Source organism: Gracilibacillus sp. YIM 98692 (assembly GCF_010993965.1).
Lineage (GTDB): Bacteria > Bacillota > Bacilli > Bacillales > Amphibacillaceae > Gracilibacillus.
On record NZ_WIXM01000031.1, the window covers coordinates 1 to 44,614 of the forward strand.

The following is a 44,614-nucleotide window of genomic DNA, read 5'->3' on the forward strand; positions in this document are numbered from 1 at the left end:
GACAAGAAGGCACTATTTAATTCCTGTTTTCTACTCTACCCCGGAAAGGGAGCGTTTTTCCGCAGCGTTGGACTAGCACCCATCTTTGAAAGAATGGGAGGAAGTCTTGCTGTTCACTATGTCGCAGTTTGCTTCAACTATGTAATAAAAAAAGGGTTTAGGATAAAGAAAACCACCCATAAAGGGTGGTTTTTGTGTTACTCGGATACAGGTACTACTGCTCCTTCGTATTCTTCTTCAATAAATGTTTGGATTTTCTCTGAGCGTAGGACGTTTACTAATGCTAATAAGTCTTTGTTGTCTTCGTCTTCGCTGCGTGCCGCAATCACGTTTACGTATGGTGATTCAGAACCTTCTAAAATTAAGGCATCGTCAGCTGGTACAAGTCCTGCTTCGATGGCATAGTTAGTGTTGATTGCTACTAATGCATCTCCTTCTCGCTCATAAAACTCAGGTAATAAACCTGCGTCAATGCTTGCATCAAATTCTAAATGTTTTGGGTTTTTAACAATATCTTCAACTGTTGCTTCTACTGGATCTACACTATCATCAAGCGTTACTAATCCTTGGTTTTGTAATAAAGATAGGATACGACCATGGTCTGCAACAGAACGACTCATAATTACTTCTGTACCTTCTTCAATCTCGCTTATAGATGTAATGTTTTGAGAATAAATTCCCATTGGTTCGATATGGATACCGCCTAAGTTGACAAAGTCATAACCAATATCATCCATTTGTGTAGTTAGGTAAGGAATGTGTTGGAAATAGTTCGCATCCAAAGTACCGTTGTCTAGATCTTCATTAGGAAGAACATAATCTTGATATACTTCAATTTGAATCTCAATACCTTTTTCCTCTAGAAGTGGCTTAGCTTCTTCTAATACTTCAGCATGAGGCACACTTGTTGCACCTACGACGATAGTTGATAATTCTTGCTCAGCCTCTGCATCTTCCTCCTTATCCTCAGCATTGTTATCTGCTGCTTCTTCGTCAGCCCCTCCGTTGTCTGCATCTTCTGTTTCTTTATTGTCACCAGTGCCACATGCAACTAATGCGATCGAAACAAACACTGCTAAAAATAAAAACAGTAATTTTTTCATTATAAATCATCCTTTCTTAAATGATTTTTAATTTATCTTTTATCTATCGCTTTAGATAGTAGATCCCCGATTATTTGGAAAATAAACACAATAATAATAATAAGTATGGTACAAGCTAACACTACGTCAAAATCTCTTCGTTGGAATCCTTTCATATAGGCAAGGTCTCCTAATCCGCCTGCGCCAATAATGCCAGCCATAGCGGTATAACTGATTAAAGCAATCGCTGTGACGGTAATACCAGAAATTAAAGCAGGCATGGATTCTGGTAATAACACTTTAAAAATAATCGTATTTGTTTTGGCTCCCATTGCTTTGGCTGCTTCAATAACCCCTTTATCCACTTCTTTTAAACCAATCTCGACTAAACGGGCATAGAAAGGTGCAGCTCCAATAATAAGGGCAGGCAATGCAGCCTTCCAGCCTCTAATTGTCCCAATTAAAAAGTCAGTAAAAGGGAATAATAGCAAAATTAATATAATGAATGGAATGGCACGAAATACATTTACAACTGTTGCAGTAATAAAATTAAGAATGGTATTCTCCCATAGGTTTCCCCGTTCTGTTAAAAATAATAGCAGTCCAAGAAGAATACCCAATATAAGAGTGCCAATGACAGCAATAACTGTCATATATAGTGTTTCTTGTGTTGCTACCCATAAGTCTTCTATATTAACATTTGGAAATAATTCGCTAAGCATGTTTTAACACCTCAACTTCCACACCGGCGTCCTCTATAAAATGAATCGCCTTTGTTAAAACATCTTTCTCTGCATGTATTTCGATGAACAGAGTACCATAAGCACCTTCTTGAGTAGGTGAAATAGATCCTTGCAAAATATTTACTTCTATATCAAAGGACTTTATTACTTCACTAATTAGAGCACGACTCGCATCTTTTCCAATAAAATGGAGCTTCACGACCTCGTTATCCTCGCGGTCATTGATAAAGGAAGTTAAGTTTCCTTCTTCATGTTCCAGCGGATTTAATTGTTGAACAAAACGTTTAGTTGTTGGAGATTGTGGTTTAACAAAGACATCTAACACATCTCCTAATTCAACGACCTTTCCGTTCTCCATTACGGCCACACGATGGCATATTTTCTGTATGACATGCATCTCGTGAGTGATTAAAATAATGGTTAATCCTAACTTTTTATTAATGGAAACAAGCAAGTCTAAGATATCATCTGTTGTTTCTGGGTCTAGTGCAGAAGTAGCTTCATCACAAAGCAATACTTCGGGGTCATTTGCAAGTGCACGTGCAATACCAACACGCTGCTTTTGCCCTCCACTTAATTGGGAAGGATAAGCATCTTCTTTACCTGTTAATCCTACTAACTCCACCAATTCAAGAGCTTTTTCCTTCCTTTCCTTTCTAGAAATACCTGCAATCTCCAATGGAAAACTGATATTTTCTAAAACGGTTCTAGACCATAATAAATTAAAATGTTGAAAAATCATGCCTATTTTTTGACGTTTTGTACGAAGCAAGTGCTGAGGCATATTGGTGATGTCTTGATCGTGTATGGTAATGGATCCTTCGGTTGGTTCTTCTAACCGATTGATTAAACGTACAAATGTACTTTTACCTGCACCGCTATATCCAATGACACCGAAGATTTCGCCTTTATCTATTTGAAGTGAAACATTATCGACTGCTTGCACTTTCTTTTTATTCGATTGATATATTTTCGATAGATTTTTAATATTTAGCAACGAGTCCCACTCCTTTCTTTTTCATAGTAATTCCCAACTAAAAAATCCTTTCTGCACAAGAGGGCAGAAAGGATTGAAATGTAAAGGAATGCCCTCTTATCTTTCAAAACATAATGTTTTGATGGAATTAGCACCTATCAGACTGAACTGACGGTTGCTGGGCTTCATAGGGCCAGTCCCTCCACCTCTCTTAATAAGAGTTTTATATTGATTTGAATGAAAATATCATAGCACTTCCCAAACTTCGAGTCAATGGAATATCAAAAAGTTGCAATCATCCCATTTTTCTGACAAATCCGACAATTTACGACTAGTTTGTTAATGATTGAATTGGAGCTGGGATACGTCCACATCTACACCTTGGTCTTTTCCAACTATGGTAACAACTGCTCGTTTTTGCATCTGATCATAGGCTGTCCATTATATCCACGGGAAATCCAATGGGGCGCTTTTGCGAAATATGGTAACTTCGAATAAAATATAAGAAGATAAGCGTAGAGAGGAGCTTTATATGGATAAAGATATTCGATTAATTGCGTTAGATATGGATGGTACTTTGCTAAATGAACAGGATGAGGTAACGCAAGCATGTAAAGATGCGATTAAAAAAGCTCGTGATAAAGGGGTAGAGGTTATAATTTCAACAGGACGTCATTATCGTACAAGTGCTCCTGTAGCGAAAGAGTTAGATATTCATTATTTAGTCACGGTAAATGGCAGTGAAGTTTGGACACTTTCAGGTGAACTTATCTCAAGACAGCATCTCGATGCAGCGATTGTCTCCAAATTAGTAGAATTAAAAGAGAAGCATCAAACATGGGCATGGCTTGCTTCGGTTGATCAAGTATGGAGAGGAGAAGTACCCACAGATATTGATGCACATCAATGGTTAAAATTTGGCTTTGATACAGATAATCATGAAGTAAAAGAAGAGATTATTCGAACCATTGAGGAATGGGGAGAGGTGGAATGGAGTAATTCCAGTCTTACTAATATCGAAGTCAATGCACTAGGAGTGAATAAAGCAGCAGCCATTGAAATAGTGGCAGACCGATTAGGATTAAAAATGGATCAAGTCATGGCTGTAGGAGATAGTTTAAATGACATAAAAATGATAAAGAAAGCTGGTTTAGGTATTGCTATGGGCAATGCACAGGATGAAGTGAAAAAGGCATCAAACTGGGTTACTGCATCCAATCGTGAAGATGGAGTAGCTAAAGCAATAGAAAAATGGGTACTGTGAGAAATTTCTGAAAAAAAAAGAGCTATTACTTGAAGATGTTTATAGGATGTAATAAATTATAAGGTGGAGTAATTATTTAAATGTTATCTACATCTTCCTCCAATTTCATGGTAAAATAGACAAGTGGGGGATACATATTTATTTTAGCGACTAGCTTAACACTAGTTAATATGAAAAAGGAGCGAAATATTAGCATGGCAAAACAACAATTTGGAGTTATCGGACTTGCTGTAATGGGAAAAAACCTCGCTTTAAACGTTGAAAGCAGAGGTTACTCTGTATCTGTATTTAATAGAACGTTTGAGAAAACAGAAGATTTCTTAAACAACGAAGCAAATGGAAAAAATTTCGTTGGAGCGAAAACAATAGAGGAATTTGTGGATTCTCTAGAAAAACCACGTAAAATTATGTTAATGGTAAAAGCAGGTCCAGCGACAGATGCAACGATTGCATCTTTAAAACCCCTCCTTGACGAAGGAGATATTGTGATTGATGGTGGTAACACCTTCTTTAAAGATACAATGCGTCGTAATGCAGAGCTGGATGAATCTGGTATCCACTTTATCGGTACTGGTGTATCTGGTGGAGAAGAAGGTGCACTTAACGGTCCTTCCATCATGCCTGGAGGTCAAAAAGAAGCATACGATAAAGTAGCGCCTATTTTTGAAGCAATCTCTGCAAAAGTCGAAGGTGACCCTTGTGTGACGTATATTGGACCAAATGGTGCCGGTCACTATGTGAAAATGGTGCACAATGGTATTGAATATGGTGACATGCAGTTAATTTGTGAAGCATACTTCATTATGAAGCATGTTCTAGGATTAAGTGCAGAAGAGCTTCATGAAGTATTTGCAGACTGGAATCAAGGAGAGCTAGACAGCTACCTTATCGAAATTACAGCAGATATCTTCAAGAAGAAAGATGATGAAACAGGTAAGCCAATGGTAGATGTGATTCTTGATACAGCTGGTCAAAAAGGTACAGGTAAATGGACAAGCCAAAGTTCTCTTGATTTAGGTGTACCATTACCGGTAATTACAGAATCTGTTTTTGCACGTTTCATCTCTGCGATGAAGGAAGAGCGTGTCCACGCAAGCAAAGTATTACAAGGTCCATCTGCACAAGAAACACCGTATGAAGGCGACAAAGATGAGCTTATCGAAGCTATCCGTAAAGCTCTTTATATGAGTAAAATCGTTTCTTATGCACAAGGTTTCGCACAAATGCGTGCAGCTTCTGAAGAGAATGATTGGAACCTTCGCTATGGTGATATTTCCATGATCTTCCGTGGCGGTTGTATCATCCGTGCGCAATTCTTGCAAAAAATTAAAGAAGCTTATGACCGTGATCCTGCGCTTGCTAACTTATTGTTGGATCCTTACTTTAAAGAAATTGTAGAAAGCTATCAGACTTCATTGCGTAAGGTATTATCTCTTGCAATGGAACGTGGTATCCCAGTACCTGGTTTTGCAAGTGCATTAGCTTACTATGATAGCTACCGTACAGAAACATTACCAGCAAACTTACTTCAAGCACAGCGTGACTACTTTGGAGCACACACGTATCAACGTAATGACAAAGAAGGCGTGTTCCACACAGAATGGTTAGACTAATATAAGGAACAAAAACCTCCTGCATTCAAGCAGGAGGTTTTTTATATCATCACCATTTATAAATAAACAGCTTATAGGATAGGAAAACCAATATCTTATGAGAGAAGAAAGAATCCAAAGCTTTCGTAATATTCATAAACTGTGACATAACTCTTTTATGGATTTGCTTTCTTCCGTTCTGGATAAAGGTGGGGGCTAGGCAACGCTGTGGCAAGATACTTCGCTTTCCACGGACGGGCATGGCCTTAGCCAGGGGACTACTCGAAATAACTTCTTTGCCCCCTGCTGCACCGAGGAAACCTACTTCGAAGCGATACTAGAAGACGCAGGTACATCACGGGGTCTGCGGCTTAGAAGTTTACGTATCTTGCCTCCGCTTTGTGTGGTTCTGATTGAAGAAAGAAAAAGCACTAAGAAATGAATTTCGATGGATCTATTCTTCCAAAAGGTAGAACACCTTTATTAGCGTAGGCAGAATACGGAGACTCCTGTGGGACAGCGAGACCTGAAGATCCACTTGGTAAAGAGGTTTTCTTTACCAAGTTAGCTGAGGCCGAGCCCACGGAAAGCGAAGTATTCTGCCGAAGCGAATGATAGCACACATCTCAAATTAGAATAGAAGGGAGCTACACCAAGACAAATTTTCACTATGTCGCAGTTTTGTTCTATTATGACACTATGAATAGGGAAACATTGGTTTAAGCTGGACAGGTTTTGCTCGGTTTCCCCCTAAAACGGTTTTTCTTCAAACAACAGTACACGAGCTGGTGCAGCTTCTGTACCGACCATATGTAAAGGCGCAGCAACCATGAAATATTCTCCTGCTTCGACTTCTGCTAACCTTAATCCTTCCATGATAATGATCTGTTGCCGGAAGATTTTACGATGAGTCGGATTTCCCTCTTGACTGCGTTCGATACCTAACGTATCAATCCCAACTCCAGCAATTTCTCTTTCAATCAAATAATCAGCACCATCTTCCGTTAAATAGATGAAATCAAAATCAAATGATTCACTTGAATGATAAGAGTTTTTCGTTTTCAATAAGAGAAAGTCATTTTCATTTATAGAATACGCTTCCAAATCCTTGCTAGTAATACCATCTTGCACCTCTGTTACATCCACTACTTTCACCTGTCTTACAAGTTTTTCTATTGAAATAGTTTCGAAAGTATCCGCATCATTAATCATATGAAGTGGTGCATCGATATGTGTCCCAGTATGCAGATTCAACGTCATAGTTGTACTGGTAACATGTGCATTAGTATCTGTATCAAAAATCGGTTTATTGGCTTGAATATCTTCCCATGATTGCATATTTGGGTGAATCGGCATCGATATATCATACAGTTTCATAAAAATCCTCCTTAGACATTAGTAAAAAAGCAACCAACCAGGGGCCCCTGATTGATTGCTTTATTGTATTAAACTTCCCACCAAGAAAATCCGTCTTGTTCAAGTAAATCATCTGCCTCTTTCGGGCCATTCGAGCCTGACTCATAATTTGGAAAGTCTGCCTTTTTCTTAGACCATGCATTAGCAATAACATCGATGAACTTCCAAGATAAAGCCACTTCATCCCAGTGTGTAAAGTTTGTGGAATCTCCACGCATACAATCATGAAGTAAAATCTCATATGCTTCTGGTGTATTCATCTTATCTTGAGAATTATTGTCATAACTTAAAGTGATTGGTGTAGATGATGCACTGTAATCACCTTTTTTCGCATTGACATGTAAAGTAATACCTTCATCTGGTTGAACATGAATAACAAGTAAATTAGATTGTGTATCATGCTCTTTACCATAATATAAGTTCATCGGTAAATCTTTAAATTCTACCACGATTTCTGTGGATTTTTTCTTCATACGTTTCCCTGTACGAAGATAGAATGGAACACCGGCCCATCGGAAATTATCAATCAAGAGCTTCGCTGCGACAAATGTATCGGTATTAGATTCAGGATCTACTCCATTTCCTTCTCGATACGATGGAAGTTCTTCCCCGTCAACAATACCTCTATCGTATTGTCCGCGTACAAGATAATCTTCCACCTCATCCTCATTAAAGAAACGTAATGCTCGAAGTACTTTTACTTTTTCACTGCGTATTTCTTCAGGTGTTAACTTGATTGGCGGATCCATTGCTATTAGTGCAAGCATTTGCAGCATATGATTTTGCATCATATCTTTTAAAGCACCAGCACCGTCATAATAACGGCCACGTTCTTCAACACCAAGTACCTCACTGGATGTAATTTGAATATTTGAAATGTATTGGTTGCTCCACAAAGGTTCAAATAATGCATTAGCAAAGCGAATTACTTCAATGTTTTGAACCATTTCCTTACCAAGGTAGTGATCAATACGGTAAATTTGGTCCTCGGTAAAGGCTTCACGAATTTGATCATTTAATTCTTTGGCTGACTCATAATCATGGCCAAACGGCTTCTCTATTACTAGTCGAGTCCAACCTTTTGCAGTGGTTAACCCTTCAGATTTCAAGTTGGCAGCTAATGTTCCGAAGAAATTAGGCGCCATAGAGAAGTAGAATAAACGATTTCCTTCTGTTTGATGTTTCTCATCTAACTCGTTCATTAGATTCTCCAGCTTTTGATAATGCTCCAAGTCCTGGATATCAAAAGGATTATAATGGAAGTGACTAGCAAATTTATCTGGATCAATATTTTCGTCATCAAATCCACTAATTGATTTTTTAACATTATTACGGAAATCTTCATTAGTAAGTGGACGTCTTGCCACACCAATTACTGCGAAGTTATCAGATAACTTTCCATTTCGATACAATCGATAAATGGAAGGGTATAGTTTTCTGTTTGCAAGATCACCTGTTGCCCCAAAAATCACAATTACTGCTTTTGGATTATTCGTTGTCATTGACTTTAACTACCTTTCTACTTTTTGTTATTGACTGAATGATACGCATATGTTCGATGTCATATGCTATAATCATGTAACGACGTGTGTCTAATATAGGGTACTATGTTATACTAACATGTGTGAACATTCATGTAACATTATATTACATGATAACATAATTTAAGTGTCGTGACGTTACTTCATATATTATATACTATCATTTATTGAAAAAATGACAAATAAAATACATGGAATTTTCTAAAAATTTAGGAGGAAATTATGGGAAATTATAAAGGTTTTTTAATTGATTTAGATGGAACGATGTATAGAGGAACAGAAAAAATTGATGAAGCTATTCAATTTGTTAAAGAGTTAGAACGCCGTCAATTGCCATATCTATTTTTAACAAACAACTCAACCAAGCATCCAAAAGATGTTTCAGAAAAGTTATCCAACATGGGGGTTCCCAGTACACCAGAACATGTATTTACAACTAGCATGGCGACAGCAAGATACATAAAAGAACAAAAAGAAGATGCCAAAGTTTACCCGATAGGGGAAGAAGGGCTATATATGGCATTAGAAGAATGTGGTTTGAATATTGTAGAAGACAATGCCGACTTTGTAGTGATGGGTTTAGATAAAACGATTAATTATGAAAAATTAGCAGTAGGGGCTTTAAATATTCGTGCGGGTGCAAAATTTGTCGCAACCAATAGTGATGTAGCCTTGCCGACTGAGAGGGGGTTTTTACCTGGTGCAGGATCCTTAATTTCAGTTTTATCTGTCTCAACTGGTGTAGAGCCGAAGTTTATCGGTAAACCTGAATCTATCATTGTAGAACAAGCTTTAGAAGTGTTAGGTACGAGTAAGCAAGATACATTGATGGTAGGAGACAATTATGCAACAGATATTTTAGCAGGTATAAATGCTGGTCTGGATTCATTGCTTGTTCACACAGGAGTTACAACAAAAGGAGACTTAAAAGATATTGAAACCCAACCCACTTATGCCATAGATACTTTAGCCGAATGGACATTTGATGAGTCTTGAACAAACCCACTACCTAACTAAAGGTAGTGGGTTTGTTAATTTGAGGAAGCCCGCAATAACGATTACTTTTTTATAGGGGCGGGTAAGTCTCATTTGGTTTATGCCGTTTTTTTCTTATTGTGGTTTGTAATGAGCACTCCTGAAATAACCAGAATGGCACCGGCTAGTTGAATGAGCTGCAGTTTTTCTCCTAAAAATAAGATGGCTCCAATCATTGTAAATACTGGAATTAAATTGAGAAAAATCGATGCCCTTGATGGCCCGATTTCTTGCACCCCTTTATTAAATGCTATTAAAGCGACTAAAGATGGGAAGATACCTAGGTATAGCAAACCTGCTATCACTTTCCAGGACCACTCTATTTGGGCTATATCCCCAGCTTCTACTCCTAATAATGGGATGAAGATTATAATAGATACAGCTGACATAACTAGCAAAGCTCCATATGCTGGGAACTTCCACATATGTTGTTTAATAAACATGGAATATACAGCCCACGTAATCATAGCTAATAACATAATGAGGTCACCAATGTTAAATTGTAACCCCAATATTATTTCAAGTGAACCTTTCGTGATAACTATACAGACCCCAAATAAGGAAATAAACACACCTAGAAGCTGCTTTTTATTAAATCTTTCCTTAAATAATAGAAAGCTTAGAACTAAAGTGAAAATTGGTGTAGAAGCTTCTACGATACCTGCATTAATGGACGTGGTATATTGCAAGGCTGAATACACACATATGTTAAATAAGACCAAACCCGTAATAGAAAGGGATAGAATAGCTTTCCATTCTCTTTTCCATAGTGACTTATTTCGTTTCCATTCAAAATAACCAACTGGTAAAATAACAAAAAAGGCAATCATATATCGGCAAAAGGATAATGTAATAGGCGGAATCTCCTGTGTAACAGGTTTACCGACAATTAAATTTCCTGCAAAAAACATCGCTGTAAAAATGAGTAGAATATAAGCCTTCACGTGCTCACCTCCAATATGAGGGATGATAACACGTTTTTACATAGGATGGAAGAGGAATGAAAAAGAATAGACCGATAAATAATGAAAAGTTAAACCAGTTAATTAAATGACAAAAAAGTCAGTGAGCTTCTTCTCACTGACTTATTTTGATCTGATTTCTTGGCGCATAAATAATAGATAGGAGATTGCAAAACAAATAAATGTTGAAGCAATCAATCCAGTTAGTTGCGGCCATATTAAAATAAGGCTTTGACTTAACGGAAGTGGCCCTGCGATAGCACCAGCAGATTGTTCGACAGTTAAAGGTCCAAGTGTTCGAACGGTAGGAGATAACAGGGTATTCGTTGATTCCGTAAATAAATAGTTTGGTGATAAACGCATCAAGTTAAGTACTAATCCTTGCTTGCTAACAGCATCTGCTGTACTCGTAATGTTAGCAGGATTTAAGATTGTTTTGGCTAACAGTTGAACAATCATATTGTAAAATAAATTAAAAAACAACCAAATAGCAATTGCAGCTAATGCAGATGTCGCTGGTTGTTTAAATCTAACCGAAAATAGTATACCGAGATTCAGCCAGAAGGCAATATAAGCGATGCATAGTACCAAAAAACAGAAGATACGAAGAAATTCTTCTCCCGTTGGCGGAATTCCTAAGATAAGTATGCCAAGCGACATAACTAGCAGTCCTAATGAAAAGAAAAGAACCGTATTTAATAATAATGCTGCAGTAAATTTAGCATTTAATACATAATCTCTCGGAATTGGTTGTGACATTAATCGGCTTAACGTTCCTTTATTACGTTCAGAATTGATAGCGTCAAAACCTAAAGCAACACCTAAAAGTGGGCCTAAAAAGCTAACAAATGTGATGAAGGATGGTAAAGTGCCATCAGAAATAGTAAAAAGTTTTAAGAAGAGAAACGAATCCTTCGCTATTTGTGAGGCATTCTCGTTTTGGTCTATGGCATCTTGTATCGTGGTGATCGCTGTATAAAGTGATCCGACACATGTTAATAAAATAAGAACAAGCAAGATAATAATTCGCCAGCTTGTAATATAATCCGTAAATTCTTTTCTCACCATTGCTCTGAATGCATACATTTGATCCGTTTTTTCATGTACTGCCTCTCTCCTAAGCAGGCTGATGCTTTTAAATGGATTTTTAATGGCTTGTCGCATGTTCTTCACCACCTTCAAAATAGCGATGATAGATTTCATCTAACCCGTAATCTTTCTTTTGTAAATGTAACAAAGACGCCTGGTTTTCTATCACCGTTTCAGCAATTTGATCTGTGACATCGCGACTTCCGTGAATTTCCATACTATTATTTTGAGCATAAATGTGATGAACACCATTCAATTGCTTTAGCTCCTCTAACAATGAATTTTCAATGGGATCAGCTTTTACATTTATCACATAGTTGTTTTCAGAAAATAGTTGTGTAGCGAGACTTTGTACATCACCTTCAGCTAATAATTTCCCTTTGACAAAAATGCCGACTCGATCACAAATTTGCTGCACTTGATGAAGTTGGTGTGAAGAAAGCAAAACGGTTATGCCATCTTCCTTATTCAGTCTTTTGATCAGTTGTAACAGCTCTCGCACACCTTCTGGATCAATCCCGAGAGTAGGCTCATCCAGGATAATCACTTCAGGATCTTTCATTAATACATCGGCAAGCCCCAAGCGTTGCCGCATACCTCGAGAATACTTACCAGCCTTTTTGTTAGCAGATTCTGTTAACCCTACCTTTGTTAGTAAATCAGCTGCACGCTCTTCTGCAATTCTTCTGGGAATAGAGTTTAGACTTGCTGTGAAAAGTAAATTTTCGTACCCAGTCATCTGCTCATAAAAGCCTAGATCATCTGGCAAATAACCGACTCTCTTTTTTACATCCAGAGGATGAGTCGTGGAATTCATATGACATACTCGAACTAATCCACTTGTTGGCTCACTTAAACCAAGCATCATCAGAATAGTGGTTGATTTCCCTGCCCCGTTTGGTCCTAATAAACCAAATATTTCTCCTTTTTGGATGGTTAAGGAGAGATGATCGACGGCAAATTGATCATCATATTTTTTTGAAATTTGCTCCAGTTCGATGATCGGTGCTGTCATCATTATCTCCTCCCATATGTTCTAAAAATATAGTAGAGTCCGCCTATCACAATTAAAATAATCACAATACCGATGATTCCCCACCATGTGGATGTTTCTACAGATACACGAAAGTTTGCATCAGAGGAAGCTTCTGCTGTTTCCGCTGTAAATGTTGTGACATAATCACCAGCAATGGCATCATCCGGTGCAGTAAGAGTTGCTTTGACCATTTTGGAATCACCTGCTTCTAAAGTTGCTAAAGAATTACTGTCAAATTCAGCATTCCAATTTGGCGGTGTGGAGGCACTAATCGAAATATCATTTAAAGTGGCAGTACCCGTATTCTCTACAACAAGATCTACTGTACGCTCTTTACCTGCTGTAATATCTGTGCTTAGATTGCCTTCAGGTGTAGATATGCTCACACCGTAAGATCCAGTGATCACCGCTTCTAAATTAGCCTCTGCAGAGGTAGAATTGGTGGATGCCTGAATCGGAATAGAATACGTATCTGCCTGAATATTGTTAGGCGGTGTCAGATCAATGGATATATCTTTCGTTGCACCAGGTTCAATCGTGACAGATGTTACATTATTTCCATCTGCTTTAAATTGAACGCCCCACCCTTCTTGTGCTCCAGCACTTAAGGCGTATGTTTGTTGGTCAGCTGTACGGTTTCTTAACGTAGCAGAATAGGAAAAGGTCGCATCAGCATGACCTTCTAAATTGGCCTGCTCTACTGATAACTCAGATTGAAATGTCCCTTCCTCCGATACTGTTGTGAGAAACGGTAACTCAGCATAAGCATTACCAGAGCCATCTGCAATTAATTGGAATGAGTAATCTGCTTTTTCTACCTCCAGAGGTACATTAATTTCAAATCGAATATTTTCTTCACTATTTTCTCTAATCGACAGTTGGCGAATGTCATTGCCGCTTGCAGAGATCGTATAATCCCAGCCTTCAGGAAGTCCTTCTACATCAAATGTGACATTGTTAATGGATGAATTACTGTTTATCACTGTAACGTCATAGGTTAGGGTTTCTCCAGGAGTAACAGAAAGTCCGCTATAAGGTGTGAAAAGCGTTAACCCACCTGCAGCTTTTACCCCATTTCCAGTAAAGAAAAAAGATACTAGTAATAATAATGTGAGTGTAAGAGAAGTGAATTTGCGAAACATTGGATTTTCCCCCTATCTAATTTTTTCATAGAGTGATACGAGGAAGGTTCCATTTTGGATTTGTTTTTTTAAAAAAAATTTATAAAATAGAGTTAAACAGAAGAAAAAAGAGGTGATCATGTTGGATGAGCATTTGTTATTAAAGCAAATGGCAGATGGTCATAAACATGCCTTCGATTTGTTTTATCAAAAATTTCATCGGTATGTTTTCCAAATTGCTTTGAAAATACTATCTAATCGAGAGGAAGCAGAAGATATTTGCCACGATGTTTTTCTTGAAATTTATCAAAAACCACATCAATTTAATGACAAGCGAGGTAGTGTAAAAGCTTGGATTGCTGTAAAGACAAGAAGTCGTGCAATCGATCGACTAAGAAAAAAATCAGATGTATTAGCAAATAAGCTAGAAGATATCTTGACAAATAGCAGTCCTGCAGCTGACGAATTTGTGTTAAAAAGCATGGAGTCAAACGAGTTACGTGCAGCATTAAAGCTATTGCCAGAGGAACAGCAACAAGCGATCTATTATATGTATTTTGAGCACTTCACTCAAAGAGAGATTGCATTAAAAATGGATCGTCCGCTAGGCTCGGTGAAATCATTTGTCCGATATGGATTACAGCATTTACGTAAACAAAAATCGTTATTACGTTGGATCGGATCAAATGGAGGTGACAAGTAGATGGTGCAAAAACATCATTTAACAGAAGAGGCAATCATCGATTATATAGAAGGGAACTCAGGTGAAAGAGCAAACCGCCAAGTCAAACAGCATATGGACCACTGTGAAACTTGTCATGAACTGTATCAATTTTGGAAAGAAACGCTGGAGCACGACGAAGCATTAGCGCCAACACCTGAGTTGAAAAAGAATTTAGATAAAGCTATAAAGCACAAATCACAAAAGAAAAAAAGGTTGTCAATTGTTCCAAAACCTTTGGTTACAATAGGGAGTATCGTGATCGTATTTGTTTTCATAATGGGCTTATATGATATTGTTCAAAATAGAACTTATCAACCTTCGGGGTATGAAATTTTACAAAATGAAGAAATACAATCTGATGATTTGTTCGTAAACAGCTCATATGTGGAAGAGCACGAGCTAAATTCTAACCGAGAATATGATAATGTCGATGGAAAGGTATGGGTGAACAGTCAAACGGATGAAGTTTTATTAGAGGTGGAAGGATTAACCAGTCTAGAGACGAATGATCATCAGTTATGGATTATGGACAAAAATGATCGGATGGAAGGGGAACTGTTAATTGTAGAGGATGGTGTGACAAGAGTGTTATATCGCTTTGATGACTTGTCCCAATATAAATTATTAAAAGGAAGCATTGAACCCCTTGGAGGTAGCCAGCAGCCAACAGGACCCGCCACTTTCTTTGTTCATTTTGAATAATATATGAAAAAACCACGGAGATGAAACTCCGTGGTTTTTTAGAAAAGATTATTGCTTTTTAAAAAATCTCATTGCCAATAGCTATAAATTGCGCAGTTACTTTGGATAGTTTTCCTCCCACTCGTCTTACGATAAGTGCTAAACCACGCTACGGAAAAACACTCGCTTTCCAGGGGCAACACCTCAGCCAGAGGCTACTTGAAATAACATCTTTGCTCCCTTGCACCGAGGAAGCTGAAGCGTTGCCCGCGGAAGCGAAGTATATTTCCGTAACGGTAACACTAATCTTAAAGGAATAGGTGATATTATTACCCTCAATACCCTTTTTTATTTCACCGCTTTTTGTAACTTTTGAATCATCTTTAAAGAACGGCCTGTCCCAATGGCAACAGACTCTAACGGATTTGGAGCTATATGAACCGGTACATTGACTTCAATTGATAGCCATTCATGCATTCCTTTTAATAAGGCGCCGCCTCCAGTTAGCGTGATTCCTTGATCGACTATATCCCCGCTAAGTTCTGGCGGGCATTTTTCTAACGTATTTTTGATAGAATTCATAATGGTTTCCAATACTTCCTTAATGGCGTATTGTACTTCTGTGGAACGAATGGTAATTACTTTTGGTAAGCCTGTAACGAGGTCTCTTCCTCGGATATCCATCTCTTCCTCATCATGATCGATCAGGGCATAACCAATCTCCATTTTTATTTGTTCTGCTGTGCTTTCCCCAATAAGTACATTATAATTTTTCTTGATATAATGAATGATTTCTTCATCAATGTGATCTCCACCCACACGTACGGACTCACTAGCGACTATACCGCCAAAGGAAATGATGCCAACTTCGCTAGTACCACCACCAATATCAACAATCATACTAGCTTGTGGTTCTGAAACAGGCAAATCAGCTCCAATGGCTGCTGCAACAGGTTCCTCAATTAAATGCACTTCTTTCGCACCAAAGCTTTTGACCGCATTGTCAATAGCTCGTCTTTCAACAGAAGTACTGCCTGTTGGTGTACAAACCACCACACTCGGTTTTCTCATGGATACACCTGCGATTTTGCTAACCTTCTTTAAGAAAGCCTTTAACATTTGGCTTGTCGTATCAAAATCTGCAATAACACCATCTTTTAGCGGGCGAATCGGTACAATATTTTTCGGGGTTTTACCGATCATACTTTTCGCTTCATCTCCGACCGCTATTACGTTATTTGTTTTTATGTCAACCGCCACAACAGCAGGTTCGTTTAAAATAATGCCTTTTGTTTTTGTATATATTAAAATGTTAGCTGTCCCTAAATCAATGCCGATCTCTGTATTTTTTAACATGTTGTCCCCTCCAATAGTTGGCATTCTTATAGCTCTACTTTATAATTATTCTATACTTGAACATAATTTATGAGGGTTAAACACAAGGAAAATGTTGTAAAAGGGAGTATGGATACAAAAATAAAAACAGGCCAAAAAGACCTGTTTTAACAATTTATTTATTTTCATCTAATAAATTAGCAAGGACGTGTGCTTTATAGGATTCAATTTTTCTACCTTCAAGACGACGCACGCCTTGTTTTTTTAACTCTTCAACATACCAGCCTTTACTTCCTACGTGCATGTGGACACCCTCCTCGATTCGTATCAAAAATTTTGCAGATGCCATTTTAACATCTATAAAAACATCTGCATAGATGTATTTGATTAAAATTTCTTTTATAATTTTGTATAATTAAAATAATAAGGATTTGGCTAGGGGGATATCATAAAATGTATGAAGAGATAGTTTCCTTAAATGTTGGAAAACCAGATACATATATCTTTGGAGATAGAGAGATTAAAACAGGTTTTGTCAAAAAACCAACTAATGAAGCCTGTTTTCTTACCAAAACAGGCTTTGTAGAAGATGGGCAAGCAGATTTAAAAAATCATGGTGGAGAAGAAAAAGCACTCCTTATGTATCCGTATGGTCATTACCCTTATTGGGAAAAGTTATATAAGCAGACTTTTTCTATCCCGGCTTTTGGAGAGAATATAACCATTAAAGAATTAACAGAGAAAGATATATATATTGGCGATACTTTTCAATTAGGCGAAGCTGTAGTGCAAGTTTCCCAGCCTAGACAGCCATGTTATAAAATTGCGGAGTATCATCAAATAAAAGATATGCCAAGTGTCGTCACTCAAACAGGGTATAGTGGCTTTTATTTTAGGGTATTAGAAGAAGGGAAGGTTAACTCTGAAGACAGTTTGAAAAAACTAACGACAGAGGATCATCAAGTAACGCCTTTTGACGTATTTGATTGTTTATTTCATGATAGGAAAAATAAGGAGCGGATGATGTATTACAAAAGCCTTGCTGGACTTGCATCTAATGTAAAAGCAACATTAAGTAAACGAATAGAAAAATTAGGGTGATTACATTGGATTTATTCACACAGCTCGCTGAGGAAAAAATTAAGAAAGCGATCGAAGATGGAGATTTTGATCATTTAGAAGGTAACGGGAAGCCGCAGAAATTAGAAGATCTCTCACGTGTTCCGGAAGATATGCGTATGAGCTATCATATGATGAAAAACAGTGGCTATTTACCTGAAGAGGTGAAGTTAAATAAGCAAATGATTAATATAAAGGATATGATTCGAGCGTGCGAGTCGGATGAAAAGAAACAATCATTAGAAAAAAGATTAACGGAAAAAGAGTTGGAGCTAAAAATGGTATTAGAAAAACGAAAAATTAAGAACACCAATGCTTACCGTAAATACAGCCACAAAATACACCGTTTGTTTTAACAGGAAAACTTTTCAAATAGGCTTTTTTTCCTGTATACTGGTTACCGTTAGTATCTGTTACAGGCTTCAAAGACTATTTTGCATACTCTGTTGCATCTTCACCGTAGTTAAACAAAAATAAGCACTGTGGAGTGAGCGTTTAGTTACCGCTCCAGAAATACACTTCGCTTTCCGCGGGCGACGGTAGGGTGTATTTTTCCGCTGTGCTGAACTAGCACTTACCCAAGAAAGAATGGTTGAAAGTCATGTTGCCACAGCATATTGTAACTGCTAAACAAATCTTCATTTTATCTTAATAGCTAAACAAGCTTTTAGAAAACAGTTTTTGAAAAGGATTAACTTTTGAATAAAGGTGGTATTATATGATTAATGTATTATTTATTTGTTTAGGGAATATCTGCCGTTCCCCAATGGCGGAAGCTGTTTTTCGTCACATTGTGCAAGAAAAAGGATTGCAGAGACAGTTCCATATCGACTCTGCAGGGATGGGAAGCTGGCACATTGGAAACCCTCCGCATAAGGGGACAAGAAAGAAATTAGAGAGCTTGAATATTTCTTATGAAGGGCAAAAAGCGAGGCGGATAGACCCTAAGGATTTAGACAAGTTTGATTATATTATAGCAATGGATCAACAAAACATGGATGATTTATATGCATTATCAACCGTTACCCATGGAGCAGAAATAAGAAAGCTTATGGATTTTGTAGAGGATGCGAAGGAAAAAAATGTACCGGACCCATATTTCACTAAAAATTTTGATTACACATATGAACTTGTACAAAAAGGATGCGAAAAACTGTACGATTATTTGGTAAGTAAACATTTTAAGGAAAAAAAATGATAAAGAAGGGCTGGTAATCAATGGGAAAACAAACTTTAGTAAAAGGAATGGTAGTAGGTGCAATTGTAGGTGGAGCTTTAACACTATTTGACCGAAACACAAGGAGATTCGTAACGAACCAGCTAAATCAATCTAGACAAGAGGCCGTATACTACATCAAACACCCTGCTGAAGCTGTACATCAATTGAACGAAGGATATGGAAAAGTGTCTAATCAATTTTCTGATCGATTATCACAAGCTTTAGAATTTTTAAATCAAGTGCAAGAAATATCAAATAAAAAAGGTAATAAAGAGGAATAAATGAGTAAGAGGAAATGGGTGGATATACCAGCAGTTTCTTTTATGAAGCAGCTGATGAAACGATTTGCAGATGATGATATAGCTGGTTTAGCGGCACAATTGTCTTATTTTTTCGTATTATCTTTATTTCCATTTATAATTTTTTTAGTTACATTAGTGGGATACTTACCTTTTCAACAAATTGATTTTATTCAGTTTATTTCGACTTATGCACCACAAGAGATAACGCATTTAATAGAGAATAATGTGACGGCAATTATTGATAATCGTAATGGTGGATTGTTGTCAGTAGGTATTATAGGAACATTATGGTCTGCTTCAATTGGCATCAATGCCATTATCCGTTCTTTTAATAGAGCTTATAATATTGATGAGGAGCGTTCTTTTATAAGGGTAAGAGTCGTTTCGATTGTGTTAACTTTTGCGATGTTGCTAGTCATCATTATCGCCTTTTTATTACCGATTTTTGGTCGCGCCATTGGCGTTTCGTTATTTTCGATATTTGGTTTATCGGAAACTTTTTTACAGTGGTGGAATGCCCTTCGATGGGTGATATCTTCTGTTATCTTTTTCATTGTATTGATCACTTTATATTTGCTGGCACCAAGTAAAAAAGTACATGTGAAAGATGTCTTTATAGGAGCGCTTTTCAGCACCATTTTTTGGCAGTTAACTTCATTAGCTTTTTCTTTATATGTTTCTAAGATGGGGAACTATTCTGCAACATATGGCAGCCTTGGCGGGGTTATAATTCTAATGATTTGGTTTTACTTATCTGGAATTATTATTATTGTTGGTGGCGAAATCAATGCCTTGAAAGAAAAAATGAGACAAAGAAATAGCAATGAAGTATAACCTGTTTTTTCGTGGCAGGTTATTTTTTGTGGAAAAAATGTTTTAAGAGAAATATAATTTTATCACGGTGAACAAATGTCCGTAATCCCCCCATGACTTAGAATAATGAAATGAAAAAGTGGGGATAACGGACGCCACCACCCTGATAATTTCGCTAACCATCAGTGGGGACGCCCCCCACTGATGGGAGTCTCTCTTTATCATAAAAGAAAAAGAGCCTACCTAATAGCCCATTTACTGATCAAACAACTGAAATATGAATTGGACTTTTGGAACAGCTCGAAGCAGTTAACCTTTTAATAGCCTTAACCCATTTAAAATAACAAGAATGGTGCTGCCTTCATGACCAACTACGCCTAGAGGCAGATCGATCATTTGTAAGAAATTAGAGGCAATTAACAATAAAATGACTGTTATAGAAAAGACGATATTTTGCTTGATAATACGATTCATTTTTCTAGATAGTTTGATAGCATCCACTATTCGCGGTAATTTGTTTTTGACTAGTACGATATTAGCTGTCTCTAGTGCAACATCACTGCCTGCTCCCATGGCAATTCCTAGATTAGCTGTAGCAAGTGCTGGTGCATCATTAATACCATCCCCAATCATTGCAATTTTTCCGTATTGCTTGGATAAGTGCTTCATCTCATTTACTTTATCTTCTGGTAAACAGTTCGCACGGAAATCTTTTATATTGGCTTCATTGGCAATGGCTGCTGCTGTCTCTTGATTATCTCCTGTCAGCATAATCGTTTTTACACCAAGTTTATTTAAGGCATGTATTGTCTGCATAGAATCCTTTCTTAATTGATCTTTTAACAGTAATAAACCAATAATTTCATGATCTCGTTGAATAAAAATTCTTGTTTTCGCATCATCATTCGAAAGGTCATTCGCGTAACCTTCCATAAAAGCTTTTGCTTTTTCCTCCCCAACTAAACGTGCACTTCCAATATTCCAAATGCTATTTTGCACCTGTGCTTGCACACCTTTTCCGTTAATATGAATGACATTATCTACTTCTACCGACAATAGATCTCTTTTTGTTTTACAAAAATCAAATACTGCTTTTGCTAAAGGGTGGTTCGATTGTTTTTCAATAGCATGTAAGATAGAGAATACTTCCTTCACATTTTCTTGTTCGTTTAGCCGAACATCTGTCACAACCGGTCTTCCTTCGGTTAAAGTTCCTGTTTTATCAAAAGCTATTGCGTGAATTCCGGCAAGACCTTCAGCATGTAATCCGCCTTTAAATAAAATGCCTTTTCTTGCTCCATTCGAAATTGCAGATAGTGTAGCTGGCATGATGGACGCAATGAGTGCACAAGGGGAGGCTACAACTAATAAAATCATAGCTCGATATATGGTATCAGTCCAGGACCAACCAATAAGATAATACGGTAAAAACATCATCAATCCTACAACGATCAAAACGACTTTGACATAAGTGTTCTCAAAGCGTTCAATAAATTGTTGAGATGGAGATTTTTCATCATGTGCAGAGTGGACAAGCTTAATAATTCGTTGAAACAGTGTTTCATTTGGCAATGTATTGATTTCTACGGTGATACTCCCATTGTCATTCATCGTTCCGGCATAAACCTTGTCATCTTTTTGCTTAGCTACCGGAATGGACTCTCCTGTTAGTGCACTTTCATCAATGATTGTGTTTCCTTTTTTTACAATGCCATCAGCAGGTACACGTTCTCCTGCTTTAATAAGGATTTGATTTCCTATGTTTAAGTCTTTAACGGAAATGGTTTCTTCCCCTTGTTCGGTAATTAAATGAGCTGTTTCTGGTTGGAGGTCCATCAGTGATTTTAATTCTTTTTCACTTTTGTTTTCCGTATAAGTTTCTAATGCACCTGATAAGGCGAAAATAAAGATGAGAATAGCTCCCTCTGTCCAATATCCGATCGATGCAGCTCCTATTGCTGCTATAATCATCAGAAGTTCTACATTTAACGTTTTTTCTTCTATACTTTCTGTTATTCCTTCCTTAGCCTTCGCATATCCACCAATAATAAAAGCACTGATAAGTAAAGTTATGCTCCATTCTTGTGTTAAAGCAGCCTGAAATAACCATGTAAAAAATATAATAAGACCACTGATAATGGCAGCAGCTAGTTCGCGATGTTTCCAAATTTGATGTATGAATTTAGATGGTGTAAAAGAAGGCACTTTAGGTTCAATTGTTTTATCTAGAATAATTTTTAAATAGTTACTCAATGACTCTCCTCCCCTTATATAATTGATAATATTTTTCATTAAAACTGGGTGATGATAAAGATTATCATTATCACAAATTATAATAATTATAAAATAATAATTTATTTAATGATATCATAGTTATCAAAAATGTCAATTTGTATGGTGATGATTTACAAACAGGAAGGGGTTAGTATAAAAAGCACTAGAAGTGAAAGGTATAAATATTTGTTTTATCATATTCAAATTTGTTCTAATTGCTGCAAATGAACATCAATTAATTGACGTTGAAAAATGAGAATTTTGGTATCATAGAGGTATTTAAGGGTGAGAAGAAACATATATAAAATTTGTGTAAATATTCTTCATTATTATTTATTTTATTCATATATGTGGTAAAATTTTTGTGAGATATTTCAACATTCAATAGCACTATTGTAGTCGTAAGGAGATGGAGGAAGTTTTATGAATATTATTGTAGCTGGTGGAGATGGTTTTTGCGGATGGCCAACTGCCTTATATTTATCGAAGCAAGGACATAAAGTATCTATTATTGATAGTATGGTAAGAAGAAAGATAGACAACGAACTACACTCTAATTCATTAACTCCAATTGCTTCTTTACAAGAACGTGTAAATCGCTGGGAAGAACTAACTGGTAACAAAATCACGATTTATGATGGAGATTTAGTTCATTATGACTTTTTAAAAGAAGTATTAAAACAAGAACAGCCAGATGCTTTTGTTCATTTTGCTGAACAAAGATCTGCCCCTTATTCCATGATTGATCGAGAACATGCAGTATACACACAACATAATAATGTAACAGGTACATTGAATGTACTATTCGGGATAAAAGAAATCGTACCGGATTGTCATTTAATCAAACTGGGTACTTTAGGAGAATATGGTACTCCAAATATTCCAATTGAAGAAGGATATCTTGAAATTGAACATAAAGGTAGAAAAGATGTACTTCCTTATCCAAAGCAACCTAACTCTTTTTATCACCTATCTAAAGTACATGATAGTCATAACATTACATTTGCTTGTAAAATTTGGGGAATTAGAGCAACAGACTTACACCAAGGTATTGTTTATGGACTAGATACAGAAGAAACAAAAATGGATCCTATTTTAACTAATCGCTTAGATTATGATGATGTATTCGGTACAGCACTGAACCGTTTTATTATTCAATCAACCATTGGCCATGATCTAACCGTTTATGGTAAAGGAGGACAAACAAGAGGATTCCTTAATATAAAAGACACGGTTCGCTGTATTGAGATTGCCGCTGAAAATCCAGCAGATAAAGGAGAATTACGAGTTTTTAACCAATTTACCGAAGAGTTTTCAGTTGCTGATCTAGCAGCAAAAGTGAAGAGGGTAGCAGAGGACGAAGGTTTTGAACCGCAAATTACTAACTTAGAAAATCCAAGAGTAGAATTAGAAGATCATTTCTATCATGCTGAAAATACAAAACTAAAAGAACTAGGTCTAGAACCTCACTTATTAGATGATGAAGTGATTAGAGAAATTTTAGAAACTGTCGTAAAGCATAAGGATCAAGTTATAGAAACAAACATCCTACCAAAAGTGTCGTGGAAATAACGGTTTAATTTGTGATTAATTTGGTCATCATAATACAAAATATGATTAATGCAAGAGACAGTAGAATTTTGTACATAAGGATGGTTAAACCGTGAAAATATTAATAATTACGGAAACTTTTATACCTTCTACAGATGGTGTGGTCACACGTTTAAAAGAAAGCATTAGATACTTCATGAAACAAGGGCATGATGTCCGAGTTGTTGCACCAGACTTAGGTGTGGATGAATTTGAAGGTGCTTTAATAAAAGGAGTTCCTGCGAGAAGATTATTCTTTTATCGGTCCAAAAAATTCGCCATGCCATCACGTAGAGTGAAGGGTATGATAGAAGAATATCAGCCAGATATCATTCATGTCGTCAATCCTGCTATTTTAGGATTTTCAGGTGTATATTATGCAAAGAAACTACAGTATCCATTACTAGCATCCTATCATACACAAGTGCCGAAATATGCAGATTACTATCATTTATCCATATTTAAAGGCCTATTATGGTGGTATTTTCGAAAACTGCATAATCAAGCAGATATCAATCTATGTACTTCGGAAGTTGTACGAAAAGAGTTGGATTCTCAGTCATTTCAAAATGTACATGTTTGGAAGCGTGGTGTTGATACAACCCTTTTTCATCCTGACAAATATGATGCGAATATGAGAGAAACTTTAACGAATGGTCAGCCTGATAAAAAGCTATTACTATATGTTGGAAGGCTAGCACCCGAAAAGGAAATAGAAAAAATTAAGGAAGTGCTAGAAATATCTGATCAATTCGTTTTAGCTATCGTAGGGGATGGTCCGCATCGTTCATCTTTAGAAAAACATTTTGAAGGTATGGACGTTGTCTTTACTGGTTTTATGCATGGCGAAGAATTAGCAAAAGCTTATGCCTCTTCTGATGTCTTTTTGTTTCCGTCGACAACAGAAACGTTGGGGTTGGTAATTACGGAAGCAATGGCATCGGGATTGCCTATTGTTGCTGCTAAAAGTGGCCCAACTTGTGAGCAGATTGAAGATGAGAGAACTGGTTTATTATATGATCCATTAAACCCTCAAGATTTTACGAGAACGATTTTACAATTTGAGGATGAAACGCTTCGTAAGAGGCTCTCTAAAACGGCTCGTTCAGAAATTGCTGATATGGGATGGGACGAACAGTCAAAGCAAATTCTAGCATTTTATCATCAGGTTGCCGGCATTGAGCAAGAAAATCCTGCTAAAAATCTATCGTCCCCATCTACAGAAAAAAGCTTAAGGCGTTAATGTTTAATTTAAGGCTGTGTTCTAAAAACTTGTTACTTTCGGTAAAAACTTCATTAGTTTGGGAGAGTGGAAAGTGACCGCCTAGATCTAACCTGAACGATGGAAAAACAACAAACTTTATAAAAACAGCATAATTTAAAGAGGGATAGAATGAGTAAACAACGAAGGAAAAGTGGTCCCTTACAATTTTTTCAGTTTGGTCTCATAGGAATTGGAAATGCAGTAGTAGATATTGGTACATTGAATCTACTGTTGCTGTTATTTCATACAGATGATCGTATGTGGTTATTAGCATATAATACGATAGCTTACACGTTAGCTGTGACTAATAGTTATTTTTGGAATGCAAATATCACCTTTAAACGATCAGCAACGGGTACAAATTTTCAAAGGTTCGGTTTTATTACACAAAGTATAATTAGTTTAGGAGTCAGTAATGTTGTATTTATTGGCTTAAATAGCATGCTAGAACATTTTGGTGTATTAAATTGGCTTCGTTATAATATTGCAAAAGGTTTAGCGATGTTGTTATCATCTATCGCTAGCTTTTTTATGGTAAAATATTTTGTTTTTAAAGATTACGGAAAAAGTCGAAAATAGTCATATCCTCCATTTTTTGTGCTACACTAGACGTAACCTAGCTTAAGAAGGAGGAATATGAATGGATTTTTATTTAAAAGAAGGCGGTATGCGTACACAGTTAGAATATGGCGTATTAGATATTTCTGGTAATGAAGAATTCGGTTATCGCCCATTTCAACTGATGGTGTCCTCTATCGCAGGTTGTAGTGCTTCTGTCTTCCGTAAAGTGTTAGAAAAAAAACGATTGGACATTGAAGATTTAAAAGTGTCAGCAGAAGTGGAAAGAAACCCCGAGGAGGCGAATAAAATTGAATCTATTCATTTAAACTTCACAGTAAAAGGGGTTCAGCTAAGTATTGATCAAATGGAAAAGAGTCTCGAAATCGCTAGGAAAAACTGTTCTATGGTTCGTACGATTGAAGATACAGTGAAAGTAACCGAAACAATAGAAGTGATAAACATTAGTAGATAGTAATGAATAGTTTTCTCGTCCCTTTGGTAAACTAAACAAAAAGTAGAAGGGACGAGAATGATGGAAAAAGTAAGCCTTTCTGTTATATTAGCTTTCATAATGTTGACGGTTCCTTTGATGGCATCAACCAAGGCAGATATTCCGGATTATGTAGAGAACATTGATGAAGAGAACACTTCTCCAAAAAAATCAGAAGAGCAAAATAATGTAGAACCAAGTAATTTAGTAAATACATTGATGGATGGTTTAAACATTGAGATTGAAAATCCAGAGCTTGTTCAATTGTTAAACGAATCTAGTCTGAATCCATCACCTTTAGCATTTGGTTATAGAGGAAACATTTATTTAGGTCGTTGGCCCTTACGATATGATTCGGAGGAATCGAACGTAAAATGGGAGTTCCAAGTAGTCAACACCAATGAAGTAGATAACAGATATGGTGATAAAGAAGAGAGTGTTTATTATCATCAAGAAGAAGACAAGCATGTGAAAGGTGCACTTACTGCGAAAGTGGACCGTGCTAATCAAATCAAGCAGATGGTTTTAAATAAGGCAAGCCAACAAGTGGATTTACCTTTAACCTTCCATGCTGTAATTGGAAATGATACGAAGTTAAGTAAAACGTATGCCATACCAAAAGGGGATATTGGACGTTTAGAAGCTTATCTGCCAGTATTACAAGAGAAAGGTCAAATCACTTATGGAGAAGTTTATTTAGAATTAAAAGGCTCAGGTAAGGAATTAGTGATCAAAAATGTGACGAAGCAAGAGGTAGGAGCTATCATCCCAGTACAAAATCATCTTGCATTTAAATTCCAATCAAAAGGCGCGCAGTAAACCTGCGCGCTTTTTTTATAAGAGAAGAAAGTATAAAGTTGTGCGTAATATCCATAAAATATGACACAACTTAATGTGTCTTTCAACTATTCTTCCGAAGCTGAGTGCAAAGAATCGCTTCGGCAAGATACTTCGCTTTCCGCGGACACGGCCTCAGCCAGGGAACTACTTGAAATAACTTCTTTGCTCCCTTGCACCGAGGAAACCTACTTCGAAGCGATACTAGAAGACACAGGTGCATCACGGGGTCTTCGGACACGTGTTGTTTCAGCAGGAGTCTTCGTATCTTACCTACGCTAGTAGTGATGTTCTGATTTTCAAATGAATCAAGCTTGTGAAATCAGTGATCCATGGAAATCTCTCACTCGAACAGAAAACCACACGAAGCTACGGAAAAATGCGAGATTCCTGTGGGAAAGGAACAGTCTGAAGACCCCGCAGCGAGCGTCTTTTGCTCGTGAGGAGGCTGAAGCGTTCCCCACGGAAAGCGAGTGTTTTTCCGTAGCGCCAATTAAGCACTAATCGTGAAACAAGTGAGAAGAAAAATCACTAATTTATGTCGCAATTTGTTCTACTGCGAACTGTAGCTTGTCAGAAAAATTATTAGGGTTTGGGCGGATTTTGACTGAAATATGGATTGGTTCTGAACCTATCAGGATTGTCTCATATCAATATGCTGCTCGGCCATTTGTATTTTATTCTGATACATGTGTTCTGCGATAATTCTGCGTGTTTCTTTAGCTGCTGTAAAATATTCGTCATCAATACATAATCCAGTTATTGTATACTTATAACCTCGGTAATGATCATTTACAGATGACATTCCATAAACCGTAAAGGCTTCAGCAGGCGCACCTGAGATGTCCTTTAGTAAGTACGGGTATAGTTCATCATTTAACTGTTCACAAATTTCTTCTAATACTTGAAATACTTTTTTAGGATTTTCATAAAAGCTAGTTGTAACATGCTCAATCACACGCATTTTTTCAATATTATAATTCTCAATCGTGTTCACTTGTCCATTACTGATTGTTAACAATACTCCAGACCATTGCCTCACTTTAAGAAAACGTAAACCTACCTCCTCAACAGTCCCTGAAAACGTGTTATTTACCTTAATCCAATCACCTTGTTCTAATTGCTTCTCATATAAAAGAAAAACACCAGCTAATAAATCCTTGATCAAACTCTGTGCACCAAAACCGAGAATAATACCTAGTACACCAGCACCAGCAAGAATACTGCCAACTTCTATGCCATAAACAGTGAATGCATAGATAATATAACCAAATGTTGCAGCATACCGAATTATTGAATTTAGCATCGATTCAATTGTACGTTCTTTTTTCTCTGTTAAAAAATTGGTTTTTTTGAAAAACGTATGAATAACTTTTTTCGCGATTAGGACAATAGCTAATGTAACGATTGCGCCAATAACTAAATTAATAAGGTTATTTTCCAAAAAATATGTGTTGAAAAATGATTTTATATTTTCCCATGACATAAATAAAGACCTCCATTTTGTCCTCAAACCGTGTATATTATATCACGAGTACAGGTGGAAGAAAATAAATCTAGACATTACGTCATTAATCCTTTAGCATGGTAAAGGGATTTAAGTACAAGGCGAAATCAAACACAGAAAGAGGGGCAACATGATGAGTGAAAGTAATAAAATTACACAATTAAAAGTACAACTGGAAAGGTTCATGGATCAACTTGATGGATTGGATCCAGAGAAAACGTCCATAGAAGATGTGGATCAGTTAATTCAAATGATAGAAAAAATAGAGAAAGATTTAACAAGATAAAAGGGGAAAACGAGAAGAATGGAATGGGTAGTCGTTATATCTGTCTTAGCAATGATATTGTTAAGTTTATTTAAAGTACACGTTATTTTCGCTATTATTATTGCAGCAATTGTTGCCGGTTTAATGGCTGGCATGAATGTGCAAGATACGGTTGCAATGTTAATTGATGGGATGGGCGGACAAGCTAGTACAGCACTGAGCTATATTTTGCTTGGGGTATTTGCCGCCATGATCAGCTATACAGGAATTACAACATTATTAGTGCGATCCTTAATACGCGTGTTAACAGGGAAGAAAACTATGCTTGTATTAGCTATTGCCGGGATCGCATCACTGTCACAAAACTTGGTACCAGTACACATCGCATTTATTCCTATTTTAATTCCGCCATTATTAAAAGTATTTGATCAAATGAAGTTAGACCGCCGAGCGGTTGCAACAGCTTTAACATTTGGTTTAAAAGCACCTTATGTGATGATTCCATTTGGATTTGGTTTATTATTTCATCAAACCATTCAAAATGGAATGGGAAGTAACGGTGTGCAAATTGGCACAAGTGAGGTTGCTCTTTCCTTACTCATACCAGGCAGCGGAATGATTATTGGTTTACTTATTGCAGTATTGGTCACATACAGAAGAAATCGCGAGCCAAAACAAGTTTTAGAGATGGATTCGTTCCAACAAAGTCATCAAACCACTGAAATCACTTTTAACCGAACACATCTCATCACTATTTTTGCTATAGTTATTGCCTTGATTGTACAGTTATATACAGAAAGTCTAGTAATTGGTGCATTAGCTGGTGTTATATGTATGATTTTATTCTTTGCTGTTCCACTTAAGCAAGGAGATGCTTTTGTACAACAAGGGGTAGGCATGATGGGATCTATTGCCTTTGTCATGTTAGTAGCAGCAGGGTTTGGTCATATATTAACAGAAACAGGCGCAGTGGATGCATTAGTGGGATCCTCTTCTGATATGTTAGCGAGCCATAAAGCGCTTATTGCCCTTATTTTATTATTAGTTGGTTTATTGATCACCATTGGTATTGGTTCATCTTTCGGAACAATCCCCATTATTTCGGCGTTGTATGTGCCTATTTGTTTAGCAGCAGGTTTTTCACCAATGGCCATTGCAGCGTTAATTGGTACATCAGGAGCATTAGGTGATGCCGGTTCACCAGCATCTGATAGTACATTAGGTCCAACTTCTGGATTAAGTGCAGATGGGAAGCATCATCATATTTGGGATACCTGTGTGCCAACCTTTTTACACTTTAATATTCCATTGTTTATTTTTGGGTGGATTGCAAGTATTATTCTGTAAGCTTTCAGTATAAGGTCACTTTTTTTGATTAAACTATTGGTAAAAAAGGTGATCAATATGAATAGACGGATAATCGTAATATTTTCTCTACTGTTGCTCAGCTTATTACCTTTACAAGTTTCTGCTGAAGGTTATGGTTGGGGCTATAAAAAAGCAACAAATCATGAGCAGCCAGATGTAGGCATGTATAAACCTATATTAGATAAATACAATGGCTATTATGTTGATGAGTCAGGCGATAAACATATTTATTTAACGTTTGATAATGGTTATGAGGCAGGGTACACGGAACAAATTCTAGATGTATTAAAAGAAAAACAAGTTCCTGCAACCTTTTTCTTAACCGGTCATTATATAGATGATCAAAAGAATTTGGTAAAAAGAATGTTACAGGATGGTCATATTATAGGAAACCACTCTAATGGTCATAAAGATTTTACGAAACTGACTAAAGCTGAACTTGCAGCAGATCTAGAATCACTAACAAAAAAAATAAAAAGCGTTAGTGATAAGGCTGTTGTTCAATATGTACGACCACCTAGCGGTACCTTTAGTGAAAAGTCTCTTCAATGGGCGAATGAATTGGGATATACTCATATCTTTTGGTCGTTGGCGTTTGTCGATTGGAATCAAGGATCGGAAAAAGGATGGCGCCATGCCTATAACGAAGTGATGAATCAAATTCATCCAGGTGCTATTATTCTTATGCATACTGTTTCCCAAGATAATGCAGATGCTTTAGAATCGCTTATTAATGACTTGAGACAACAAGGTTATACATTCAAAAGTTTAGATGATTTAATGATGAAAGAACTATTGCCAAAACCGATCATAGGTTATAGCAGATAAGAGAGAGCTTCGTTTAGAAGCTCTCTCTTATTCTTCATCATCTAATACTTGATAGGCCATATCGAATAAAGTGAGTTGACTATCGATCAAATGTTTTTTTGATTCATTTTTAACATGAGAGTATGAGCCGTCAGGGTTTTGAATTCTCATTTTGGCAGTGTCTTGAAGCAAAATTTCTAATATGTTTAGAATTCTATTTTTTATACGTCCTTCAAATATTGGAAACATTAGTTCTACGCGCTTCACCATATTTCTTGTCATCAGGTCGGCAGAAGATAAAAACAGCTTTTCTTCTCCATTATGATGGAAATAATAAATACGACTATGTTCCAAAAAACGTCCAACAATACTTTTCACCCGGATATTATCGCTAATTCCCTCCATACCTGATTTTAAACAACAAATACCTCTGATGATTAAATCGATTTCTATTCCTACTTGAGAAGCTTCATAAAACTTTTGAATAACAGGTTTATCTGTTAAAGAGTTCATCTTAGCAATAATTCGCCCATTACCATGTTTGTTATGATAATCAATTTCAGCATCAATATACCGTATAATATCATTACGAATATCAAATGGAGACATAGAAAGGTGATGGAAACGTGGCTTTTCCGTATAACCACTTAAGTAGTTAAAAAAATGGGTAGCATCCATTCCAAATTTTCTTTTCACAGTTAAATAAGACATATCTGTGTAAAATTTAGCCGTTTGATCATTGTAGTTGCCTGTACCTAAATGGACAACTCTTTCCACTCCGCCTTCAGTTCGGCGAACAACAAGGGTGATTTTACTATGTGTTTTTAATGAGATCATCCCATAAATAACATGACATCCAGCTTTTTCTAATTCCTTGGCCCATTGTACGTTGTTCTCTTCATCAAATCGAGCCTTTAATTCAACAAGTACCGTTACTTGCTTGCCATTTTCAGCTGCCCGCTTCAATCCATCAATAATAGGGGAGTCACCACTAACACGATATAATGTTTGTTTAATTGCTAAGACATCGGGATCATCCGCAACTTCTCTTATTAAGTCAATAACCGGCTCAAAGGATTCGTATGGATGGTGTAAAAATAGATCACGTTTCCGAACCGCTTCATATACATTTTCATCTTCATGAATATCTTGTGGCGGTTGCGGGATTAGCGTTTGAAAAATAAGATGCTCGTAATCCTTTTTTACATGACTATAAAAATCAGATAAGAAAGTTAGATCTAATGGACCATCCACGATATATAAATCTTTATGGTGAATTTCTAATGCATGCAATAGAAAATCGACCATTTGAGGATCCCTTTGTTTACCTTCAACTTCAAGACGTACTGCTGCGCCCCATTTACGCTTTTTTAGTTCTTTTTCAATTTCTTTTAATAAATCTCTCGCACCTTCTTCATGAATTGTCATATCAGCATTCCGTGTAATACGGAAGGTGGTAATCGATTTGACATGGTATCCTTGAAAAAACTTCCCAATAAAATGGCTTATTAAATCCTCTAAAAGGACATAATGGTGCTTGTCATTTACTTGTATAAACCGGTCCAAAAGAGCAGGGACTTGAACAATCGCTGTTTTTAGCTTTTCGACATCAATATCATACATGTCTTCTAATTGAACAGCGAGGTTGACAGATTTATTTAACAGCATAGGAAAGGCTCTATAAGCATCAATTGCCATTGGAGTTAAAACAGGATATATTTGCTCATCAAAATAAGTTTCCAATTCATTAATTTGAGAGCTTGTCAGACTTTCGATTGGCAAAATACATATATCTTCTTCTTTTAATGGTGAAGTTAATTGTTTATAAATGGAATATTGTTGCTCGACCAATTCATGGTTTGTTTTCGATATTTTGGAAAGCTGCTCTTTTGGGGTTAACCCAGACTTATTGTCTTTACGGTTAAAACCGGCTTTAACCTGATCCTTTAGTCCAGCCACTCTCACCATAAAGAATTCATCTAGATTAGAAGAAAAAATAGATAAAAAACGCAGTCTCTCTAATAAAGGATTCCTTATATCATCGGCTTCTTCCATTACACGTTTATTAAAAGAAAGCCAGCTGAGTTCTCTATTATTATAGTAGGCAGGAAGACCTAATTCCTTTTTATCTTTTGTTGTTGTCATTAGTTATCATCCTTTTTCACAGACTACTATCTATCATAACGCTAAAACAAGGAAGATTTGTTAAAATAATGTAAATTTTGTATTAATTTATTGTAAACTTGTTCTTAGCAGTAGTGCAAGTAAAAACTAACTCGATGTTGGTTTTAGCAGCTTTTTCAAGATGCTTTTTTTGCTTCTCAGCTTGGTATTCCTCAGGCATCCAGTCACCCTCACAAGAAAGCTCTAACCAAAGTTTGCTGTTTTTCATATATGGATGAATATCCTTTACTATTTGCCGTTTTGTAGCGTCTAAGCAATAGGAAAACTTTAATAAAGCACCAAGTCGTTTTAATTTTTTTCGTTCTTCCTTTAAAAACCAAGATTTATATGGGTGGATAAATTGTTTAAAGACAGTTTTATTTTTATAGGAAGCAATAAGGGCTAACATTAAACGTTCTTTATGTGTGAGGCCATCTATCGTTCGATTGGCTAGCAAATAGAAAGTGTGTTGAGCACTTGATTCAGCGTCAATATAAGCTCCTAAATGACATAAGTAACTAGCTCGTTTTAAAAGTTCCCAATCTTGTTTGTTTAAGTGAATAAGTCCATTTTCCTTCAAGAAGTCAAATAAATTTCTCGTTAAATATTGTACATGGAAAATTTGCTTTGGTACTAGGTCATAGTCATTAATCAACTCTTGGATGCTATCTTCTAGAACATTGGGGAAAATGACAGATCCCATTTCCTTTGACAATTGCTCGTAAAAAACTCCGTCGCGAAGCCCTTTTCGACTAAGAATGAAGCAATCAGCCTGTACGGTTTGATAAAGTGTATGAAACACTTCAATGGCAGGAATGATCGTGTCAGCCCTGTCCTTTGATAGACCTTCGACTTTTGGTAACTTCGATGGTTTGAGAGATGTTAAATAATGACTAACTCTTTGAATATCCTCATCGAACATTTTATATTGGTGAAGGCCTGCTAATGGGTATCGTTTCATGTTTTGGTCAATTTGAACGAGATTTCGTGCACTTCCTCCGATAGCAATAATAGGAACTTCTTTGGCAACTAGCCATGACAAAGTGCGAAACTGTTTGGACAAATATAGATGTAATTTTTGTAATTCCTCTTCCGTTGGAGTTTCCTTTTGAAAGAAGCTCTTCAATGTTAACGCGCCAAACGGAAAGCTATGGCAGGCAACTAATTCTCGTTCTTCAAAATAGGTTACTTCTGTACTGCCGCCGCCGATATCTACTGTTATACCAGTATGAATAGAAGTGGAATTAACGACAGCAAGATAGCCATAATAAGCTTCTTCTTCTTCAGATAATATTTTCATTTTAAAACCGGTTTTTTCCTTTACTTTGGCTTGAATCTCACTTTGATTCTTTGCTTGCCGAACGGTAGCTGTTGCGACACATTCCACCTGCTCAAGCGCGTAATTATTCAAAACATCGTGAAAGCTATTTAACGTGGTAATTAGTCGCTTAACTCCGTTTTCCGTTAAATAATGATCAGTGTCTAAAAATGTTCTTAATCTTGCAACTGCTTTTACGTTTTCTACTTCCTTTAAACGCCCGCCTTTTTCTCTTAGATATATGACGAGTCGCATAGTATTAGAACCAATGTCTATAATAGCGTAATACTGCTTATTCATTTCTATCACCTTGTCTTTTGTTGAGTGTTTTGTTTTAGTATATCATAGTAGATAGAAAATTCAGACAAGCAAAAAGGATGTGTGATAATGGAATGGGAGAAACAGATTAAGCTTAATACTCCTTATGACTTTGACTATGCGCTAAGCAGATTAGCGTTTGATACACTAAATCAAGTAGATTTATTAAATAAACAAGTGACGATACCGATACGGTTTGAGAACAATAAAACAACAGTGACTGTTCAGTCGATTGGAACCATTCATCAACCTTTGTTTAAAGTCAAAGGGAAAGATCGTGATAAACAACTTGACATACAAAAGCAAGTAAACGGTATTTTTGCTTGGGATCAAGATTTAGCAACAGTGAAAAGCTTTTTTGCATCATCTAGTATAGACAAATTATTTAAAAAGTTTCCATATACTCCTATTGTTCGTGAATTTGATTTGTTCGGCAGTTTAATGAAGACGATTATCCATCAACAATTAAATATGTCCTTTGCCCAAACCTTAACAAGTCGTTTTGTTGAAAAGTATGGTGAGAAATATCAAGGAGTCTGGTTTTATCCGACGGCAGAGCAAGTGGCTAGCATACCATATGAAGATTTACAGAAGATGCAGTTTAGTCGACGTAAAGCAGAATATGTGGTGGATACTGCTAAGCTAGTGGCAGACGGATCCATAAATTTCATTTCACTATCATCTCAAACCAATGATGAAATAATCGCACAACTAACCAAAGTGAGAGGGATTGGAGCATGGACTGTGCAAAATTGGTTGATGTTCGGTCTTGGAAGAAAAGATTTATTTCCTGTTAGTGATATCGGTATCCTCAATGCATTGCGCTATGATAAGGGGTTTGAACATAAACCAAGTAAAGATACTGTGTACGAATGGAGTAAAGAATGGTCTCCATACCGTTCTTATGCTGCGATGACATTGTGGCGAAGTATAGAAGACCAATAAAACACTTCTTTAAAGCTAGGATGAGGCAGACTGTGATTGAACATTTATTAATAATTTTTTGTAAATATTAGCTTGTTCTTTGTCATCCTTCTTTAAGTAACTCTTGTATAAATATTGTAAAGGTTTTAAGTCGTTTGGATTCAGTTCCATCTCCCATTCAAAACATTGAATCGCTTTGTCATATTGCTCTAAATCAAAATATATTTCACCTAATTCCATTTGTTTATCAGGGTTCTCGGTTAATGTCTCCATTTTTCGAAGTTTTTGTGTAATAGGAACTTCCATACTAGGAATAAACTGTGTCATTTCAGAGAGAGACATATGTGGCAGGAGTTTTTTTATGGTGATGTGCATTACTTTTTCTAATTGGCTGTGATTATGGTGGAAGTAGTTCGTTAACTTAGTGAATAATTTCTCTGTATATGGCAGCAAGTCATTGCCTTTTGCGTCAACAATTGCTTTTTCTAAATAAGGTAGGGTGTACGGATCGATTTCTTCATTATGAACGAAAAAGTGAATTAATTGCTTATACCCATTTAATTCGGATAGTTTATCGATCATAAATTCGGTATGGCTCGTGTTTGGCAGTAAACTTGCCCATAAATCCTTTTGTACTTCTTCTGTTATAATAGATTGTGCTATTTTGTCTAATCGAACAAGGATTGATGAATTTATATCAATTCCAGAATCGTAGATCATGTGCAGTAATGCAAGTTCGTCAAATTGTCTATTTTCTTTAATAAATTGAGAGCGTAGACTTTGCATATGTTGGTGAGCGTGATTTAAATCAGAACAAATAGATTCTAAATAAAGAGGGTCAGACCAGGATTGAGTTAGCTGATCAAGGTCTTTGTATGATGCTTTATATTTGGAAAAGTCCATATGGTGTATCATATCCTTGGCGAATGTATCATGTGGACGGATCTCGCGATAATTAATGATGGTGCGGAAGGCTTTTTGTAACTGTCCATTTCTGCGATATTGATAAAAGACAGTTTTACACAGTCCTCGTATTTTTTTCTCTTCTAAGAAATTATCGAACATAGAAATAATATATAACATTTCAATAGGGGCAAACTTATCTTTTAATTTTTGGAACATTTGGTTAGTAGAAGTGATGCGGTATGTTTTATTTTCAGATAGTAGAGCTTTGGTTAGTGGATGGTCGGCAGGATAAGTAAAACCATACTGAAATGCTTTTGCTAAAAAGGAGAAGCGTTTCAAAACAGTTGTTTTTTTACAGTTAATATAGTCGTTTTTATAAAATATGATCGTATAATATTGATGTTTACGATCTATTGCCTCGATTATTTTTGCTTGTTTGTAAACGGTCAAATGTTGTACGGTCAGTTCGATTGGCTTTTTATGCGACATCAATTCAATAGTTGTCATATAGAAAAACAACTCCTTTTCACAATATATGTTCATCATATCACAGTAAGCAAATGGATGAAAGTCGTCCTGATTGTAAATTGTTTGTAATGTTTTATCCCAAAAAGCATGATAAATACCTATTGTGTGATAATATGATACAAAAGCCTTTTAGGGGGATGAGGAATGTTAAGGGAATTATGTTGGGCACTCCTTCTAACATTAATTTTAGTATTTATTCCTTTCGGTGTTGTGATCTAAAATATGATGTCTATTATATATCTGTAAAGAGCTGTCTAATTGCGATAGTTCTTTTTTTATGGTTAAGGAAAGTGAGTGTTTTTAAACAGCGGAGATTAAGCACTAATAACCCAAATTTTCCTCAGTAACTATGTTTAATATTTTCCACGTTGTGAAAAAATGAATAATGAATGGTTTCATTCATTTCATAGAAAAATTTTTAAGCAAAAGGGTTGAAAGTCAAAGAAGGTCAAATTATAATAATAGATAAGAAAGGTCAAATATAGTCAAAGTCAAATTAAATAAATAGAAATTGAAGGAGGAATATACAATGAAATGTCAACATTGTGGTATTCAACCAGCAAAAATTAATGTAACCCTTCGATTTAATGGTCAATCTGAAACTTTACATGTGTGCGAGTCATGTTTTCAAGATATAAAAAATCATGCAGCAAATCCATCTGGGATGTTTGGAAGCCAAGGAGCAAATGGTTTCTTTTCTGGTGGAGCGAATGGATCCCAAACACACACTCACACAGCAAATGGTCAAGATGGAAATGGACTGCTTGATCAGTTGGGGAAAAATGTAACTGATGCTGCTAAAGCAGGTTTAATCGACCCTGTAATTGGTCGAGATCAAGAAGTAAAACGTGTGATTGAAACATTAAATAGAAGAAACAAAAATAACCCTGTTTTAATCGGGGAACCAGGTGTCGGGAAAACGGCAATTGCAGAAGGTCTTGCTTTGAAGATTTCAGAAGGTAATGTACCAACAAAACTTATGGATAAACAAATCTACTTATTAGATGTGGCTTCTCTTGTAGCAAATACAGGAGTAAGAGGACAATTTGAAGAGAAGATGAAACAATTAGTACAAGAATTACAAGAGAGACAAAATGTTATTCTCTTTGTAGATGAAATCCACTTGCTAGTTGGTGCAGGTACAGCTGAAGGCTCTCAAATGGATGCAGGAAACATTCTGAAGCCGGCACTTGCAAGAGGCGAATTACAATTAATTGGTGCAACAACGTTAAGTGAATATCGTCAAATTGAAAAAGATGCAGCACTAGAGCGTCGTTTCCAGCCGATTATGGTCAAAGAACCAACAGTAGAAGAAGCAAAGCAAATTTTACAAGGATTAAAAGATCGTTATGAAACGTATCATCATGTAAACTATTCAGATGAAGTGCTTTATGCTGCTGTTGAATTATCTAAACGCTATATCCAAGACCGATTCTTGCCTGATAAAGCGATCGATTTAATCGATGAAGCAGGCGCTCGCTTAAATCTGGAGCATGAAGAGACAGATAAAGACACGTTGCAAAAACGTTTAGATGAAATTGCAAAAGAAAAGATGGAAGCAGCGGAAAAAGAAGATTACGAACGTGCAGCCAATCTTAGACATCAAGAAATCAAATTGGAGAAAAAGCTAGAACAGACGAATGAAGAACCAAAAGCAGAGGTTTCCGTAGGGGATATTCAATTGATCATTGAAGAAAAAACAGGTATCCCTGTACGAAAAATTCAATCAGATGAACAAAATAAAATGAAATACTTGGCTCAAAATCTTTCAAATAAAGTGATTGGTCAAGAAGTAGCGGTAGATAAGGTAGCAAAAGCTGTTCGCCGCAGCCGTGCAGGGTTAAAACCGAAATATCGCCCAATTGGTTCCTTCTTATTCGTAGGTCCTACTGGTGTTGGAAAAACCGAACTAACGAAAGCTCTAGCGGAAGAGTTATTTGGTACTAAAGAAGCAATGATCCGACTGGACATGAGTGAGTATATGGAAAAACACACGGTGTCTAAAATTATCGGTTCACCACCAGGATATGTAGGACATGAAGAAGCAGGTCAATTAACAGAGAAAGTACGACGTAACCCATACAGTCTTATTCTGTTAGATGAGATTGAAAAGGCTCATCCAGATGTGCAAAACATGTTTCTGCAAATTATGGAAGACGGCCAGTTAACCGATAGTCATGGTCGTACTGTAAGCTTCAAAGACAGTGTCATTATTATGACAAGTAACGCTGGAACAGGAACTAAGAATATAACGGTTGGTTTTAATAGCGATAATAATGAGGCTGTTTCTACACTAGAAAACTTAAGTGATTTCTTTAAGCCCGAATTCTTGAACCGTTTTGATGCGATCATTCCGTTTAATGAATTAACACAAGAAGATCTATTGCAAATTGTTGATCTGATGATTGCAGAATTAAAAGAAAAGCTTAAAGAAGCAGGTATTGACATTCATATCTCAACAGATGCGAAGAAATTCCTAGCAGATAAAGGATATGACCCGCGTTTTGGTGCAAGGCCATTACGTCGAGTAATTCAAGAGAAAGTAGAAGATGGTATTACAGATGTTGTTCTAGAGGATGAAGAAGTCAATACCGTAACCATTGAGTGTAAAGATGATGATATTATTATACAAAAAGCGTAGTATTGTATTCAAAAGGAGCTGACTTTAAGATCAGCTCCTTTTTTATACTATCAGAAAGTATGAAAATTTATTGTTGATAGTATAAGAAAATTAAGGCTTTCGCCAGTGCTTGGCGATAAGCCAAGTTTTTCTTTATCTCTATTGGAAGGTCTTGTGAAAATGGAGAGGTTAACAACAATAAAGCACCGATAACTGTATTATTACTAGTTATCGGTGCTTGGTAAGATTTATTGCTTTATCATATGAACAAGGTTGAGATTTGATTACTGAAACATTACTTTAAAAGTCAAAACAATAAAAGTGATAAAATTAGGATTTTTCATTCTTCTTCTAGCCATTTTAAAATCCCCTCCGATTGATTAATGATTTATTGTAATTAAAGAATAGCACGTGATTAAACTAGGGAAAATAAATCTGTAAGATTATGTAACGCACTTTTTTTCCTTTGATTTATTTTGGTTGTTAAGATTCAAATAACTTACTGAAGCAAGAATGAATCAGAGGTATTTTGATATAATATAGAGGAAGGGGGCGCTAATCATGATAAAGCAAAATAAAGAATTTGGTCGGCTAAATCAAGTTGTGGTGTGCCCGCCAACTTATATGAAAATTGATCAAGTAATAAATGAAACACAAAAATATTATGAGGACGATAATATTAATGTGGCAAAAGCGATGGAACAACATAAGGTCTTTGTGGAGGAATTGAGAAATCAAGGAGCAGAGGTTATAGAACTTGCTGCTGAGCCTTCATTAAATGAACAAGTTTTTACGAGAGATATAGGTTTTGTAATTGGCGAAAATCTGTATACTGCCAAGATGGGACGAAAAATAAGAGAGCCTGAAATAGAAGCCCTAGTAACATTTTTGAAGAGTTATTCTCTTACATACGAGTCACTCTATACCCATTCAATAGAAGGGGGAGATGTGATTGTTGCTGGTGATACAGTGTGGATTGGTATTAGTGAAAGAACGACTTATGAAGCGGTTGATTCTTTTCAAGCCTTTGTTAAAAATAAAAGACTTGTTCCTATACCGATAAGAAAAGACATTTTACACTTGGATTGTTGCTTTAACTTAGTTAGCGAAAAAGAAGGACTCATTTATTCTCCAGCTTTCGAAGAGAAGGAATTACAAAAGTTAAGAGAACGATACGACTTAATAGAAGTATCAGATGACGAGCAATTCACACTTGGCACCAATGTGTTATCTCTTGGCGATCAACGTATTATTTCTTTACCAGAAAATAAACAAGTAAATCAAGCATTACGTGACAGAGGTTATTATGTTATTGAAGTACCTTTTTCTGAAATTATAAAATCTGGTGGCTCATTTCGATGCTGTACGATGCCATTGGAAAGAGGATAATGGGAGTGAAGAGGGCTGGGACATAAGAGGATTATTCATAGGAAAATCCGAACGATTTGAGCTGACCCCCAAAAGTTAGACCTAAAATCTAACTTTTGGGGGTATTTTATGGCTAAATATAATCAGGCATTTAAATTAGGAGTTGTTAAGGCTTATTTGAATGGAGAAGGTAGCTATCCTAGCTTAGCAAAAGATTCGGGAATAACAGATGAAAAATCGATAAGAAATTGGGTCCGCATTTATGAGGCTGTGGGTGAAAAGGGATTAAAAAGAACCCAATCCCAAATCAGAGCTTTAATACAAAAGGAGCTAGTAACATGAATTATTACACAAAATACGTAGGGTTAGACGTATCAAAGGAAAAAATTGCAGTGGCAGTTGTGGAGGAAGGGCGTTAATACTATTCGTTGAGGGTCAAATTTAGATTCTTAGCTTAAGGTTGTCCAAAAAGAGAGACATTTACATGTTTTGAAGGAGGCCTTGACAGTTTTGTTCATATCAGTCTGCGTATTTTGACTACACTTAGTATTTGCGTCTATATTTTTAATTGTTCAATGTTCGTCTTTTGAGTAGGCTATTTTTATTTTTTTCAATCTCTTTTTCTTTTTGGTTAATTTTGCTCAATTTAATTGTATTAAACTACGAAATAATACGGACCATCTAGGACTACAAAACTCTAAAAAAATTATTTTTATGAGGACTAACACTCACACCAAATCATGTAATACAAAATATGATGGATTAATAGAAGGGAGGGAGCAGAAAGGTGAAGTCTCGAAAAAGAAGGAAACGTAAAGGTGGCCTAAATGTGTTTCAGTGCTGTACACACGGCACTTTTCGTGGGAAAAAGCGAAAAAGGAAAAAACAGTTTAAGCATGAAGAGAAGAATGATATCACAAAAGTAGAAGAAAAAAAAGAGGGAAAATGCTCTTAAAGTTTTGCTATAAAGGTGGAATTTAAACCAGAGATCAATGTTAGAATACTCAGAGAGAGGATAGCACCAGGCGGATTTTTCATCATTGCAATCATTGGAGATGATGGTGCGGGGGAGTTTCCAGAAGCAGCTGCTATTGGCAAAGATGATTCGCTCATGTAGCTTATCCTCTATCAACTCAAGATACAAACAGAATGAAGGTTCTCTACCATAAGATAGATTCAATCAAGGAACTAAATCAGGTAAGGGTGACTGAAATTAAGATTACATCAAAAGAATAGGTTATTAAACCATTCACCTAGAGTGAATACTTTTGATAAGAATTACTAATTCTTTTTCTTGTATTAAAATTCTGATATAATGCTATTATCGTGGGGCATTAGCTCAGCTGGGAGAGCGTCGTGCTGGCAGCGCGAAGGTCATCGGTTCGAGCCCGATATGCTCCATCTAACGTAACTTATAGAGGTTACGTTTTTTTATGGACATAGATTCCGTTATTGTTACAAAATGCCGTATTTTCAATGTAGTAGTGGACATCATGTCCTCTAACAATACTAAGACGGGGAATTATGCAGTATTAACGGATTGTATGTCCGAAGGGGAACAGATAAGGTTCATCTTTATTATACTGTATTTTTTTAGTACGGGAAACAATTTGGGTGTTCATGCTGGAAGAGCATCTTACTCCCGATATACTCATCGAATGTGTCATTCTAATTGTGTGATTTTCATAATTTCTTGAATATATAGAAGTTTTTTGGTAATTTTAATTAGGAAATCAACCTTACACGTTTTATCAGTGTCAGTGCTAGTTTCTAAAAGATTTATACAACACGTGAGTAGATAAAATAAGCAGAAAGGATGGATTTAGTGAAGGATTGGTTTAGTGCAGATACATGGTTTGGTGATATTGTAGCTTGGGGTAACGACCTTATCTGGACATACATATTGATTGCCCTTTTACTGATACTTGGTTTTTACTTTACGTTTATATCTAAATTTGTTCAGTTCCGTTTATTAGGAGAGATGATCCGCGAGCTATTTAAAGGGACAGACAGGAAAGCGTTTAAAGAAGGTAAAGGGACAACTCCTTTTCAAGCATTTGCGATTAGTACGGCGGCTCGTGTCGGTACAGGGAACCTTGCGGGGGTAGCGGTAGCCATTTCACTTGGAGGCCCCGGTGCAATTTTTTGGATGTGGTTAATTGCCTTGATAGGTGCAGCCACAGGGTTTGTGGAAAGTACATTAGCACAAATATATAAAGTTAGAGATAAACATGGATTTCGTGGTGGTCCAGCCTATTACATGGAAAAGGCGCTTGGAGCACGTTGGTTCGGTTTAATATTTGCCGTGTTGATTACATTGTGCTTTGGTCTTATTTTTAATGCAGTACAAACCAATACGATTACAGATGCTTTTGTGGGTGCTTATGATATCAGCCCATTCATTGTAGGGATTATTATTGCTATTATGATCGGTTTTATTATCTTTGGCGGGATTCGTCGTATCGCCGTAGTGGCAGAGGTAATTGTACCGTTTTTCGCTATTACGTATGTAGCTATATCGGTGATTATTATGACGTTAAATATCGGTGAACTACCATCTGTGATTGCTTTAATCTTTAATAATGCATTTGGTATTGAGGAAGTAGTAGGCGGCGGATTCGGTGCTGCTATTATGAATGGGGTCCAACGAGGCTTGTTCTCCAATGAAGCAGGTATGGGTAGTGCGCCAAACGCTGCAGCAACAGTTTATGTTTCTCATCCGGTAAAACAAGGTTTAATTCAATCGTTAAGTGTTTTAATTGATACAATCATCATTTGTAGTGCGACAGCATTTATGATTTTATTGACGGATGTGTATACAGTTGGTGAAATTGAAGGGATTCAGCTAACGCAAGATGCAATGGCTAATCACTTAGGCAATTGGGCAAGCTTATTTGTCACGGTAGCTATATTCTTCTTTGCCTTTAGTTCTTTATTAGGAAACTATTACTATGGGCAAGCAAATATCGAATTTATTTCAGAAAAGCCAATCTATACAACGATTTTCCGTATCGCCTTTTTAATTATGGTGTTAGTTGGCGCAACGAGTGAGCTGGCTATTATTTGGTCGATGGCAGACTTATTTATGGGATTAATGGCTGTTGTCAACCTTATTGCCATTGCCTTATTAGGTAAAATTGCAATGAGAGCCTTGAAGGATTATCAAGATCAGCGACAAGAAGGCAAGGACCCAGCCTTTTACCGTGACACCTTACCAGATCTTAAAAATATTGAAAGCTGGGAAAGTAAATCAGAATCAAACAAATAAAGTAGGAAAACTGCTTCGAGCTATTTCGGTCGAAGCAGTTTTTTTACAAAGAAGAAAGATAAAACTCATTCGTAGTTTCCATAAACTACGACATAACTTTTGAAAACTCGTTTCACGATGAGTGCTTAATCCGACGCTGTGAAAAAATACTCGCTTTCCGGGGGCAGCACCTCAGCCTCCTCGCTCAC

Annotated in this window: 40 protein-coding genes, 1 tRNA gene and 1 riboswitch; of the genes, 24 read left to right on the forward strand and 17 right to left on the reverse strand. The window is 36.5% G+C overall.

The window, feature by feature from the left end; genetic code table 11:
- Nucleotides 1–197 precede the first annotated feature (197 nt).
- The 3 genes from GHD00_RS17545 to GHD00_RS17555 are packed head-to-tail and all read right to left on the reverse strand — an operon-like array spanning nt 198 to nt 2,822.
- Nucleotides 198–1,103 carry a MetQ/NlpA family ABC transporter substrate-binding protein gene (locus GHD00_RS17545; RefSeq protein WP_163539511.1) on the reverse strand — a complete coding sequence of 302 codons (906 nt, stop codon included), beginning with the start codon at nt 1,101–1,103 and terminating at the stop codon, nt 198–200.
- A gap of 32 nt (nt 1,104–1,135) precedes the next feature.
- Complete coding sequence (locus tag GHD00_RS17550) at nt 1,136–1,804, reverse strand: methionine ABC transporter permease (protein ID WP_163539512.1); 669 nt, start codon at nt 1,802–1,804, stop codon at nt 1,136–1,138.
- Entirely contained in the window at nt 1,797–2,822 is a 1,026-nt protein-coding gene (locus GHD00_RS17555) for a methionine ABC transporter ATP-binding protein (RefSeq protein WP_163539513.1), read from the reverse strand. Before GHD00_RS17555 ends, GHD00_RS17550 begins: the two co-directional genes overlap by 8 nt.
- A 93-nt stretch (nt 2,823–2,915) precedes the next feature.
- Nucleotides 2,916–3,022: riboswitch (SAM riboswitch) on the reverse strand.
- Nucleotides 3,023–3,333: 311 nt separating this feature from the next.
- On the opposite strand from GHD00_RS17555, the gene GHD00_RS17560 reads away from it, so the two are divergent.
- Together GHD00_RS17560 and gndA are read left to right on the forward strand one after the other, a co-directional pair.
- The gene (locus tag GHD00_RS17560) at nt 3,334–4,065 is read left to right on the forward strand and encodes a Cof-type HAD-IIB family hydrolase (protein WP_163539514.1); all 732 of its coding nucleotides are present in this window, start codon (nt 3,334–3,336) and stop codon (nt 4,063–4,065) included.
- A gap of 194 nt (nt 4,066–4,259) precedes the next feature.
- Nucleotides 4,260–5,678 carry an NADP-dependent phosphogluconate dehydrogenase gene (gene gndA / locus GHD00_RS17565; protein WP_163539515.1) on the forward strand — a complete coding sequence of 473 codons (1,419 nt, stop codon included), beginning with the start codon at nt 4,260–4,262 and terminating at the stop codon, nt 5,676–5,678.
- Between the two features lie 729 nt (nt 5,679–6,407).
- Here gndA and GHD00_RS17570 read toward each other — a convergent pair.
- Together GHD00_RS17570 and zwf are read right to left on the reverse strand one after the other, a co-directional pair.
- Nucleotides 6,408–7,034: a cyclase family protein gene (locus GHD00_RS17570; RefSeq protein ID WP_163539516.1), complete on the reverse strand. Its 627-nt coding sequence runs from the start codon at nt 7,032–7,034 to the stop codon at nt 6,408–6,410.
- Between the two features lie 68 nt (nt 7,035–7,102).
- Entirely contained in the window at nt 7,103–8,575 is a 1,473-nt protein-coding gene (zwf, locus tag GHD00_RS17575; RefSeq protein WP_163539517.1) for a glucose-6-phosphate dehydrogenase, read from the reverse strand.
- Between the two features lie 261 nt (nt 8,576–8,836).
- On the opposite strand from zwf, the gene GHD00_RS17580 reads away from it, so the two are divergent.
- Entirely contained in the window at nt 8,837–9,610 is a 774-nt protein-coding gene (locus GHD00_RS17580; protein WP_163539518.1) for a TIGR01457 family HAD-type hydrolase, read from the forward strand.
- 98 nt (nt 9,611–9,708) lie between these two features.
- Here the strand turns inward: GHD00_RS17580 and GHD00_RS17585 are convergent, their stop codons facing one another.
- From GHD00_RS17585 to GHD00_RS17600, 4 genes are all read right to left on the reverse strand, one after another.
- Nucleotides 9,709–10,593 (reverse strand): DMT family transporter, encoded by an 885-nt coding sequence (locus GHD00_RS17585; RefSeq protein ID WP_163539519.1) that lies wholly within the window; start codon nt 10,591–10,593, stop codon nt 9,709–9,711.
- 141 nt (nt 10,594–10,734) lie between these two features.
- Nucleotides 10,735–11,775 (reverse strand): ABC transporter permease, encoded by a 1,041-nt coding sequence (locus tag GHD00_RS17590; protein ID WP_205600785.1) that lies wholly within the window; start codon nt 11,773–11,775, stop codon nt 10,735–10,737.
- Nucleotides 11,759–12,715 carry an ABC transporter ATP-binding protein gene (locus GHD00_RS17595; RefSeq protein WP_163539520.1) on the reverse strand — a complete coding sequence of 319 codons (957 nt, stop codon included), beginning with the start codon at nt 12,713–12,715 and terminating at the stop codon, nt 11,759–11,761. The genes GHD00_RS17590 and GHD00_RS17595 overlap by 17 nt, the downstream gene beginning before the upstream one ends.
- A 2-nt stretch (nt 12,716–12,717) precedes the next feature.
- Nucleotides 12,718–13,878 carry a COG1470 family protein gene (locus GHD00_RS17600; RefSeq protein ID WP_163539521.1) on the reverse strand — a complete coding sequence of 387 codons (1,161 nt, stop codon included), beginning with the start codon at nt 13,876–13,878 and terminating at the stop codon, nt 12,718–12,720.
- Nucleotides 13,879–13,996: 118 nt separating this feature from the next.
- Here GHD00_RS17600 and GHD00_RS17605 point away from each other — a divergent pair, with 118 nt between their 5' ends.
- Together GHD00_RS17605 and GHD00_RS17610 are read left to right on the forward strand one after the other, a co-directional pair.
- Complete coding sequence (locus GHD00_RS17605) at nt 13,997–14,560, forward strand: RNA polymerase sigma factor (protein ID WP_163539522.1); 564 nt, start codon at nt 13,997–13,999, stop codon at nt 14,558–14,560.
- Nucleotides 14,561–15,283: an anti-sigma factor gene (locus tag GHD00_RS17610; protein WP_163539523.1), complete on the forward strand. Its 723-nt coding sequence runs from the start codon at nt 14,561–14,563 to the stop codon at nt 15,281–15,283.
- Nucleotides 15,284–15,610: 327 nt separating this feature from the next.
- Here the strand turns inward: GHD00_RS17610 and mreBH are convergent, their stop codons facing one another.
- The gene (mreBH, locus tag GHD00_RS17615) at nt 15,611–16,618 is read right to left on the reverse strand and encodes a rod-share determining protein MreBH (RefSeq protein WP_163539524.1); all 1,008 of its coding nucleotides are present in this window, start codon (nt 16,616–16,618) and stop codon (nt 15,611–15,613) included.
- A gap of 154 nt (nt 16,619–16,772) precedes the next feature.
- Entirely contained in the window at nt 16,773–16,901 is a 129-nt protein-coding gene (locus GHD00_RS17620) for a YflJ family protein (RefSeq protein WP_163539525.1), read from the reverse strand.
- Between the two features lie 149 nt (nt 16,902–17,050).
- Here GHD00_RS17620 and GHD00_RS17625 point away from each other — a divergent pair, with 149 nt between their 5' ends.
- From GHD00_RS17625 to GHD00_RS17645, 5 genes are all read left to right on the forward strand, one after another.
- A complete protein-coding gene (locus tag GHD00_RS17625; protein WP_163539526.1) occupies nt 17,051–17,698 on the forward strand; it encodes an MOSC domain-containing protein in 648 nt (215 codons plus the stop codon).
- Nucleotides 17,695–18,072 (forward strand): DnaJ family domain-containing protein, encoded by a 378-nt coding sequence (locus GHD00_RS17630; protein ID WP_240468741.1) that lies wholly within the window; start codon nt 17,695–17,697, stop codon nt 18,070–18,072. Before GHD00_RS17625 ends, GHD00_RS17630 begins: the two co-directional genes overlap by 4 nt.
- Before the next feature lie 362 nt (nt 18,073–18,434).
- Nucleotides 18,435–18,914, forward strand: coding sequence for a low molecular weight protein-tyrosine-phosphatase (locus GHD00_RS17635; RefSeq protein WP_163539528.1), 480 nt, complete (start codon nt 18,435–18,437; stop codon nt 18,912–18,914).
- A 20-nt stretch (nt 18,915–18,934) separates the two neighbouring features.
- Nucleotides 18,935–19,216: a YtxH domain-containing protein gene (locus GHD00_RS17640; RefSeq protein ID WP_163539529.1), complete on the forward strand. Its 282-nt coding sequence runs from the start codon at nt 18,935–18,937 to the stop codon at nt 19,214–19,216.
- Nucleotides 19,217–20,071, forward strand: a complete 855-nt coding sequence (locus tag GHD00_RS17645; RefSeq protein ID WP_163539530.1) for a YihY/virulence factor BrkB family protein — start codon at nt 19,217–19,219, stop codon at nt 20,069–20,071.
- A 288-nt stretch (nt 20,072–20,359) separates the two neighbouring features.
- On the opposite strand, the gene GHD00_RS17650 is transcribed toward GHD00_RS17645, so the two are convergent.
- Nucleotides 20,360–22,255: a heavy metal translocating P-type ATPase gene (locus tag GHD00_RS17650; RefSeq protein ID WP_240468744.1), complete on the reverse strand. Its 1,896-nt coding sequence runs from the start codon at nt 22,253–22,255 to the stop codon at nt 20,360–20,362.
- Between the two features lie 492 nt (nt 22,256–22,747).
- Between GHD00_RS17650 and GHD00_RS17655 the strand changes: the two genes are divergently transcribed.
- The 5 genes from GHD00_RS17655 (at nt 22,748) to GHD00_RS17675 (ending at nt 27,048) form a co-directional block, all read left to right on the forward strand.
- Nucleotides 22,748–23,896, forward strand: coding sequence for an NAD-dependent epimerase/dehydratase family protein (locus GHD00_RS17655; RefSeq protein ID WP_163539532.1), 1,149 nt, complete (start codon nt 22,748–22,750; stop codon nt 23,894–23,896).
- Between the two features lie 91 nt (nt 23,897–23,987).
- Nucleotides 23,988–25,157 (forward strand): glycosyltransferase family 4 protein, encoded by a 1,170-nt coding sequence (locus GHD00_RS17660; RefSeq protein WP_163539533.1) that lies wholly within the window; start codon nt 23,988–23,990, stop codon nt 25,155–25,157.
- Between the two features lie 150 nt (nt 25,158–25,307).
- Nucleotides 25,308–25,757 (forward strand): GtrA family protein, encoded by a 450-nt coding sequence (locus tag GHD00_RS17665; RefSeq protein ID WP_163539534.1) that lies wholly within the window; start codon nt 25,308–25,310, stop codon nt 25,755–25,757.
- 61 nt (nt 25,758–25,818) lie between these two features.
- A complete protein-coding gene (locus tag GHD00_RS17670) occupies nt 25,819–26,211 on the forward strand; it encodes an OsmC family protein (protein ID WP_163539535.1) in 393 nt (130 codons plus the stop codon).
- A gap of 57 nt (nt 26,212–26,268) precedes the next feature.
- Nucleotides 26,269–27,048, forward strand: coding sequence for a YfkD family protein (locus GHD00_RS17675; RefSeq protein ID WP_240468742.1), 780 nt, complete (start codon nt 26,269–26,271; stop codon nt 27,046–27,048).
- Nucleotides 27,049–27,700: 652 nt separating this feature from the next.
- Here GHD00_RS17675 and GHD00_RS17680 read toward each other — a convergent pair.
- On the reverse strand, nt 27,701–28,552 hold the full coding sequence (locus GHD00_RS17680; protein ID WP_163539536.1) for a mechanosensitive ion channel family protein: 852 nt from the start codon (nt 28,550–28,552) through the stop codon (nt 27,701–27,703).
- 154 nt (nt 28,553–28,706) lie between these two features.
- Between GHD00_RS17680 and GHD00_RS17685 the strand changes: the two genes are divergently transcribed.
- From GHD00_RS17685 to pdaA, 3 genes are read left to right on the forward strand one after another with little or no spacing between them, the layout of a single operon-like run.
- On the forward strand, nt 28,707–28,859 hold the full coding sequence (locus GHD00_RS17685) for an SE1561 family protein (RefSeq protein WP_163539537.1): 153 nt from the start codon (nt 28,707–28,709) through the stop codon (nt 28,857–28,859).
- Between the two features lie 18 nt (nt 28,860–28,877).
- Nucleotides 28,878–30,185, forward strand: a complete 1,308-nt coding sequence (locus GHD00_RS17690; RefSeq protein WP_163539538.1) for a Na+/H+ antiporter family protein — start codon at nt 28,878–28,880, stop codon at nt 30,183–30,185.
- A gap of 57 nt (nt 30,186–30,242) precedes the next feature.
- Entirely contained in the window at nt 30,243–31,034 is a 792-nt protein-coding gene (gene pdaA / locus GHD00_RS17695; RefSeq protein WP_163539539.1) for a delta-lactam-biosynthetic de-N-acetylase, read from the forward strand.
- A 27-nt stretch (nt 31,035–31,061) separates the two neighbouring features.
- Here the strand turns inward: pdaA and GHD00_RS17700 are convergent, their stop codons facing one another.
- Both GHD00_RS17700 and ppx read right to left on the reverse strand, forming a co-directional pair.
- Nucleotides 31,062–33,158 carry an RNA degradosome polyphosphate kinase gene (locus GHD00_RS17700; RefSeq protein ID WP_163539540.1) on the reverse strand — a complete coding sequence of 699 codons (2,097 nt, stop codon included), beginning with the start codon at nt 33,156–33,158 and terminating at the stop codon, nt 31,062–31,064.
- Nucleotides 33,159–33,240: 82 nt separating this feature from the next.
- Nucleotides 33,241–34,794 (reverse strand): exopolyphosphatase, encoded by a 1,554-nt coding sequence (ppx, locus tag GHD00_RS17705; protein WP_163539541.1) that lies wholly within the window; start codon nt 34,792–34,794, stop codon nt 33,241–33,243.
- An 87-nt stretch (nt 34,795–34,881) separates the two neighbouring features.
- On the opposite strand from ppx, the gene GHD00_RS17710 reads away from it, so the two are divergent.
- Nucleotides 34,882–35,757 carry a DNA-3-methyladenine glycosylase family protein gene (locus GHD00_RS17710; RefSeq protein WP_163539542.1) on the forward strand — a complete coding sequence of 292 codons (876 nt, stop codon included), beginning with the start codon at nt 34,882–34,884 and terminating at the stop codon, nt 35,755–35,757.
- Nucleotides 35,758–35,772: 15 nt separating this feature from the next.
- On the opposite strand, the gene GHD00_RS17715 is transcribed toward GHD00_RS17710, so the two are convergent.
- Entirely contained in the window at nt 35,773–37,149 is a 1,377-nt protein-coding gene (locus GHD00_RS17715) for a tetratricopeptide repeat protein (RefSeq protein ID WP_163539543.1), read from the reverse strand.
- Nucleotides 37,150–37,699: 550 nt separating this feature from the next.
- Between GHD00_RS17715 and GHD00_RS17720 the strand changes: the two genes are divergently transcribed.
- From GHD00_RS17720 to GHD00_RS17730, 3 genes are all read left to right on the forward strand, one after another.
- Nucleotides 37,700–39,811, forward strand: coding sequence for an ATP-dependent Clp protease ATP-binding subunit (locus tag GHD00_RS17720; protein ID WP_163539544.1), 2,112 nt, complete (start codon nt 37,700–37,702; stop codon nt 39,809–39,811).
- Nucleotides 39,812–40,351: 540 nt separating this feature from the next.
- On the forward strand, nt 40,352–41,179 hold the full coding sequence (locus GHD00_RS17725; protein ID WP_163539545.1) for a dimethylarginine dimethylaminohydrolase family protein: 828 nt from the start codon (nt 40,352–40,354) through the stop codon (nt 41,177–41,179).
- 108 nt (nt 41,180–41,287) lie between these two features.
- Nucleotides 41,288–41,500 (forward strand): helix-turn-helix domain-containing protein, encoded by a 213-nt coding sequence (locus tag GHD00_RS17730; protein ID WP_163539546.1) that lies wholly within the window; start codon nt 41,288–41,290, stop codon nt 41,498–41,500.
- Nucleotides 41,501–42,109: 609 nt separating this feature from the next.
- Here GHD00_RS17730 and GHD00_RS20960 read toward each other — a convergent pair.
- Nucleotides 42,110–42,271 (reverse strand): hypothetical protein, encoded by a 162-nt coding sequence (locus tag GHD00_RS20960; protein ID WP_205600786.1) that lies wholly within the window; start codon nt 42,269–42,271, stop codon nt 42,110–42,112.
- Nucleotides 42,272–42,486: 215 nt separating this feature from the next.
- On the opposite strand from GHD00_RS20960, the gene GHD00_RS17735 reads away from it, so the two are divergent.
- Together GHD00_RS17735 and GHD00_RS17740 are read left to right on the forward strand one after the other, a co-directional pair.
- Nucleotides 42,487–42,559 (forward strand) — tRNA-Ala (locus tag GHD00_RS17735).
- A 415-nt stretch (nt 42,560–42,974) separates the two neighbouring features.
- Nucleotides 42,975–44,426, forward strand: a complete 1,452-nt coding sequence (locus GHD00_RS17740; protein WP_163539547.1) for an alanine/glycine:cation symporter family protein — start codon at nt 42,975–42,977, stop codon at nt 44,424–44,426.
- The last annotated feature ends 188 nt before the right edge of the window (nt 44,427–44,614 follow it).

Bases quoted from the DNA above. Each gene is read 5' to 3' on its own strand.
- GHD00_RS17545 (WP_163539511.1), bottom strand. From the start codon at position 1,103: ATGAAAAAATTACTGTTTTTATTTTTAGCAGTGTTTGTTTCGATCGCA.
- GHD00_RS17550 (WP_163539512.1), bottom strand. From the start codon at position 1,804: ATGCTTAGCGAATTATTTCCAAATGTTAATATAGAAGACTTATGGGTA.
- GHD00_RS17560 (WP_163539514.1), top strand. From the start codon at position 3,334: ATGGATAAAGATATTCGATTAATTGCGTTAGATATGGATGGTACTTTG.
- gndA (WP_163539515.1), top strand. From the start codon at position 4,260: ATGGCAAAACAACAATTTGGAGTTATCGGACTTGCTGTAATGGGAAAA.
- GHD00_RS17570 (WP_163539516.1), bottom strand. From the start codon at position 7,034: ATGAAACTGTATGATATATCGATGCCGATTCACCCAAATATGCAATCA.
- zwf (WP_163539517.1), bottom strand. From the start codon at position 8,575: ATGACAACGAATAATCCAAAAGCAGTAATTGTGATTTTTGGGGCAACA.
- GHD00_RS17580 (WP_163539518.1), top strand. From the start codon at position 8,837: ATGGGAAATTATAAAGGTTTTTTAATTGATTTAGATGGAACGATGTAT.
- GHD00_RS17590 (WP_205600785.1), bottom strand. From the start codon at position 11,775: ATGCGACAAGCCATTAAAAATCCATTTAAAAGCATCAGCCTGCTTAGG.
- GHD00_RS17595 (WP_163539520.1), bottom strand. From the start codon at position 12,715: ATGACAGCACCGATCATCGAACTGGAGCAAATTTCAAAAAAATATGAT.
- GHD00_RS17600 (WP_163539521.1), bottom strand. From the start codon at position 13,878: ATGTTTCGCAAATTCACTTCTCTTACACTCACATTATTATTACTAGTA.
- GHD00_RS17605 (WP_163539522.1), top strand. From the start codon at position 13,997: ATGTTGGATGAGCATTTGTTATTAAAGCAAATGGCAGATGGTCATAAA.
- GHD00_RS17610 (WP_163539523.1), top strand. From the start codon at position 14,561: ATGGTGCAAAAACATCATTTAACAGAAGAGGCAATCATCGATTATATA.
- mreBH (WP_163539524.1), bottom strand. From the start codon at position 16,618: ATGTTAAAAAATACAGAGATCGGCATTGATTTAGGGACAGCTAACATT.
- GHD00_RS17620 (WP_163539525.1), bottom strand. From the start codon at position 16,901: ATGCACGTAGGAAGTAAAGGCTGGTATGTTGAAGAGTTAAAAAAACAA.
- GHD00_RS17625 (WP_163539526.1), top strand. From the start codon at position 17,051: ATGTATGAAGAGATAGTTTCCTTAAATGTTGGAAAACCAGATACATAT.
- GHD00_RS17635 (WP_163539528.1), top strand. From the start codon at position 18,435: ATGATTAATGTATTATTTATTTGTTTAGGGAATATCTGCCGTTCCCCA.
- GHD00_RS17640 (WP_163539529.1), top strand. From the start codon at position 18,935: ATGGGAAAACAAACTTTAGTAAAAGGAATGGTAGTAGGTGCAATTGTA.
- GHD00_RS17645 (WP_163539530.1), top strand. From the start codon at position 19,217: ATGAGTAAGAGGAAATGGGTGGATATACCAGCAGTTTCTTTTATGAAG.
- GHD00_RS17655 (WP_163539532.1), top strand. From the start codon at position 22,748: ATGAATATTATTGTAGCTGGTGGAGATGGTTTTTGCGGATGGCCAACT.
- GHD00_RS17665 (WP_163539534.1), top strand. From the start codon at position 25,308: ATGAGTAAACAACGAAGGAAAAGTGGTCCCTTACAATTTTTTCAGTTT.
- GHD00_RS17670 (WP_163539535.1), top strand. From the start codon at position 25,819: ATGGATTTTTATTTAAAAGAAGGCGGTATGCGTACACAGTTAGAATAT.
- GHD00_RS17675 (WP_240468742.1), top strand. From the start codon at position 26,269: ATGATGGAAAAAGTAAGCCTTTCTGTTATATTAGCTTTCATAATGTTG.
- GHD00_RS17680 (WP_163539536.1), bottom strand. From the start codon at position 28,552: ATGTCATGGGAAAATATAAAATCATTTTTCAACACATATTTTTTGGAA.
- GHD00_RS17685 (WP_163539537.1), top strand. From the start codon at position 28,707: ATGAGTGAAAGTAATAAAATTACACAATTAAAAGTACAACTGGAAAGG.
- GHD00_RS17690 (WP_163539538.1), top strand. From the start codon at position 28,878: ATGGAATGGGTAGTCGTTATATCTGTCTTAGCAATGATATTGTTAAGT.
- pdaA (WP_163539539.1), top strand. From the start codon at position 30,243: ATGAATAGACGGATAATCGTAATATTTTCTCTACTGTTGCTCAGCTTA.
- GHD00_RS17700 (WP_163539540.1), bottom strand. From the start codon at position 33,158: ATGACAACAACAAAAGATAAAAAGGAATTAGGTCTTCCTGCCTACTAT.
- ppx (WP_163539541.1), bottom strand. From the start codon at position 34,794: ATGAATAAGCAGTATTACGCTATTATAGACATTGGTTCTAATACTATG.
- GHD00_RS17710 (WP_163539542.1), top strand. From the start codon at position 34,882: ATGGAATGGGAGAAACAGATTAAGCTTAATACTCCTTATGACTTTGAC.
- GHD00_RS17715 (WP_163539543.1), bottom strand. From the start codon at position 37,149: ATGACAACTATTGAATTGATGTCGCATAAAAAGCCAATCGAACTGACC.
- GHD00_RS17720 (WP_163539544.1), top strand. From the start codon at position 37,700: ATGAAATGTCAACATTGTGGTATTCAACCAGCAAAAATTAATGTAACC.
- GHD00_RS17725 (WP_163539545.1), top strand. From the start codon at position 40,352: ATGATAAAGCAAAATAAAGAATTTGGTCGGCTAAATCAAGTTGTGGTG.
- GHD00_RS17730 (WP_163539546.1), top strand. From the start codon at position 41,288: ATGGCTAAATATAATCAGGCATTTAAATTAGGAGTTGTTAAGGCTTAT.
- GHD00_RS20960 (WP_205600786.1), bottom strand. From the start codon at position 42,271: ATGAGCGAATCATCTTTGCCAATAGCAGCTGCTTCTGGAAACTCCCCC.
- GHD00_RS17740 (WP_163539547.1), top strand. From the start codon at position 42,975: ATGGATTTAGTGAAGGATTGGTTTAGTGCAGATACATGGTTTGGTGAT.